The 57,671-nt window shown below is 65.9% G+C and carries 52 protein-coding genes (1 of these 52 running past the window's edge); 27 read left to right on the plus strand and 25 right to left on the minus strand.

From position 1 onward, the window contains the following. Positions 1–72: MmpS family transport accessory protein (locus ABIA30_RS14245; protein WP_370067096.1), on the minus strand; the 72-nt coding region annotated here is incomplete at its 3' end. A gap of 300 nt (positions 73–372) precedes the next feature. Between ABIA30_RS14245 and ABIA30_RS14250 the strand changes: the two genes are divergently transcribed. After that, the gene (locus ABIA30_RS14250; RefSeq protein ID WP_370066370.1) at positions 373–936 is read left to right on the plus strand and encodes a TetR/AcrR family transcriptional regulator; all 564 of its coding nucleotides are present in this window, start codon (positions 373–375) and stop codon (positions 934–936) included. Between the two features lie 4 nt (positions 937–940). Here ABIA30_RS14250 and ABIA30_RS14255 read toward each other — a convergent pair whose 3' ends face one another. From ABIA30_RS14255 to ABIA30_RS14265, 3 genes are all read right to left on the minus strand, one after another. Continuing rightward, positions 941–2,386 (minus strand): alpha/beta hydrolase, encoded by a 1,446-nt coding sequence (locus ABIA30_RS14255; protein ID WP_370066372.1) that lies wholly within the window; start codon positions 2,384–2,386, stop codon positions 941–943. Between the two features lie 83 nt (positions 2,387–2,469). Next, positions 2,470–2,889: a nitroreductase family deazaflavin-dependent oxidoreductase gene (locus tag ABIA30_RS14260; RefSeq protein ID WP_370066374.1), complete on the minus strand. Its 420-nt coding sequence runs from the start codon at positions 2,887–2,889 to the stop codon at positions 2,470–2,472. Between the two features lie 29 nt (positions 2,890–2,918). Further along, the gene (locus ABIA30_RS14265; protein WP_370066376.1) at positions 2,919–3,437 is read right to left on the minus strand and encodes a hypothetical protein; all 519 of its coding nucleotides are present in this window, start codon (positions 3,435–3,437) and stop codon (positions 2,919–2,921) included. Between ABIA30_RS14265 and ABIA30_RS14270 the strand changes: the two genes are divergently transcribed. The 8 genes from ABIA30_RS14270 (at position 3,403) to ABIA30_RS14305 (ending at position 12,255) form a co-directional block, all read left to right on the plus strand. Then, positions 3,403–4,269 (plus strand): hypothetical protein, encoded by an 867-nt coding sequence (locus ABIA30_RS14270; RefSeq protein ID WP_370066378.1) that lies wholly within the window; start codon positions 3,403–3,405, stop codon positions 4,267–4,269. The two genes, ABIA30_RS14265 and ABIA30_RS14270, sit on opposite strands and share 35 nt — an antisense overlap. A gap of 405 nt (positions 4,270–4,674) precedes the next feature. Beyond that, entirely contained in the window at positions 4,675–5,883 is a 1,209-nt protein-coding gene (locus tag ABIA30_RS14275) for a hypothetical protein (RefSeq protein ID WP_370066380.1), read from the plus strand. Further along, entirely contained in the window at positions 5,880–7,220 is a 1,341-nt protein-coding gene (locus tag ABIA30_RS14280) for a Dyp-type peroxidase (RefSeq protein WP_370066382.1), read from the plus strand. Before ABIA30_RS14275 ends, ABIA30_RS14280 begins: the two co-directional genes overlap by 4 nt. 29 nt (positions 7,221–7,249) lie before the next feature. Continuing rightward, the gene (locus tag ABIA30_RS14285) at positions 7,250–8,317 is read left to right on the plus strand and encodes an extracellular solute-binding protein (protein WP_370066384.1); all 1,068 of its coding nucleotides are present in this window, start codon (positions 7,250–7,252) and stop codon (positions 8,315–8,317) included. Beyond that, the gene (locus tag ABIA30_RS14290; protein ID WP_370066386.1) at positions 8,314–9,888 is read left to right on the plus strand and encodes an ABC transporter permease; all 1,575 of its coding nucleotides are present in this window, start codon (positions 8,314–8,316) and stop codon (positions 9,886–9,888) included. Before ABIA30_RS14285 ends, ABIA30_RS14290 begins: the two co-directional genes overlap by 4 nt. Beyond that, on the plus strand, positions 9,885–10,916 hold the full coding sequence (locus tag ABIA30_RS14295; RefSeq protein WP_370066388.1) for an ABC transporter ATP-binding protein: 1,032 nt from the start codon (positions 9,885–9,887) through the stop codon (positions 10,914–10,916). Before ABIA30_RS14290 ends, ABIA30_RS14295 begins: the two co-directional genes overlap by 4 nt. Positions 10,917–10,962: 46 nt before the next feature. Beyond that, a complete protein-coding gene (locus ABIA30_RS14300) occupies positions 10,963–11,397 on the plus strand; it encodes a hypothetical protein (protein ID WP_370066390.1) in 435 nt (144 codons plus the stop codon). Positions 11,398–11,535: 138 nt separating this feature from the next. Beyond that, positions 11,536–12,255: an MgtC/SapB family protein gene (locus tag ABIA30_RS14305; protein WP_370066392.1), complete on the plus strand. Its 720-nt coding sequence runs from the start codon at positions 11,536–11,538 to the stop codon at positions 12,253–12,255. Here the strand turns inward: ABIA30_RS14305 and ABIA30_RS14310 are convergent, their stop codons facing one another. Next, positions 12,256–13,707: an LCP family protein gene (locus ABIA30_RS14310; RefSeq protein ID WP_370066394.1), complete on the minus strand. Its 1,452-nt coding sequence runs from the start codon at positions 13,705–13,707 to the stop codon at positions 12,256–12,258. A gap of 444 nt (positions 13,708–14,151) precedes the next feature. Between ABIA30_RS14310 and ABIA30_RS14315 the strand changes: the two genes are divergently transcribed. Further along, entirely contained in the window at positions 14,152–14,895 is a 744-nt protein-coding gene (locus tag ABIA30_RS14315; protein ID WP_370066396.1) for a hypothetical protein, read from the plus strand. A 159-nt stretch (positions 14,896–15,054) separates the two neighbouring features. Next, positions 15,055–16,485, plus strand: a complete 1,431-nt coding sequence (locus tag ABIA30_RS14320) for an alpha/beta hydrolase (protein ID WP_370066398.1) — start codon at positions 15,055–15,057, stop codon at positions 16,483–16,485. An 85-nt stretch (positions 16,486–16,570) separates the two neighbouring features. Here ABIA30_RS14320 and ABIA30_RS14325 read toward each other — a convergent pair whose 3' ends face one another. Next, the gene (locus tag ABIA30_RS14325) at positions 16,571–17,818 is read right to left on the minus strand and encodes a hypothetical protein (protein WP_370066400.1); all 1,248 of its coding nucleotides are present in this window, start codon (positions 17,816–17,818) and stop codon (positions 16,571–16,573) included. Between the two features lie 408 nt (positions 17,819–18,226). Here ABIA30_RS14325 and ABIA30_RS14330 point away from each other — a divergent pair, with 408 nt between their 5' ends. Beyond that, entirely contained in the window at positions 18,227–18,865 is a 639-nt protein-coding gene (locus ABIA30_RS14330) for a hypothetical protein (RefSeq protein WP_370066402.1), read from the plus strand. 27 nt (positions 18,866–18,892) lie between these two features. On the opposite strand, the gene ABIA30_RS14335 is transcribed toward ABIA30_RS14330, so the two are convergent. The 4 genes from ABIA30_RS14335 to ABIA30_RS14350 all read right to left on the minus strand — a co-directional run bounded on the left by ABIA30_RS14335 (position 18,893) and on the right by ABIA30_RS14350 (position 22,854). Beyond that, positions 18,893–21,226, minus strand: a complete 2,334-nt coding sequence (locus ABIA30_RS14335) for an amino acid permease (RefSeq protein WP_370066404.1) — start codon at positions 21,224–21,226, stop codon at positions 18,893–18,895. Positions 21,227–21,311: 85 nt separating this feature from the next. Further along, entirely contained in the window at positions 21,312–21,785 is a 474-nt protein-coding gene (locus ABIA30_RS14340; RefSeq protein WP_370066406.1) for a DUF5313 family protein, read from the minus strand. Positions 21,786–21,893: 108 nt separating this feature from the next. Next, entirely contained in the window at positions 21,894–22,391 is a 498-nt protein-coding gene (locus tag ABIA30_RS14345) for a MarR family winged helix-turn-helix transcriptional regulator (RefSeq protein WP_370066408.1), read from the minus strand. A 79-nt stretch (positions 22,392–22,470) separates the two neighbouring features. Further along, positions 22,471–22,854 (minus strand): MerR family transcriptional regulator, encoded by a 384-nt coding sequence (locus tag ABIA30_RS14350; protein WP_370067098.1) that lies wholly within the window; start codon positions 22,852–22,854, stop codon positions 22,471–22,473. A gap of 58 nt (positions 22,855–22,912) precedes the next feature. Here ABIA30_RS14350 and ABIA30_RS14355 point away from each other — a divergent pair, with 58 nt between their 5' ends. Beyond that, positions 22,913–23,365 carry a PPOX class F420-dependent oxidoreductase gene (locus tag ABIA30_RS14355; RefSeq protein ID WP_370066410.1) on the plus strand — a complete coding sequence of 151 codons (453 nt, stop codon included), beginning with the start codon at positions 22,913–22,915 and terminating at the stop codon, positions 23,363–23,365. Positions 23,366–23,527: 162 nt separating this feature from the next. Here the strand turns inward: ABIA30_RS14355 and ABIA30_RS14360 are convergent, their stop codons facing one another. After that, on the minus strand, positions 23,528–23,986 hold the full coding sequence (locus ABIA30_RS14360; protein WP_370066411.1) for an STAS domain-containing protein: 459 nt from the start codon (positions 23,984–23,986) through the stop codon (positions 23,528–23,530). Positions 23,987–24,134: 148 nt separating this feature from the next. Then, positions 24,135–25,361, minus strand: a complete 1,227-nt coding sequence (locus ABIA30_RS14365) for a DNA polymerase domain-containing protein (RefSeq protein ID WP_370066413.1) — start codon at positions 25,359–25,361, stop codon at positions 24,135–24,137. A 65-nt stretch (positions 25,362–25,426) separates the two neighbouring features. Between ABIA30_RS14365 and fadD2 the strand changes: the two genes are divergently transcribed. Next, the gene (gene fadD2, locus ABIA30_RS14370) at positions 25,427–27,136 is read left to right on the plus strand and encodes a long-chain-fatty-acid--CoA ligase FadD2 (protein WP_370066415.1); all 1,710 of its coding nucleotides are present in this window, start codon (positions 25,427–25,429) and stop codon (positions 27,134–27,136) included. A gap of 7 nt (positions 27,137–27,143) precedes the next feature. On the opposite strand, the gene ABIA30_RS14375 is transcribed toward fadD2, so the two are convergent. The 10 genes from ABIA30_RS14375 to ABIA30_RS14420 form a co-directional block, all read right to left on the minus strand. After that, a complete protein-coding gene (locus tag ABIA30_RS14375; RefSeq protein ID WP_370066417.1) occupies positions 27,144–28,112 on the minus strand; it encodes an RNA polymerase subunit sigma-70 in 969 nt (322 codons plus the stop codon). Continuing rightward, positions 28,109–28,855, minus strand: coding sequence for an SDR family oxidoreductase (locus ABIA30_RS14380; protein WP_370066419.1), 747 nt, complete (start codon positions 28,853–28,855; stop codon positions 28,109–28,111). Before ABIA30_RS14380 ends, ABIA30_RS14375 begins: the two co-directional genes overlap by 4 nt. 70 nt (positions 28,856–28,925) lie before the next feature. Beyond that, entirely contained in the window at positions 28,926–29,855 is a 930-nt protein-coding gene (locus ABIA30_RS14385; protein WP_370066421.1) for a carbohydrate kinase, read from the minus strand. 65 nt (positions 29,856–29,920) lie between these two features. Beyond that, positions 29,921–30,193, minus strand: coding sequence for a hypothetical protein (locus ABIA30_RS14390; RefSeq protein ID WP_370066423.1), 273 nt, complete (start codon positions 30,191–30,193; stop codon positions 29,921–29,923). A gap of 60 nt (positions 30,194–30,253) precedes the next feature. Beyond that, a complete protein-coding gene (locus tag ABIA30_RS14395; protein WP_370066425.1) occupies positions 30,254–32,425 on the minus strand; it encodes an acyl-CoA dehydrogenase in 2,172 nt (723 codons plus the stop codon). A 76-nt stretch (positions 32,426–32,501) separates the two neighbouring features. Continuing rightward, on the minus strand, positions 32,502–33,476 hold the full coding sequence (locus ABIA30_RS14400) for a 2-hydroxyacid dehydrogenase (RefSeq protein ID WP_370066427.1): 975 nt from the start codon (positions 33,474–33,476) through the stop codon (positions 32,502–32,504). Beyond that, on the minus strand, positions 33,452–34,594 hold the full coding sequence (locus ABIA30_RS14405) for an alpha/beta hydrolase (RefSeq protein ID WP_370066429.1): 1,143 nt from the start codon (positions 34,592–34,594) through the stop codon (positions 33,452–33,454). The genes ABIA30_RS14400 and ABIA30_RS14405 overlap by 25 nt, the downstream gene beginning before the upstream one ends. A 241-nt stretch (positions 34,595–34,835) precedes the next feature. Next, positions 34,836–35,657, minus strand: a complete 822-nt coding sequence (locus ABIA30_RS14410; RefSeq protein ID WP_370066431.1) for an SAM-dependent methyltransferase — start codon at positions 35,655–35,657, stop codon at positions 34,836–34,838. 62 nt (positions 35,658–35,719) lie between these two features. After that, the gene (locus ABIA30_RS14415) at positions 35,720–36,535 is read right to left on the minus strand and encodes a helix-turn-helix domain-containing protein (protein ID WP_370066433.1); all 816 of its coding nucleotides are present in this window, start codon (positions 36,533–36,535) and stop codon (positions 35,720–35,722) included. Further along, positions 36,532–37,146 carry a TetR/AcrR family transcriptional regulator gene (locus ABIA30_RS14420; protein ID WP_370066435.1) on the minus strand — a complete coding sequence of 205 codons (615 nt, stop codon included), beginning with the start codon at positions 37,144–37,146 and terminating at the stop codon, positions 36,532–36,534. Before ABIA30_RS14420 ends, ABIA30_RS14415 begins: the two co-directional genes overlap by 4 nt. A gap of 76 nt (positions 37,147–37,222) precedes the next feature. Here ABIA30_RS14420 and ABIA30_RS14425 point away from each other — a divergent pair, with 76 nt between their 5' ends. From ABIA30_RS14425 to eccE, 13 genes are all read left to right on the plus strand, one after another. After that, on the plus strand, positions 37,223–38,125 hold the full coding sequence (locus tag ABIA30_RS14425; RefSeq protein WP_370066437.1) for an oxygenase MpaB family protein: 903 nt from the start codon (positions 37,223–37,225) through the stop codon (positions 38,123–38,125). 52 nt (positions 38,126–38,177) lie between these two features. Continuing rightward, positions 38,178–39,071 (plus strand): class I SAM-dependent methyltransferase, encoded by an 894-nt coding sequence (locus ABIA30_RS14430; RefSeq protein WP_370066439.1) that lies wholly within the window; start codon positions 38,178–38,180, stop codon positions 39,069–39,071. A 635-nt stretch (positions 39,072–39,706) separates the two neighbouring features. Next, complete coding sequence (gene eccA, locus ABIA30_RS14435; RefSeq protein WP_370066441.1) at positions 39,707–41,539, plus strand: type VII secretion AAA-ATPase EccA; 1,833 nt, start codon at positions 39,707–39,709, stop codon at positions 41,537–41,539. After that, on the plus strand, positions 41,536–43,149 hold the full coding sequence (gene eccB / locus ABIA30_RS14440) for a type VII secretion protein EccB (protein ID WP_370066443.1): 1,614 nt from the start codon (positions 41,536–41,538) through the stop codon (positions 43,147–43,149). Before eccA ends, eccB begins: the two co-directional genes overlap by 4 nt. Continuing rightward, positions 43,146–47,129, plus strand: a complete 3,984-nt coding sequence (gene eccCa, locus ABIA30_RS14445) for a type VII secretion protein EccCa (protein ID WP_370066445.1) — start codon at positions 43,146–43,148, stop codon at positions 47,127–47,129. The genes eccB and eccCa overlap by 4 nt, the downstream gene beginning before the upstream one ends. Continuing rightward, positions 47,129–47,437, plus strand: coding sequence for a PE family protein (locus ABIA30_RS14450; protein WP_370066447.1), 309 nt, complete (start codon positions 47,129–47,131; stop codon positions 47,435–47,437). The genes eccCa and ABIA30_RS14450 overlap by 1 nt, the downstream gene beginning before the upstream one ends. A 1-nt stretch (position 47,438) precedes the next feature. Then, entirely contained in the window at positions 47,439–48,980 is a 1,542-nt protein-coding gene (locus ABIA30_RS14455) for a PPE family protein (RefSeq protein WP_370066449.1), read from the plus strand. A 70-nt stretch (positions 48,981–49,050) separates the two neighbouring features. Then, the gene (locus ABIA30_RS14460) at positions 49,051–49,344 is read left to right on the plus strand and encodes a WXG100 family type VII secretion target (RefSeq protein WP_370066451.1); all 294 of its coding nucleotides are present in this window, start codon (positions 49,051–49,053) and stop codon (positions 49,342–49,344) included. 30 nt (positions 49,345–49,374) lie between these two features. Continuing rightward, entirely contained in the window at positions 49,375–49,662 is a 288-nt protein-coding gene (locus tag ABIA30_RS14465) for a WXG100 family type VII secretion target (protein WP_370066453.1), read from the plus strand. Next, positions 49,653–50,579, plus strand: a complete 927-nt coding sequence (locus ABIA30_RS14470; RefSeq protein WP_370066455.1) for an ESX secretion-associated protein EspG — start codon at positions 49,653–49,655, stop codon at positions 50,577–50,579. Before ABIA30_RS14465 ends, ABIA30_RS14470 begins: the two co-directional genes overlap by 10 nt. Further along, positions 50,557–51,975: a type VII secretion integral membrane protein EccD gene (gene eccD, locus ABIA30_RS14475; RefSeq protein ID WP_370066457.1), complete on the plus strand. Its 1,419-nt coding sequence runs from the start codon at positions 50,557–50,559 to the stop codon at positions 51,973–51,975. The genes ABIA30_RS14470 and eccD overlap by 23 nt, the downstream gene beginning before the upstream one ends. 29 nt (positions 51,976–52,004) lie before the next feature. Next, positions 52,005–53,363 (plus strand): type VII secretion-associated serine protease mycosin, encoded by a 1,359-nt coding sequence (mycP, locus tag ABIA30_RS14480; RefSeq protein ID WP_370067100.1) that lies wholly within the window; start codon positions 52,005–52,007, stop codon positions 53,361–53,363. Next, the gene (gene eccE, locus ABIA30_RS14485; protein ID WP_370066459.1) at positions 53,360–54,289 is read left to right on the plus strand and encodes a type VII secretion protein EccE; all 930 of its coding nucleotides are present in this window, start codon (positions 53,360–53,362) and stop codon (positions 54,287–54,289) included. The genes mycP and eccE overlap by 4 nt, the downstream gene beginning before the upstream one ends. On the opposite strand, the gene ABIA30_RS14490 is transcribed toward eccE, so the two are convergent. The 3 genes in view from ABIA30_RS14490 to ABIA30_RS14500 are tightly spaced (at most 9 nt apart) and all read right to left on the minus strand, a layout consistent with a single transcriptional unit that may run on beyond the window. Continuing rightward, positions 54,282–55,484 (minus strand): alpha/beta hydrolase family protein, encoded by a 1,203-nt coding sequence (locus ABIA30_RS14490; RefSeq protein ID WP_370066461.1) that lies wholly within the window; start codon positions 55,482–55,484, stop codon positions 54,282–54,284. The genes eccE and ABIA30_RS14490 overlap by 8 nt on opposite strands. Before the next feature lie 9 nt (positions 55,485–55,493). Next, positions 55,494–57,272 (minus strand): glycosyltransferase family 39 protein, encoded by a 1,779-nt coding sequence (locus tag ABIA30_RS14495; RefSeq protein WP_370066463.1) that lies wholly within the window; start codon positions 57,270–57,272, stop codon positions 55,494–55,496. Continuing rightward, on the minus strand, positions 57,269–57,671 hold the final stretch of the coding sequence (locus ABIA30_RS14500) for an amidohydrolase family protein (protein WP_370066465.1). Its footprint extends 473 nt past the window's final position; only the last 403 of its 876 coding nucleotides appear in the window; its start codon lies off the right edge, out of view; its stop codon occupies positions 57,269–57,271. The genes ABIA30_RS14495 and ABIA30_RS14500 overlap by 4 nt, the downstream gene beginning before the upstream one ends.

The raw sequence follows: 57,671 nt of genomic DNA on the forward strand, positions 1-57,671 counted from the left end.
GTAGGTGCGGACGCGTTGCACGGTGAATCCGGCGACGCCGACCACGGCGATGATGAGCAGCGGAATCCACATCCGCTTGGCGAACCGGCCGATCACAGTGACATCCCCTCCAACACCTTCGGTGCACTCCGTTCTCGATGCGCATCGCGCTGTCGCCGGCAGATGGTCCGGGACCGCGTGACACAGACGGGTTGACTCGTCGTCCCCGTCACTGCCATCTAATCTGCCGATCGGCTGATTTAGAATATCTACGTCTATAAACTTAGACAAGTTAAGCGAATGGTTTCGGCAGGTCCAACGCCAATCCGAGACCTTCTGTGTGATGGACGTGACTATCGGTCAGCGACTGTGACGCGAGCGGAGGGTGGGCCAGTGGCAAAGTCAGTGGGGCCGCGCGGCGCGGCGCGCGGTCGGGTCATCGAGGCTGCTCTGGTGCTCTTTGCCGAGCACGGGGTCAACGGCACGTCGCTGCAGATGATCGGCGACCACCTGGGGGTCTCCAAGGCGTCGGTGTACTACCAGTTCCACTCCAAGGACGAGATCGTCCTGGCAGTCATCCGCCCGGTATACGCCGAAATCGAACAGCTGATCATCGACGTGGAGGCGCTGCCGGCCGGGGAACCCCGGCGTGATGCCGCGGTCGCCGGGCTGGTCGAGCTGGCCGTCCGGCACCGACGGGTGACGGCGATCTTCTACCGTGACCCAGCCATCGACATCCTGGTCAGCAGCGATCATGAGTGCGATGCCATCAACGAGCGCTTCAAGAAGGTGCTCGCCATGGCTGACGAGGATGTCGATACCCGCGTCGCCATGTCGCTGGCGATCTCCGGAATCTATGGCAGTGCAATGGATCCGGGCCTGCAGGACGTAGCCGATGACGACTTGCGCCGGGCGCTGCTGCAGTCGGCCCGACGGCTGGTGTGCAGCAACGTCTGAGGCGTTACTTCGCCGGCGTGTGGAGTTGGCCGGCCATCCACGGCAGGGCGTCGGAGAACGCACGTTGGGCGAACTGCCAGGTGTGGAAGCTGACCAAAGTGTGGATGGCGCAGTCGATGTTCACCGATTTCGCGACGGCACACAGGTCCTGAGCGGCGCCAGTCTGGTCGGCGTCGTGCCAGTCGTCGTGACCACCGAAGCCTAACGGGGTATCCGAATCCCGCTGCGGAGCATGGAATTTCCCGAACGGATTCTTGTCACCCAGGTCGGGTTTGATGGTGTCGGCGAACCATCCCGAAACACCTTGATAAGGACCATGTTTGCGCATCACGGTGGCCGGGTCGAAGGCCGCCCACCGTTCGGCGTCGCCCGCGTAGAGCCGCTCGATGGTCTGCTCCTTGGTACCGGCGGTGGGACCGTGATCTCCGGCGATGTCCACGAATGTGCTGAACAATTCGGGGTGCATGACGGTCAGATCGATGGCGCAGGTGCCGCCCATCGACCATCCGACGACGCCCCAATTGGCCGGGCTGGCCGACGCTCCGAATTTTGAAACAACATAGGGCCGAACATCTTTGGTGAGGTGATCGGCAGAATTACCACGTGGGCCGTTGACGCACTCGGTGTCGTTGTTGAATCGGCCACCGGAGTCGACGAACACGAAAATCGGGGCCATGCCGGCATGCGCCGACGCAAAGCCGTCGATGGTCGCCATCGCGCTGCCGCTGCGCATCCAGTCCGCCGGGGTGTTGAACTCGCCGGCGACCATCATCACCACGGGTAGGGCCGGCGGCGTCGGGCCGGCGAACCAGGCCGGAGGCAGGTACACGTACTCGCTGCGGTGCTTGAAGCCGACGGTATCGGGGATGGTGACCTCGACCAGCTTGCCGTCGGTCGGTGCGGTGCCGCGGAGCGACGGGAGTTCGGCGGCCTCGACCTGATGGGGTAGCGGCCCGGCGGTCACGGCGCCCCAGGCCGCCTGCACCGTCGGGTAGTAGCCGACCCAGCGGTTCAGCGACATCAACGCGGTCAGCGCCGTCAACGGGATCAACAACACGGACACGACCCGCCGCCACCACCGCGAGCGGCGCCAGCCGAATACGGCCAGCGTGATCGCGGCCGCGGCGAGCGCTGTCCATACCCACAGGTCCAACGGAGCCGGATCGGACGCGAGACCCTCGGAGTTCATATAGGTACGCGCGGCGAGCGCGACCGCCACCCCGAGCGCCGCACTCACCGGTACCCAGACCAGCCACCACCGGCGGCCCAAGCGGGCCAGCACCAGCACCAGCGCGACCACGCTGACCAACTCGACGGTCAACGGCAGCCAGCCACCGAGCAGGGACACGCCATGGACGATCGCCTTGATATCCGGCGGGAGTTCGGTCAGCTGGGGCAGCGCCGGGGACGGACTGGGCGTCGGAACGGGCGTGGGCACGGGCGTGGGCACGGGCGTAGAACTAGGTGGCACAACGAAACATTCTGGCGACCGAAGCTGAGGGCCGGGTGAGCAGAGCCCACCCGGCCTCCAGATCACTCGGCGATGAAAACCGGGATCAGTCGGTCGGTCTTGGTCTGGTACTCGGCGTACGGCGGGTAGGCCTCCACCGCGCGATCCCACCAGACCTGACGCTCGTCGCCGTCGAGTTCGCGAGCGTTCAGTTCCACGACCCTGCTGCCGTCCTGCGCCGTCAGCCGCGGATTCGCCTTGACGTTGTAGTACCAGGACGGATGTTCGGGGGCGCCGCCCTTGGAGGCGACCAGTGCGTAATTGCCGTCGTGCTCGACACGCATCAACGGAACTAGGCGCTTCTTTCCGGACTTGGCGCCGGTGGTGGTGAACAGCACGACAGGGCGGTCGAGAATTTCGACGCCGTCGGTGGTGCCCTGCTCGAGGATTCGTTCGGTCTGCGCGCGTACCCAGTCGGTGGGGCTCAGTTCGTGTTCAGTCACGCTGCTCCCAACGTCGCCGACTCGGTGGGTTATTCCGGAGCCAAGTTGACGAAGCGCGCGGCGCGGCTGGGTGCCGTGGCGTGGCCGGCCCGGGCCTGGCGGTAGCCGAGCAGACCGCCGGCGGCCGTCAGCGTGATGATCCCGGCAAAACCGGGCACCGCAACCGCGGCGACCTCACTCATGCCGGCTGCGCGCAGATACTCGGGGTAGCCGGACCGGAACTCCGGCTGGGTGTCGAAATGGTTTGCGGCACTGAAAATCTGCTCAGGCGGCTTGGGCGGTGCCGCGGGCGTACCGGCCGGCAGTACCGGGGCGTCCGGTGCGATGTCGCGGGGCAGCGGGTCCGGGCCTGCGGCCTTCGGCTTACGGACGGCCGGCGATGTGGTGGTGCGCAGGTAGTGGTCAGTGGGCAGCTGCATCGGCAGGGTTGACGTCTGGCTGAAGTCGAACTGCATGAAGGGCAGTCCGTTTGCCGCCGACGCAAGGCCGCTCACCGCCTGCTGGAGCGGGGTGATGACTGCCTCGGCGATGGCCGGCAAGGCGGACATGCCGGGCAGCGGAATGGCTGCGGCAAACACCGGGATCTCCGTCTTCAGCACGTCGAGTGCGGTCAGCGGGATCTGTGCGACGAGGTTCGGCAGGGAGACCTTCTGCGGCGCGGTCGGCGAGTTGGCCGCGGCCGTCGTACCGGTCTGCGATGAGTCGCTCGGCGGGGTCGTAGCCGCGCTCGGCAACTGGTTGCCCGAGGTGGGCGCGGACCTCGGGGGCTTGGTCTTGGATGACCCGCCGGAGGTGCCTTTGCTGTTCTTCGGGTTGGTGCCCGACTGCGGGTTGCCACCGGTCAGTGCGCCGGTGATCGTCCCGGTGATCTGGTTGATGGTCTGGTTGATCTGGCCGGGCAGCCCGGCGAGCGGGTTCGGCGACCCGGTACCGCTGCTGGATGAGCTGGGACCGCTGGTAGTGCTCGAGCCGCTGTCGGACGACGACGACCCGGACGTCGAACCGCCCGAAGATGACGATCCCGACGAGCTGCTGCCCGACGTGCCACTACCGCTCGACGAGCCGGAGCTGCTGCTTGATGAGCCTGAGCCGCTACTGGACGAGCCCGACGATGAGCTGGAGCCGTGGCCCGACGAATTCGATCCGTGGCCCGACGAACTGGATCCGCCGCCGCTGGATGAACCCGAGCTGCCACTGGACGAGCCCGAGCCACCACTACCGGAGCCCGAGTGGGGCAGGGCGAACGCGATGGCGGCGTTGGTGCCACCAGCCAGCAGAGCGAGGCCGACCAGGCCGGTTGCGGCGGTCAGCCGACGGTGCAATGTCACCCGCTGCTCACCTCCGTCTTGGTTGGGCCTGCAGTATCGTACCCCAATTTGACGGTAATGAGTTTGCTGTTCCGTAAATTATCGATTAGCCGAAATTGCCCGGTGAGCGGCGGTTGTCGGGGCGTGGACGGCCGCTGTTCGGTGTTGCCGGGCGGCTTCCGCGGAGCCCCGAATTTCGCGGTGTTCATCGACCTCATGGACGTTTCCCAGGCCTAATTGCCCGGCTATCTGACCGCAATGCGGGCGGGGCGATTGGGGCGTGCTGGCCAATCGCTGGAAAAAAGCTGTAGATATGCTGTGACCTCGCTATTTGGGGCCTTGTATGACTAGCCTTGCCATACTTCAATACGGTTAGCCTAACTAGGGTCAGCAAAGATTTGTTGGTGCGTTGGGCCAGGCAATTCAGGGGCTGGTAAACGGTATGACCACACAATCCGGTGCGCGTCGGTCCAGGGCAATGCGTTTTGGGGCTCTGGCGGCAACGGTTCTGACCGGGTTCGCGTTATCTGGCTGTGGCAACGATGCCAAGCCGTCGACACCGGCCGGACTGGATACCAACGATGCCAAGGCGCTCAATGACAAGCAGTTCTCCGGGGACAAGGATGCCGCCGCCCGCCAGGCGCTGAACCCTGAGCCCGGCTCGTTCCTGGCCGGCAAGAAGTCGGTGTCCACGGTCTCGCCGACCACCCCGGACAACGGCGACGTCAACCCGTACGCCATCTGGCCGGTGACCGCCACGATCGGCAACCTGCACGCCGGCGATGTGCTGGTGGACAACTTCAACAACAAGTCGAACAACCAGGGCACCGGCACCACCGTCGTCGCCGTGCATCCGGACAAGTCGATGGCGCCGTTCGCCACGATCCCGGCCAATCTGCCCGGCTGTCCTGGCGGCATCGGCCTGACCACCGCGATGGTGGTGTTGAAGGACGGCTGGGTACTGGTCGGCAGCCTGCCCACCACCGACGGGAAGCTCGGCACCTCCGGTCCGGGCTGCCTCATCGAGCTGAATCCGATGGGCCAGGTCGCCGGCACCATTTCCGGCGATTATCTGAACGGGCCGTGGGACGCCACCGTCGACGACCACGGTGACACCGCGACACTTTTCGTGACCAACACCCTGGGCGGCGTCAAGGACGCCGGCGGCAAGCTGGTCAACCAGGGCAACGTGGTCCGTCTGAACCTGAGCCAGAGTCCGACCAAACCACCGGCGGTCACCGGTCACACCGTGGTCGCGGACTCCTTCGGTGAGCAGGAGGACGCCTCGGCCCTGGTGAAGGGGCCGACCGGATTGGTTCTGGACCCGGCCGGCACGTTGTATGTCGGGGACAACCTGGGCAACCGGGTGGCGAAGATTCCGAATGCGTTGACCCGCAACGATTCCGCGCACGCCGGCGACACCCTGAGTGAGGGCGGTCAGCTGGCCAACCCATTGGGTCTGGATCGCGCGCCGAACGGAAACATCTTGGTGGCCAATGCCACCAACGGCAAAATCGTGGAGATCACCCCGGATGGCAAGCAGGTCGGCGAGTACTACGCCAATCAGGATGTGGCGCAGGACCCGCCGGGCAACGGCAATCTGTTCGGCATCGCGGTGAACCAGTCCCACGACGGCATCTACTTCGTCAACGACGACACCAATACGTTGTCGCTTCTGCACGGATGAGCGAGCAGTCCGATCCGGTAGCCGAGGGACGCAAGGGCCTGCTGTCTCGTCGAAATATCTTGCACGGCGGTCTGTTTGTCGGCGGGGCGGTAGTCGGCGGTGCCGTAGGGGCGACCGCCGGCGCTGCGATGGCGCAGTCGCCGTCGGGTCCATCGCCATCCGATGTCGAGCCGTTCTACGGACGTCATCAGAGCGGTGTCATCACCGATACCCAGCAGCACACCGTGATCGCCGCGTTCGACCTCAACACCGACAAGCGCGATCATGTGGTCGAGGTATTGCGGCGCTGGAGTGATCTGGCCGGGCAATTGACCCAGGGACAGTCCGCGACCATCCCGATCTACGAACCCACCGATGTGGTGAACGCCTACGCGAATACCACCGCGAAGTCGACGACCTCAGACTCGCTGGACACCTGGCAGACCGGTCCGAATCGGCTGACCGTGACCATAGGATTCGGCCGGAATCTGTTCATCCACAATGGCATCGATCGTTTCGGCCTTCGCTCGCGGCTGCCCGAGCAGTTGGTCGAGTTGCCGCACTTTCCCGGTGACCAACTCGCGGCCGACCAGAGTGACGGCGACCTGCTGGTGCATGCCTGCGGCGATGACCTCCAGGTGGTGTTCCACGCGGTACGGGCGCTGGCCCGTATCTCACCGGATATCGCGGTACTGCGTTGGACACAGATCGGATACTCACCGAGCAATGCCGCCGGAACACCACGAAACCTGATGGGGTTCAAGGACGGAACGCTGAACTCCAATGCCCATCCGCCCAAGGACCTGGACACCACCCTATGGGCCGGCAACGACGGCCAGGACTGGATGCGTGATGGCAGCTACCTGGTGTATCGGAGGATCAGGATCACCCTGGAGCACTGGGACCGGTTGCCGGTCGCGGCGCAGGAACAGGTGGTCGGACGGCAGAAGGTCTCCGGAGCGCAGTTGGGCGGTACCGACGAGTTCGAAGCGCTGAACCTGGACGCCCGGAACTCCGAAGGTGCCCTGCATATTCCGCAGACCGCGCACGTCCGGCTCGCCGCCCCGGAGACCAACAACGGTGCGGTGATCATCCGGCGGGCGTTCTCCTACAACAACGGGACGACGCCGTTCACCGAACGCTGGCCACCATGGCGGCAGGCGCTGGAGTATGACGCCGGACTGTTGTTCCTCGGCTATCAACGGGATCCGCGAACGGCTTTCGTGCCGATCAACCATCGGCTCTCCATCAACGACGCGCTCACCCAGTTCACTACCCATACCGCCAGCGCGATATTCGCCCTCCCCTCCGGCGCTTCCGGGCCCGGGCATTGGGTCGGCGAGGAACTGTTCGGCTGAACCTCTACCAGCACCCAGATCGGAGCACCGTGAATTCCCTCATCGGCAAGCGTCAATTGGCGCTCAGTGCAAGTATTTTGGCGGTCTTGGTCGGTGTGGCGGCGGGGTGCGGCAGCAAGCCGGCGCAGCCGCAGCCGTCGCAGCAGCCCGCGCCCGCCGGAGAGCTGACGTTGTACTCGGCGCAGCATGCGCAGACCACCAAGGCATTGGTGGACGGCTTCACCAAGCAGACCGGCATCAAGGTCAACGTGGTGTCCGGCGATGAGGCCACGACGGTGGCCAAGATCGAGCAGGAGGGCGACAAGTCGCCCGCCGATCTGGTGTACACCGAGAACTCGCCGTGGCTGGCCCAACTCGACCAGAAGGGACTGCTCGTCAAGGTCGATGACGCTGCCCTGAGTGCGGTGCCCAAGGCCGATAGTGCCGCCACCGGAAACTGGGTCGGGGTATCGGGCCGGGTCTCGGGTATCACCTACAACCCGGACAAGGTCCCGGCAGACCAGTTGCCGCACTCGATCCTGGATCTTGCGGGCCCGCAATGGAAAGACAAGATCGAGATCGCACCGGGTGAGACCGATTTCTGGCCGTTGGTCAGCTCGGTGCTGCGCGCCAAGGGCAAGGATGCGACGTTGGCCTGGCTCAATGGGCTGAAAGCCAATGCGGGTGCCAACGACAATGTGCCGTCGAACGAGAATCTGGCGGCGGACATCAACCAGGGCAACACCGGGCTGGGCATTTTGAACAGCTACTACTTCTACCGGCTGAAGAAGGAAGTGGGTGACGAGGCGGTCAAGTCGCAGTTCGCCTACTTCGCCGACAAGGACCCCGGATACGTCGAGAACATCTCCGGTGCCGCGATACTGAAGTCCAGCAAGAACCAGCCCGCGGCGCAGAAGTTCTTGGCATACCTGACCAGTCAGTCGGGTCAAACCGTGATCGCCACCGGAGACAGCTTCGAATACCCGTTGGTGTCGGGGGTGCCCGCGAACCCGGCGCTCAAGCCACGAGACCAGTTGTCGCCCAATGACTTCAGCGTGGCTGATCTGGGTACCGGTGACGACGCCAAGGCGTTGCTACAGCAGGCGCAGCTGTTGTGAGCTTCGCCGGTCATGCTCGCGCGCCGATGCCGGTCAAGGGAATTCTGACCCTGGCCGGCATCGGTGTGGTGGTGTGTGTGGTTGCGCCGCTGGCCGTGGTCATCGCCAATGCACACGCCGCAGGCTGGCCGGAAGTTCATGACGTCCTGTTCCGCGCGAGATCCTATGGCCTGTTGAAGAACACCATCGTGCTGACCGCGCTGGTCGGGGTCGGCTCGGCCGTTGTCGGCACCGCCGCGGCACTGTGTCTGGAGCGGTCGGGGTTGCCGTGGGCCCGGCTCTGGACCACGGTGTTGATCCTGCCGATGGCCATGCCGGACTTCGTCGTCGGGTTCGCCTGGCATTCGCTCTGGCCGACCATGGATCCGCTGGTCGCGGCCACGGTGATCATGACGATGTCGAGCTATCCGCTGGTCTTGCTTCCTGTTTCGGCGGCTCTGCGCCGTGCCGACGCGAATCTGGAGGATGTCGCGCGGGGATTGGGATTGGGCCCGGTCGCGGTGTTCGCCAGGGTGACGTTCCCGGCCGTCAGGACCGCGATTGCCGGTGGCACGCTCCTGGCCGCGCTGGCCGTCATCTCGGAGTACGGTGCGTTCGAGGTAGTCCGATTCCACACCTTGACCACCGAGATCTTCAGCGAGTTCAGCTTCGATCGTCAGGGGGCCGCCGCGCTGTCGATTCCACTGGTGCTGTTGGGGTTCGTGTTCATCGCGGCCGACGGGGCGTTACCGCGGCGGCGCACCGGATTCGCCGTCGCGGCCGGTGCGACGCGGGCCGGGGCGCTACCGCGACAGCTCGCGGTGGTCGGCTTCACTGCCATCACCGTGATCGGCGTGATGCTGCCGGTGGGTGTGCTGCTGTATTGGATCGAGCAAGCCCGCCGTACCACCCTGCCGGCCGTGGCGAGCCTGTCCGAGGCCACCGAGACGACGTTCGGTTACAGCGCTGCCTGCGGAGTGGTGGTACTGGCATTGGCCACGCCGCTGGCGTATCTGGCGGTTCGGTATCCGTCCCGATTCACCATGGCGCTACACAACATCACGTTCATCACCCGAGCCGTACCGGGCGTCATCGTGGCGGTCAGCTTGGTGTATCTCGCGATCAACTACTTCTACCCGTTGTACGAGACCGGCTGGATGGTCATCGCGGCGTACGCGGTCCAATTCTTTCCGCTCGGCCTGGTGTGTGTGCATTCCACCGTGGCGTCGCTGCCCCGGCAGTTCGGCGAGGTGGCACGGTCCTTGGGGCGGGGCTCGCTCTACGTGTTCACCAGGGTGACCCTGCCGTTGATCGGCCCCGGTCTGCTGGCCGGCTTCTGTTTGGTATTCGTCACTGCGGCAACGGAACTGACCACCACATTGCTGTTGGCCCCACCCGGCGTCAAGACGTTGGCCACCCAATTCTGGGCGTTCCAGTCGGAGAGCTCATACTCGGCTGCTGCGCCCTACGCGCTGGTGATCATCGCGGTGTCGGTGGTACCCGGTGCCATGCTGGGGTTGTGGTTCGATCGGCGCTCCCAGCACGCAACCGTCGCCGCGGAGCCTGCACCGGCCCTGGAGGCGGTGTCATGAATGCGATAGCCGTGCAGGGCGGGCGCAAATTCTACGGCCGCACCTTGGTTTTGGACGGCATCGATCTGACCGTGCCGGCCGGATCGATCACCGCGATACTCGGTGCGTCCGGCAGCGGCAAGACGACCCTGCTGCGCAGTATCGCCGGGTTCGAACAGCTCGACTCGGGCCGGATCATCATCGCGGACAGGGTGGTTGACGACGGTTCGAGCGTGCTGCATGCCCAGCATCGCGGTGTTGGATATGTGCCGCAGGACGGCGGCCTGTTCCCGCACCTGCGGGTGCGGGCGAACATCGCTTTCGGGCTGCGCCGTGGCGATCGTGGTCGGGTTGTCGAACTGGTATCCATGCTGGGCCTGGACGGGCTGGAAAACCGTTTCCCGCATGAGCTTTCGGGCGGGCAGCGGCAACGGGTCGCGCTGGCCCGGGCGCTGGCACCGAGGCCCGCGGTGGTGTTGCTCGACGAACCGTTCGCCTCTCTGGATGCGGCGCTGCGCGTCAACCTGCGCCAGTATGTCGCCCGGGTGCTGCGTGATGTGGGTGCCACGGCGATCGTGGTCACTCATGACCGAGACGAGGCGCTGACCATGGCCGATCAGATCGCGGTACTGCGCAATGGCCGCATTGCCGGAGTCGGCGGTCCGCGGTCTCTGTACGCCGAGCCACCGGATGAACACGTTGCCCGATTCCTCGGTCCGGCCAACCTACTACCAGCGAAAGTTATTGCCGGGCAGTTACATTGCCAGGTTCCGATCACGCACGGCGCACTGAACCTGGACGACGGCGCCTACACGTTGCTGCTGCGTCCCGAACATTTGACCGTCGCGTACCAGCCCGATTCGGAGGGTGCGCAGGCGACGGTCGTCGCGGTGGACTATCGCGGCGGGAGCTCCGGGCTCACGTTGGATGTGGATGGCGCGCCGGCCACCGAACTGGTGGCCGAGGTGTCCGGCGACGATGAGGTGGCGGTCGGACAGCGGGTGTGGGTCAGTGCCATCCAGGGTGATGTCGCCTGGCCACAGGATTGAGCCACGGGTCTTGTTGGTGGCCGGTCGGCGTCCTAGCGTGATCGGTGTGGCGACGACCGGCTCGGATCCCGCGCAGATCCGTACCCGCAATTTTGCACGGGTGCTCGGACCGTTCTTCTGTATCGTGCCCACGACGGTGGCGATTCGCAGCGAATACATGAAGCAGTTGTTCGACGAATTCAAGGCAAACCCCATGTGGCCGTGGTTGTTCGGGGCCATCCTTTTGATGTTCGGCCTGCTGATCATCGCGTTCCATCAATTCTGGCGCACTCCGGCGGCAATCATCATCTCCGTGATCGGCTGGATCATGCTGGCGCGCGGCATCATCCTGCTGACCGTCCCCACCGCCTATGACCAGGCGGGCGATGCGGTGTACTCCTCACACGCTTCGCTGTTCATCTGGGTGGTGTTCGCCGGGCTGGCGTCGTGCGGGCTGTATCTGACGTATGTGGGATGGAAGCCGGTCAAGCATGATGACTAGTTCTGTTCGCACCGGCGTGGTTGCCCTGCGCCGAAACACCGGGTGAACATCAGGTAACCCGACGCTACCGGGTCAGGTCGGTGTCATCGACGGTACGTAACCTCGCGGTGGCGATACCGACGACGAGGAGTGCGCGACATGCTGGATCTGCTGGATACCGCAATACGCATCGGCACGGGTCTCGGCCTGGGCGCGGCGATCGGTATGGAGCGGCAGTGGCGATCCCGCAACGCGGGGTTGCGGACCGCCGCGTTGGTGAGCTTGGGCTCCACGCTGTTCGTATTGATGGGCGGCTACACCTTCGCCGGGGTGCATGACGCTGACCCGACCCGCGTCGCGGCCCAGGTGGCCTCTGGCATCGGTTTCCTGGGTGCCGGCGTGATCATGAAGCAGGGAGCCAACATCTCGGGTTTGAACACCGCCGCGACGTTGTGGGCCACTGCCGCGGTCGGCGCACTGTCCGGCGGCGGGATGATCAAGGAGGCGGCACTCGGGGCTGTGGCCGTCATCGCCGCGAACATCTTCCTGCGGCCGCTGGGCCGCGCGCTGGATCGTAATGAGGTGCCCGGTGGCGAGGAGAAGGTGCCGGCCGAGTACCGGTTCGAGGTGCGGTGCCCGACCAATGCCGAGGCGCATATTCGCGGCCTGGTCTTCGACGCCATTCATCGGCCGGACTTGACCGTGCAATCGATTGCCGCCGTTGATCTTCCGGACGATCAGGGGGTGCGGATCACCGCGACGGTGATCGCCGACGAACGCGACGACCGTCGGATCGAGGCAGCACTTGCCGATGTCCTCAAGGCGCCTGAAGTCACGTCGGTGCGATGGACCGCCGATGACATGGACGACTTCGACTGATCAGTTGACGCAGGGAACGCCGTTGCCGCTCAACGGCTTTCCCTGGTCGGGAATGTCCGGATCCTGCGCCGAGGTGGTGGGCTGGCTGACGGTGGCACCCGTCGACTGAGCGTCGGCCACGGCCGGTGGCGGGTCGTACTCGTTGCCCAGGATGATCCTGATGTGGCCGGGCTGTTCGTGATCGCTGGGTTGCGGTGCCGAGGTGATGGCCAGCTGGTCGGCCACCTGCTTGGCGTCCGACGCCGCGCCGGGGCCGTAGTCGATCTGGGTGGTGGTGGGCTCACCGGGCTGTGAGTTGCGGACGTCGCCGGTGGTGAAGCCGTGCGTGCTGAGCGCCGAGGCCACTGCTGAGGCCAGTCCGGTCATCTGTCCGCCGTTGATCACGTCGACCGTGCTCGCCGGCGCGGCCGGAGTGGTGGAGGTGAGTGGATTCTCGGAGAAGGCGGCGGCCACCTGGGTGCGGATGGAGTCGGGGTCGACGATGTTCACATCTTGGCCGTTGACGGTGTCGTAGCGCAGCACCGGCAGCGTGCGGTATTCGATGTTGGTACCGGAGATGGAACCCAGACGCCGGAACACGTCGTCGGTCCAACCGCTGGACAGCACGATGTCCTTACGGGCCACCGACATCAGGTCCGAGAACTTGCCGATATTGCTGAACACCCCGCCGCTCTGCAGCTTGTGCATCACCGAGGCCAGGAACGCCTGCTGTCGGTGGGTGCGGTCCAGGTCGCCGTTGTCCAGGTTGTGCCGCTGACGGACGAAAGCCAGTGCCTGCGATGGGTTGAGGGTCTGTGGACCGGCCGGGAAGTCGGCGCCGGAGAAGTCGGTGTCCGAGACGGCGTTGTTGAGGCACACGTCGATGCCGCCGAGGGCCGAGGCGAGGTCGTAGAACCCGGCCAGGCTGATCTCGGCGAAGTAGTTGACCTTCACGCCGGTCAGATCACGAACGGCGGCGATGGTCGCCGAGCGTCCGGCCTCACGCCCCTTGGTTTCCAACTCGTGCAGGTCGGTGACGCCCTGGTCGTTGAGTTTCTGCTCGACGTCGGCCTTCTTCAGGCCGTACGCCTCTTTGATCTTGATGTGCCGGTACCCGGGGATGTCGTCGACGGCCACGTAGTCGTCACGTGGGATGGAGAACGCGATCACCCGATTGTCGGACGTGACGTGCACCAGGATCAGGGTGTTGGTGTTGTAACCGCCGCTGTCGGAGTCGCCGGCGTGCAGTTGGTCCAGTAGATCCTGAGGCAGTTCGTCGCCGTTCTGATCACGACGCGAGTCCAAGCCGATCAGCAGGATGTTCATGTCACCGTTGACGTTGCCCGAACCGGGCAGGTCGATGCCCAGTGCGTGCGAGATGGTGAAACCGTTGATCACGCCGTGGATGCCGTACCAGGCCACGCCGGTGAATGCCAGCACGGTGGCCGACACGAGAGCTACTACCAGGCGCATACGCGGTGGCGTCCCCCGCTCGAGCCGGACTGGTTTGCCATCAAAACTCCTGAGCAACAAAGAGGCGGCGAAGACCAGTCGGCCGCGAACCGTTATGACTCCGGCAAAGCCGGGTGTTCGTGTCAGCCTACAAGCCAGAGGGAGCGTCCTGCGGTAGGCGGGATGGCCGTGGCGGGCGGTGAAGCAGTGATTTTGAGCCGAATTTTTAACTTACGTCAACGCTGAAATTTTGTGACTCATGTGACTTGTGCGACTAGCGATACGAGTGATGTAAGAAAGGGCCTCATGATTAAGCATTGATCTCAGAGATGACGGTAATGAAACGCATAGGGTTCGAACGGTTATCGGGCCGTGTTGTAAATGTGACGTTTGTAGCTCAGCGTTACCGAAGTGAAATCAGTGTCAGGAGTGGCACTGGGATCTGGGGAATAAGGAGCGTGCTACATGACGGCAACCATTGACCTGCCGTACCGCCGCAAGGTGGTCGTCGGCAGACCGGCTAAACCGAAGACAGGAAGGACGCAGATCAACTCATTTGATGTCATCGCGGGTTCCGCGACGGTGTTGCGACCGTTCATCGTTGCTCTGGGCGTGATCGGCGCCGCGATGGTGTGGAGTCCCGATGCCAAGGCCGACATCGTCGGCGATGCCCTTGGCACCGTCGGGATCGGAAACAACGGACCGGTGAGCAATGCCATCGCACAGGTCGGGACTTCGATCTGCCCGATGCTGGTGCAGCCCGGCAGTCAGGTGGCCAGCAACCTGACGCAGGCGAGCGGTAACGGCGGGATCGCGCCGCCGGTGGCCGGCCTCGTCACGCAGATGGCCATCCAGTCGCAATGCCCGGCGTTCATGACCGCCCTGGCGAACGGCAACCTCCCGGCACTCATGGGCGGCGGCATTCCGTCCTCGCCGTTGGGTTTACCGGGTATACCGGGCCTGGGTACTCCTGGGCTGCCGGGCTTGGGTGGCACTCCGGCGCTGCCGGGTCTGCCGGGCGTACCGGCCGGTGCGGTGCCGGCGGTACCGGGGGCGACCATGCCAACGCCAGGACTTGGTCTGGGTGCTCCGGCGGTGCCGGGTATCGCGACGGGCGCGACTGCTCCGGCACCGGGGCTCGGGGTGCCTGCACCAGTGCCGCCGGTGCCTGCTTCACCAAATGGGATTGTGCCGATGCAAATCGCCTGACCGCGCCTCTGGGGAAGGAGTCCGCGGTTCGGGTTTTGCCGAACAACAACTGAATACAGAGCAAGAACGGCGAAGCGGTCACCACGACGCTTCGCCGTTCTGGTTCTTTGTGGACGACGGGATCAGCCAAATCCCAGGATAGGCACCCAAACTGGAGATGTGCCGCCACCGGAGCCGATACAGCCCGCACCGCCGACGCCGACCCTCATGCCGCCACTGCCGGATCCTGATTTCGGCCGGTTCGGGCATGGCATTTCACTGCTGGGCGGATGGCTGCCGCTGAGCATCGAGGTGCTGGCCGTCGTCGCACTGGTTGTGGCTGTCGGGTGGCGCAGCCGGCGATGGCGCACCGTGTGGGTTCCGGTCGGACTGGCCGTCGGTGTCGCCGCGGCCCTTGGCGCACGCACATACATGAACTCCGAAGGTCTGGCATCGGATCCCGCCCCGCTGCGGCTCTGGCTCTGGGCTGCGGTGTTCGCGTTCTCGATTGCGGTGTTGTTATTAGGTTTTCGTAGCGCACAGTGGTGGCGTCGGGCGCTCTCGCTGGTGGCGGTGCCGCTGACCGCGCTGGCGGTTCTGGTGGTGCTCAACGAGTGGGTGGGCTATTACCCGACGTGGCAGCGGGCGTGGGGCGACATCACCTCCGGTCCCATGCCCGATCAGACCGACCTGGCCGACCTCACCGCGTTGCGCAATACCCATCAGGCGACAGGAAAGCTTGTGCCGGTGGATATTCCGGCAGACGCCAGCGGCTTCAAGCACCGCCGAGAATACGTCTACCTGCCACCGATCTGGTTCGCCGGCCAGACCCCGCCGAAGCTGCCGGCGCTACTGATGATCACCGGCGAATTCGGCAATCCGACGAATTGGATCCGCACCGGCAATGCGATCGCCACCGTGGATGACTACGCCAAGCAGCATGGCGGCGCGGCACCGATACTGGTGTTCGCCGATTCCAGCGGAAGTTTCAACAACGACACCGAATGCGTGAACGGCCCGCGTGGTGACGCCGCCGACCATCTGACCAAAGATGTTCGGCCGTATATTATTTCGCAGTTCGGGGCATCACCGGATCCGGCTGACTGGGGCATCGTCGGGTGGTCGATGGGCGGCACCTGTGCGATCGATCTGACCGTCATGCACCCGGAACTGTTCAGCGTGTTCGATGACATCGGCGGCGACCGCGGGCCCAACTCGGGAACCAAGGAGCAGACGATCAAACGGCTGTATGGCGGAAATGCCGCGCAATGGGCCGCGTTCGATCCGCGGACCGTCATGGCGGCGCATGGGCCCTATCGCGGGGTGGCAGGCTACTTCGACGATTCCCAGGAGCCGGCCGACGACAAGTCGAAGAACGTGGCCGACCCGCGTCGCAACCACGAGGCGCCGGTGGGCTACGGCGGTCACGACGAGGACGACGAGTTCCGGGAGAAGGGCGCGTTACCCGACCTGTGCGCCGCGGCCGCCGCAGTGGACATCGGATGCGATCTGCGCGTCTACCCGGGGTATCACACCTGGCAGTTCGCGGTTCGGGCGTTCGCGAACGCGCTGCCGTGGCTGGCGCAGCGGGTGCACACGCCTACGGCGTGATCCATTGCGCCGCAGTGTGATCCGACATAGTACTGAGGGCTGTGAACCAGTGCGGTTCACAGCCCTCAGTGTTGTTGTGTGGTGATTACGCGCGGTGCTTGCCGCCGCCGTTGCTGTTCGACGAGGCGCCGGCCGGGGCGCGGTGCTTGCCGCCCTTGCTCTTACCCGAGTCGGACGAACCCGAGTTGCTGTCCGATCCGCTCTTGCTGTCGGATCCGGTCTTGCTGCCCGAGCCCGCCTTGGTGTCGGTACCGGTCTTGGTGTCCGATCCGGTCTTGGTGTCGGTACCGGTCTTGGTGTCCGATCCGGTCTTGGTGTCGGTACCGGTCTTGGTGTCCGAGCCGGTCTTGGTGTCGGTCTTGGGGGTGTCGCTCGACTTGTCCTGTCCCGAAGTGGTGTCGGTCGAGGGGGCGGTCGTCGACTTGTCGTCGGACTTCTGCTTCTTCTTCGAAGAGGTGTCCGAAGTCGTCGACGTGGTGCCGGTCGAGTCGGTGCCGGCGGCCGGCGTTGCCGAGGTGGTCGACTTCTGCACCGCGGTCTTGACCGCAGCCGCGGAGAGCGCCAGCGGTTTGGTGGTGGTTGCAGCAGCCGTGACGGCCGCGGTCGGGGTGGCTGCCAAAGAGCTCAGCGTCTTGATGATGGCGGCCGGCGTCTGGATCAGAGCTGTGATCGCGGCCTTGACGGTCGTGATGACGCCTGTCAGCAATGAGGAGATGGCGGCCGGTGCATTCGAGATGACGCCTTTGAGCGCCGTGACTACGGCGGTCGGCGCCGCCGAGACCGTGGCGACCACGGCGGTGATGGTCGTCTCGACGCCTTTCAGCAATGCAGAGATCGCGGCCGGCGTACTCGTGATGGCGCCTTTAAGCGCCGTGACTACGGCGGTCGGCGCCGCCTGCAGCGCGGCGATCGTGGCGGTGATCGTCGTCTCGACGGCCTTCGCGAAGGTCGAGCCGGTTCCGGCGAACAGCGCTTTGATGGCCAAGTTGGCGTCGGTGATCAAGACGTTGGGTACCGAGATGGCGGCTTTGAACAGTGTGTAGAGCGGAGCCAACCCCGTTGTCAGGGCCAAGTTGAGGTCGGTGATCAGGACGTTGGGAGCGGCGATGACGGCTTTGAACAGTGTGTAGAGCGGAGCCAACCCCGTCGTCAGGGCCGTGTTCAGACCGTTGATCAGGGCGGCGGGAGCGGCGGCGACGTCGTTGAAGAGGGTGTAGATGAGCTGAAACGGCACTGTAAGGATGTCGGTCGGCGACGCGGTGAGGTAGTACTTCTCGGCGTACGTCGACACGGCTGCCGGTGCGTACACGGCCGGCAGGTGGGTCGGTGACATGTAAGGAGTGACGGTGCCGGATGCAGTAGCGATGACCACCGCAGACATTCCGGCTACGAGCGACGACTGAAGAGCAGGCAGAGCTTTTTGCATTGTGTGTTCCCCGAGTTTCTCGAAGCAGGACCGTCATTTGCGGTCTGACCTGATTGCGGTCTGAAAATAGCTGAAACGTAAGAACTGTGTGCGCTGGTAGTAATGTGCTGGGAGCCTGCTGACCAGCAAGAACGTGCACCGTTTGCCCAATATCGAAAAGAAATCCAACTGAATTTATCCAAAAATTCACCTGGTGCGTCGCGGGCGGGAACGGCAGGTCGCAGCTGGGGGTCATCTGCGGATATGTCGAAGATTTGCAGGTTGTGCGGTGTGGGTGCTCGCCGAATCGGGCCGATTGTGGTCCAGTGAGGCGTGATGTCAGCTCCCCTGTCAGATGCTCGCCGGGTCGCGGCGGTTGCTGTCTTGGCGTGGGCGGTGGTCGTTCAGCCGGTCGCAGCTGCGAGCCCGACGACGGCGCCGGCCACCCCGACGGCGCCAGCTAACCCGACCTCGACGGCGCCGGCCACCCCGTCGGCGTCCAATCCCGCGACCGACAGTCAGGGGTTTGTCGACTCGTCAGCCCGATGCAGCGCTCCCGACGTCGCGGTGGCCTACGGCAGCACCGATCAATCAAAGGCGGCGATCTGCAAGACGCCGGCCGGTCAGTATCAGTACCGCGGCGTGCGTTTGCGGGACGGCGCCAAGCTGGTCGCGGCCGCCGCGCAAAACAGCAGCGGTGCGTTCGTCGCGACGAGTGACGGCATCACCTACACCCTGACGCCGAAATCGCTCGACATCACTGACGCCTCAGGCCTGATCCGCTCGGAGCCGGTGGTCTACTACCGCGGATCGAGCACGATCGCGTCGACTGGAACCACGGCGTCGACACCGACAACGGGTCAGACTGCCGGCGCACCGGTTACCCCCGTGACCGGAGCTCCGACGGCGGCTCCGACGACGCCGCTACCGCCTCCGCTGCCGGCCGAGGTGGGTGGCAAGTCCACCGGCCACTAGCCGAATCGGCTTGCCGCCCAGCGGCCGTCAGCGCTGCTCGCCGGTATCGCCGTTCGGCGTCGTGAGGATTTGGTAGCTCGGATCGGCCATGTAGATCGGCCGGTTTCCGCTCTGCTTGGCCTTGCCGGTGATCCGGATCAACTGGCCCGGGCTGATGTCGTGTCCTTGGCCTGAGGTGAAAACCACACGCAGCGTTCCACTTTCGTCACCGACGACGGCCACCAAAGTGGCCTTGCCGCCCTTGACTTCCTCGTCCACCTCGTTGACGCGGCCTTCCACGATCGACCGGTGCCCGACGATCAGGCCGTCGACCGGGACCGATGCCTGCGTCGGTTCGGGATGTTCGTATTCCTCGATCAGCTGCTCGTCGCCCGCGGTGATCCGGCTGCGCATCCGCTCGACACTGCGGGTGATGCGCTCCTCGAACATGTCGGGGAACGCTTCCCGGATCCGGGACTGCACGTCGTAAGGGACGATGGTGGCCGCCGCGTCGGGAATGCGGCTGACGGCCCGCGAGATCTTGTCGGCGGTGCGGTCATGCAGCAGCCGTCCGAGCAGCGGGGCATAGCTGCGGCGGGGTAGCAGCACAGTGACGTTGGTATGGGGGTACTCCGCCAGCGTGGTGGTGACGAGTTCCTGTGCCGCACGGTCGAATCGGCGGTCCGGGCAGTCGACGACCCGCAGCGGGGTCTCCATTTCGTAGTACTCCCACTTCTTCTGCAGCTGCTTGGCGTGCTGCGGGTCGACCATGAAGTGCACCGCCGTCATGGTGTCGGCCCGCAACCCGCGGCCGTAGCGCAGGGCTTCCAAGACGGCCAGGTCCACCCCGTTGACCATCACCAGCACCCGGTGCCGGGAGAACTTCACCGAATCCGGTCTGTTGTTCCGGAAGTGCTCCAAGATGGCTGCCTCGGCGCGGTATTCGCGGTTCAGTCGCATCAACAGGCCGACCAGCAGCGGGAACACGATGACCACCAGCCAGGCGCCCTCGGTGAACTTGGCGACCGCGAAGATGCCGACCACGATGGTGGACAAGATGGCCGCGGAGAGGTTGACTGCAAGACGCCCACGCCAGCCCGGTTCCCGGTGCGTCAGTTGGTGTTTGGACATGCCGTAACCGGCCATCGCGAACCCGGTGAACACGCCGATGGCGTAGAACGGCACCAGGGCGTTGACCGAACCACCGGTGAAGACCAGCAGCGCCACCGACAGCACGGTCAGCACGATGATGCCGTTGGAGAACACCAGGCGATGGCCGCGCTTGGTCAGCTGGCGCGGCAGGAATCGGTCCTCGGCAACGAAACTGGCCAGCGTCGGGAAGCCGTTGAAGCTGGTGTTCGCGCCCGTGTACAGGATCAGCGCAGTGGATATCTGCACCAGGTTGTACAGAACATGACCCGTCCACCCGTCACCGAATACTGCGCGGGCGATCTCCGAGAGCACCGACGGATAGCCGGCATCGTATGGCGCGGCGTGGGTTTCGTATGCCAGGTAGGACACCCCGGCCACCAGGAAGCCCAGGATGCTGGCCATCACGGTGAGGACGAGTCGGGCGTTGGGGCCTTGCGGTTTACGGAACACACTGACGGTGTTGGAGATGGCCTCGACACCTGTCAGCGAGGAACCACCGTTGGCGAAGGCGCGCAGAATGGCCAGCACGCTGGCGCCCATGATCAGGCCGTTGGCGTGTTCGATCGGTACCAGGCCGGACATCTTTGTGACGTCGTAAACCGGTAGATCACCGAAGATTTCGCGGATGATGCCGACCACGATCATGATCGTCAGCATGATGATGAAGAAGTAGGTGGGTATCGCGAATGGCCGGCCGGCTTCCCGCAGACCACGCAGGTTGGCGTAGGCGATCAGCAGCACCACGCCGACGGTGATCTCCAGGCTGTACGGACCGAGCGTCGGTATCGCGGAGGCGACGGCGACCGTCCCGGCCGCGGCCTGCACCGCGACGGTGACCACGTAGTCGATCAGGAGTGCCGCGGCGGCGATCTGGGCGATCCTGGGCCCGAAGTTCTCCCGAGCCACGACGTAGGAACCGCCGGCCCGGGTGTAGGCCATCACCACCTGGCGGTACGAGGCGGCGACCAGGATCAGGATCAGCAGGATGACGCCGGTGATCGGCAACAGCAGGGTGAAAGCCGCCAGACCTGCGTAGGGCAGCAGGCCGATCAGGATTTCCTCGGTGCCATACGCGCTGGACGAGATGGCGTCGGGAGACAGCACGCCGAGAGCAACCGGGTTCGACAGCTTCTCGTTGTGCAGTTGCTCGTTGACCAACGGCTTGCCGAGAAACAGGCGTTTGAGTGCGTAGCCGACAGATTCGGGTACCGGGGGTGGCGGCGTCGTCACCGCGTGAGTCTAGGCCGAGCGAAGGTATCCGGCGCGACACCCACAGCACACTACAAGCCAACGAACAGGATCGGTGGTGCCGAGCTCAGGCGCTGGGTGCGCTGCGGTAGGTCGCCAGGTACTTGTCGCGTCGCTCGGCGTTGGCGTGCGCGTCGGCCAGCGTTTGCTGCAGCGTGCCGAATGGATAGCCGTGCTTGGTCAGCCGGTGCTCGGCTGACTGGTCCACATAGGACAGGCCGTAGATGAGTGCAATGGCCAGGCCGCCGAGGAGGGCGGTCCAGGTGATCCAGGTCGGTCCGAAGACGGCCACGCCCAAGATGGCGAACGGAACCATGGTCGCGCTGGTGCGGACCACCTGGCGCAGCCACCGGGTCCGGCAGGTCAGGTCGTGCAACACCCATTCGCGGTACCGCTGCGGCAGGGTGCCGCCGTAGATGTACCAGAGCCATTGCGCAGGGTTGGGGCGAGCGGAGCGACGGGGTGTGGGGTTGGGGCGAGCGGAGCGACGGGGTGTGGGGTTGGGGCGAGCGGAGCGACGGGGCGCGGGTTTGGCGTTCATGGCGGACTCCTTGGTCGGTTATGTGGTTGGGGCGAGCGGAGCGACGGGTTATGTGGTTGGGGCGAGCGGAGCGACGGGTTATGTGGTTGGGGCGAGCGGAGCGACGGGTTATGCGGTCGGGCTGGTGGGCAGGACGCCGGCGGCCAGTGCCGCTGCGTTGACCCGGTTCAGTACGTCGCGGAGTAGTTCGAGTTCGGGCATCTGCACTCCGAGTCGGGCCACGACGGCCGGTGGGATGTCCAGGGCCTGCCTGCGAAGGGCGACTCCAGAATCGGTGAGCGTCACCGCCATCGCCCGTTCGTCACTGGCGCTGCGGGCGCGGGTGAGAAAGCCCATGGCCTCCAGGCGCTTGAGCATGGGGGACAGGGTGGCGGAATCCAGTTGCAGTGCGGTGGCGATCTCCTTGACCGACATCGGGCAGCCTGCGCAGTCTGACTTTGCGTGGTCCCACAAGGCCAGCATCACCAGGTATTGCGGGTGGGTCAGGCCCAGTGGCTCGAGCAGTGGGCGGTAGACCGCGAGCACTGCGCGATTGGTGACCGCCAAGGCGAAGCAGACCTGCTGTTCCAGGGCAAGGGGGTCGGGGTCGAGCTGCGCGGTGGTCATGGCTTGACAGTACACTAATAATTAGTGCACTAACTATTAGTGTCAAAAATATGTCGCAGATCTCAATCAGCTGGTGCGGTTAGGGCTTGGCCGGGTGAATTCCGCAGGTGCAGGTGTCGATTGACGGGCAGCCGCACTGCATGCCCCATTCGACGATCTCTCGCGCGCGCCGCAGTTCGGCGATCCGCGCGTCGATGGCAGACAGCTTGGTTTCGGCCAGGGCGCGGCTGGCGGGACGCCCGGGCACGTCGTCCGCGAACAAGAGCTGTATCTCGTCCAGAGTGAAACCCGCCGACTTGCACACCCGGATCACTTCCAGGCGGCCGACGACCGAGTCGTCGTACCTGCGCTGGCCACCGACGCGGGCGGGTACGGGTATCAGGCCGATCTGCTCGTAGTAGCGCAGCGTCGTTGCGGCGACGTCAGCGCGGCGCGCCACGTCGCCAATCGTCAGGGTGGCGATGACAGTCCCTTTTCGTCAGGCTTGACTTGGAGCCAACTCTAGGCCGTTGACTTGGCGCATGCAGACCAACCACGTCGACCTCGATGAACTACGCAGCGTCCGGTACGCCCAGTTGCGCACCTACCGGCGTGACGGTACGCCGGTCGATACCCCGATCTGGTTCGACGTCCACGCAGGTGCCGTGGTGTTCCGGACCAAACGTGGACCCAAGACCAAGCGGCTTGCGGCGCGGCCGGAGGTCGAACTGATCGCATGTGACTACCGCGGTCAAATCCGAAGCGGCGCAAAGGCATTCACGGGGCGCGCGGTGATCCTGGCCGGGGATGACGCGGTGGCCGCCAACCGGGCGCTACACCGCCGGTATGGATGGCAGTGGAATATCGTGCCGCTGATCAAGATTCCCGGGGTCAACAACGTGCACCGGAGTCTGCCGTTGCGGGAGAAGTTGCGGCGAGCGCGGGATCGGAATGTCTGGCCGGACAGCGCGATAGTGCGTGTCGACTTCGGTTAGCCGCGCGTCAGCAAAAAACACGACGCCGGCACCAAGTTCGGTGCCGGCGTCGCGCGGAAGGTTTGGATGGTTGTCAGAAGGCTGGCGTGACCAGATGTGCCTTGCGACGGTGGAGCAGGGCACTCAGCCAGCGGATATCGATCAACATATTCAGTTCCTTACTTATGCGGACTTCTTGGTGAGGAACGGCAGCAACCGCCGGCGCTCGTACATGCTGTCCGAGAAGTGGTGCAGCGCCTCGGCGACGGAGGTTGCGGTCGGGAAGGCGGCCTCGTCGCCGCAGGCCAGCAGTACATGGGTAACCGGCTGGGCTGCGACCAAGGACCACTCGATACCTGCTGCGAAGCAACTGTCGTTGACCTTGTCGAGCAGTTCGATGCTGGACAAGGCGAACGAGACGATCCCGCTCAGATCCAGGATGAACGGCTTCTCCGGGAGGATGCAGCGTCGTGCCTGCGCCGCAACCAGGTCCACGTTGAATTCGTCGATGACTCCGGAGACGGTGAGTACCGTCGCCAGTTGGCGGCACTGGGCGCGCACCTCGGCGTCGCCGCAAGCGACCACCGGATTGCCATAGCGGAAAGCGGCTTTCGATGCTGACTCGCTGGTAATCACTGCCATGAGGTGCCTCCCTTCGGTGTTGCCGAACGCGTGACCACTGTGTCGTTTCTTCGGCTTGAGCTTGAAGGTATGCGGCCAAGTTAAGGTACCGGGGAGTAAGTCCTAAATCATCGCTAAGAAGTCAAATCGCGGGCACGAGCAAACTTGGTCAATGTCGCCACTGATGGCCCGAATAATCCACCCATGGCGAGTAGTCGGCGATCAACGGTTCCTGTGACGGACGCAGGTTTTCGGGCACATGCTGCAGGTTGATCCGGATCCGGTACCAGATGGAACTCGGTCCACGCATTCCGTCGACCAACACGTCAATGGGTTCCAGCGCTGCGGCGGCATCCGGATGGCGAACCCGCCACACCTCGAGCGCGGCCATCGCTTCGTCGCGGGTCTTGGTACGGGCAATCTCAAGCAACGGCATCTGTGACGCCCGGCGCCCGTCGCGTGTCGCGCCTTTCGGAGCCTTCTCCGCCGGTCCGAGTTCGGCTGCCAGTTCCAGCAACGCCTCCAGTCCGCCCGCGGCGTGGTCCATGCCCTGCCACGGATCACCGATGCGGGCGTACCGATCGGGCACGGTCAACACGGTGAATTCCTCGGGCCGACACCCCGGCACCTCGTCCCAGTGCAGCGGCGTCGACACCCGGGCATCGGGCCGGGAGCGCACGGAATAGGCCGAGGCCACCGTGCGGTCCTTGGCGTTCTGGTTGAAGTCGACGAACACGCCCTGGCGTTCCTCTTTCCACCAGCGACTGGTCGCCAGCTCCGGAGCTCGCCGTTCCACCTCGCGGGCCACCGTCTGCGCGGCAAGCCGGACCTGCTTGTAGTCCCAACTCGGGGTGATGCGCGCATAGATATGAAAGCCGCGCGAGCCAGAGGTTTTCGGCCACGCGGTCAGACCGTGATCGGCCAGCACCTCGCGTGCCACCTGCGCGACATCGAGGATCTGCGACCACTCGACGCCCGGCATCGGATCGAGGTCGACGCGCAGTTCGTCAGGATGGTCCAGGTCACCCGAGCGCACCGGATGCGGGTTCAGGTCGATGCAGCCCAGGTTCACCGCCCACACCAAGCCGGCGGGTTCGGCGATGACGGCTTCCTTCGCCGAGGTGCCCGACGCGTATTTCAGCTCGGCGACGGCGATCCAGTCGGGGCGCTTCTCAGGTGCCCGCTTCTGAAAGATCGCCTCCTGCGCGATGCCTTTCACGAACCGCTTCAGGATCATCGGGCGGTCGGCGACGCCACGCAACGCTCCGTCGGCCACCGACAGGTAGTAGTTGACGAGGTCGGCCTTGGTCAGTCCGACGTCCGGGAAGATGAGTTTGCCGGGGTTGCTGACCGTGACCTCACGCCCACCGACGTCCAGGGACAGCGCGTCACCCATGAAGTGATGGTAATTGCACGCGACGTTCTGGTGGCGGTGCGACGGGCGTCACATATTGTTGGGGCATGCCCAAGCTCAGTGACCTTCCATCGCAGGTAGCGGCCACCGTCCAGGAGTCGCTGGAGAAGTCCGTTGGAAAGTACATCGACCGCGGCGCTGCCGAACTGCATTACGCCAGGAAGATGTTCGAGGCCGGCGCTCTCAAGATCGAATCGCCGCAGAATATTGCGGCAATGCTTGCCGATATCGTCCGGTGGGGTGAGATCGGCATGATCCCGGCGCTCAACGCGCGCCGGACCCCACACCGCACTGCCGTCATCGACGATGAAGGCGACATGACCTTCCAGGAATTTGATGACGCGGTCAGTGCCACCGCAAACGCACTACGCGGCATGGGGATCAGCGGCGGCGACGGGGTGGCCATCCTGGCCCGCAACCACCGCTGGTTCCTGATCGCGGTGTACGGCGCGGCGCGGGTCGGGGCGCGAATCATCTTGCTCAACACCGAGTTCTCCGGGCCGCAGATCAAAGAGGTCGGCGAACGCGAGGGCGCCAGGCTGGTCATCTACGACGACGAGTACACCGACGCCGTCGCGATGGCCGAACCGCCGCAAGGCAAGTTACGCGCGCTGGGGCACAACCCGGACAAGTCCGAACCGTCGGGCAGTACCGATGAGACCCTGGCCGATGTCATCAACCGGACCAGTAGCGCGCCGCCCCCGAAGGTCACCAAGTCCGCGTCCATCATCATCCTCACCAGCGGTACGACGGGAACTCCCAAGGGCGCCAACCGAAGTGCTCCGCCGTCGCTGGCGCCGATCGGCGGCGTGCTGTCGTCGGTGCCGTTCAAGTCCGGTGAGGTGACCAGCTTGCCGGCGCCGATGTTCCACGCGCTGGGATACCTGCACTCCACCATCGCGATGATGCTGGGCACCACGTTGGTGTTGCGTCGCCGGTTCAAGCCGGCCACCGTGCTGTCCGATATCGAGCGATATCGGGTCACCGCGATGGTCGTGGTGCCGGTCATGCTCTCGCGCGTCCTCGACGAGTTGGACAAGACCTCCCCGAAGCCGAATCTGTCGAGCCTGCGCATCGTGTTCGTCTCGGGTTCACAGCTCGGCGCCGAACTGGCGACCCGGGCGCTGCGGGACCTGGGCCCGGTGATCTACAACCTGTACGGCTCTACCGAGATCTCGTTCGCCACGATCGCACGGCCCCAGGATCTTTCGATCGATCCGGCGACGGTCGGCCCGGTGGTCAAGGGTGTGCGGGTGAAGATCTTCGACGACAACGGCAAGGAGCTGCCACAGGGCAGCGTCGGCCGGATCTTCGTGGGCACCACCTTCCCGTTCGAGGGTTACACCGGTGGCGGTGGCAAGCAGATCATCGACGGCATGCTCTCGTCCGGAGATGTCGGCTATTTCGATGAGAACGGGCTGCTGTTCGTCAGCGGCCGCGACGACGAGATGATCGTCTCCGGCGGCGAGAACGTGTTCCCGGCCGAAGTCGAGGATCTGATCAGCGGGCACCCCGAGGTCATCGAGGCCACCGCGCTCGGCGTCGAGGACAAGGACTTCGGTGCGCGGCTGCGGGCCTTCGTGGTGAAGACCGAGGGCGCCTCCGTCTCCGAGGACGACATCAAGACCTACGTGCGAGATCACCTGGCGCGCTACAAGGTTCCCCGCGAGGTGATCTTCCTGGACGAGTTGCCGCGCAACCCCACGGGCAAGATCCTCAAGCGCGAATTGCGCGAAATGGACTTCGGCACCGAGTAGCGGTGACTCACCGCTGGACGGTGAGCGGGCCGAACAGCGGCACCAGCGAAGGATCGTTGAACGCGGTGATGCGGGAGATCCGTCCCTCGCGCAGCGTCAGTACCTGAACCCCGTAGCCGTGCAGGGCACCGTCGTCGGCGCGGGCGTAGAAGACCAGCGCGGGCTGCCCGTTGGCCCGGGTCGGTGTTGCGTGCCAGTGCCCGGCACGCCGCAGCACCCGGTTGCCCAGGAAACCGACGACCGCCGCGGATCCACTGAACCACGTTGGTGTCGGCGGCATTTCGAACTCCACGTCAGCTCGCACCAAGTCGACCAGGGCCTGCGGATCGGCGCGGGTGAAGGCGTCGACATACCGTCGCAAGAGCTCCCGCGTGTGCTCGTCCTCGGGTTCGTCGACCGCGTCCGGGATCACGCCCGCGGCATCCAGGGTGCGGCGGGCCCGGCGCAACAGGGCATCGACCGCGTCCACCGTGGTGTCGAGCATCGCGGCGACCTCGGCGGCCGGAAAGACCAGGATGTCCCGGAGCGTGAGCACGGCCCGTTGACGCGCGGGCAGATGCTGTAGGGCGGCGATCAACGCCAGTCTCAACCCGGCCTGGCCGGTCACGATGGTTGCCGGATCCTGTTGATTGACAAGCGAATCCGGAATGGGCTGTAGCCAGTCGCGCTCAGGAGTCCGGTCGCCGAGTGGCACCCGGTGATCCTCGGCTGGTGGCCCCAGTCCGGACGGCAGCGGCCGGCGTCCGCGGTTTTCCACCGCGCTCAGGCAGGTCCGGGTGGCGATGGTGTACATCCAGCGGCGCACCGTCGAGCGGCCTTCAAACCGACCGAACCCGCGCCAGGCCCGCAGATAGGTCTCCTGCACCTGGTCCTCGGCATCGTGGATCGAGCCGAGTATCCGGTAGCAGTGGGCCAGCAGCTCTGGACGGTATTGCGCTGTCAGGTCCACGAATTCGGCATTACTGAGTGCGCTCATCCGAGCGGCTCCGCTCCATCTCCGGTGAGCACGTAAGCGGCGGCGGCCTCGGGATCAGTCGCCAGATCGACCACCGTCTTGGCGACGATGTCCGGTGTCAGCACCGGCTGCAGGCGGGCGATGAACGTCTCCGGGTCGACGCCCTGCTGCGCGGCGTAGGCGGCGACGCCCGCCGCGCCGACTCCGGTGGGACTGAGCATCGGGAAGAGCGTGAGGAATCGGATGTCCAGGCCGATCCGTCCGGATTCCTCGGCCGCGTACGCCGAGATGAACTTGATCATGGCGTTGGCGCCGGCGTAACCGCCGCTCAAGGGCGATCCGCGAAGGGCTGCACCACTGGACATCGCAATGACCGTGCTTCCTGATCCGAGCGGTGCGCGCAGCGCCGCCTTGGTCCAGCCGAACACATGGCGGGTGTCGGTGTTCCAGTTTTCACTGAAGGTTTCCCAGGTCTGATCGGCCAGCGGCGCGGTGTGCGGGGTAGCACCGGCGTTGAGCACCAGAAGTTGCGGACGGTACTGCGCGATCAATCGGCTGCCGAGTGCCTCCTCGGTCGCGTCGCCGGTCACCGGAATGAAGCCCGCACCTACGTCGGCCTGCACTGATTCGAGGTCTGCCCCGGTTCGAGCTACGCCGACGACCCGCCAGCCCGCACCGACCAGTGCGGTGGCGATGGCCCGGCCGAAGCCGCGGCCGGCTCCGCTGACGAGAGCGGTCTTGTCGGTATCAGGTGTGGCGATCATCGGGTGCTCCTTGCTGGTGGCGGTGCTGTCCTGATCTAGACCGCCAACGGCTCGGAAATCCGTCGCGGGGTCACGGCAGCGGGGCGGTCACTTCGGCCATGGTGGGCGCGTAGGCGCCGGACCGGCTGACGGTCAGCGCGCTGGTCGCCGCCGCACGATGCAGCGCAGACCGCACATCGGGCCAGTCCGCCGATGAAAGTCGTTGGCGAGCTTGGGAAGGACCCAGCAGCCCGGCGTCGAGCAGGCCCGACAGCAGCCCGGCCATGAACGAGTCGCCGGCGCCGACGGTGTCTGCGACCGTGACCGGCAGGGCATCCACATACAGTGGATCGCCGTTACCGGAGAGCAGTGCGTACGCGCCGGCCGGGCCGCGCGTGATCACCACCAGCGCCGGCCCCGCCGTGATCCAGCGCTGCGTGACGTCCTCGATGGGCTCACCGGGGTACAGCCACTCCAGATCCTGGTCGCTGGCCTTCACCACGTCCGCGAGCGATACCAATTCCTCGACTCGCTCGGCCACCGCTGCCGGCGAGTGCATCAGGGCCGGACGGATATTCGGGTCGTAGGACACCGTGCCTTGCGTCCGCATCCGGGCGGCGGCGTCGACTACGGCGGCACCGCCTGGTTCGAGGGTGGCAGCGATGCTGCCGGTGTGCAGATGGCCGAACCGGGCCAGGTCCGGAAGGTGCGGCACCGCCCAGGTCAGCTCGAAGTCATAGGCGGCGCGACCCGCATGATCGATTCGGGCGTACGCCACTGAAGTGCGCTCGGCGGAGTCAGTGCCGTCGACGATCTCGACTCCCGCGGAAACGGCCCACTGCCGTAGCCGGTCGCCGTGAGAGTCCTTGCCCCAGTGCGAATAGATGCTGCTCTCGCAGCCCAAGGCAGCCATGCCCACGGCGACGTTCAACAGGCTGCCACCGACATGCTCAGAGGTGTGCTCGTCCCGGATGATGACATCGATCAGCGCTTCACCGAGGTTGAGCGCTCGAGGTGTCATGGCTTCACCGTAGGGCGGATCGGCGCCTGATGCTCCGGGTTGTGCGCGCCGTTGGGCTCAGCCGGCTACGGGCCGTTGACGTAGGTTGCCAGACAGCCGGGCTTGTGGCGGCACGCGATGATCGCCGAGGCATCCGGTGCCGACCCTCGAATCTTGGGTGGGCGCGGACCGAGGGCACAGTTGCCGACGTACGGGTTCCATGGCGCGACCCCGTTGGTGCAGCCGCCGTCCGCGTGCGCCGTCTGAATACTTGCGGGCGTCGGTGCCAATACCAAGCCCATCGCCACTGCGCCCGTCAAGAGTTGGCGCAGTGGATGCCGTCCGCGTAGTCCGCTCATTGCCACCGCCACTTCCGACCGTAACACCGGCCGGCGACGGAATCATCCCAGCGAGGGGCGCTACGGATCGCGGGGCAGGCCCAGCAGGCGTTCGGCGATGATGTTGAGCTGTACCTCAGAGGTACCGCCATAGATCGTGGTGGCTCGGCCGGCCAGCAGGTACTCGGCCCACTTGCCCGAAAGTTCTTGTGGCGCAGTGATCGCCGCTTCCGAACCGAATGAGGCCACGCCGAACTCGGCGTAACCCTGGCCGGTCTTCATCGACAGTAGTTTGGAGATCGCCGCAGCGGGCATCGGGTCGCCGCCGGCCAAGGTCAGCAATGTCGAGCGCAGGTTGAGCAGCTTGGCGGCGTGGCCCTCGGCGATCAGCCGGCCGGCCTCGTGCCGTTGGAGTTCGTCGAAGCTGCCTTCGGCCAGGAACGATACGAACTGGTCCAGGCTGGCCAGGAACGGAGGCTCGCTGCTGCCGATCGACACCCGCTCGTTGGTCAAGGTGTTGCGGCTGACCTCCCAGCCGCGGTTCACCTCGCCGAGCACCATGTCGTCGGGCACGAACACGTCGTCGATGAAGACGGTGTTGAACATGGCATTGCCGGTGAGCTCGCGCAGTGGCTTGACCTCGACGCCCGGGCTCTTCATGTCGAGCAGGAAATAGGTGATGCCTTGGTGTTTCGGGACATTCGCATCGGTCCGGGCCAGTAGTGCTCCCCAAGCGGAGTACTGGGCGCCGGTGGTCCAGATCTTCTGACCGGTGATGCGCCAGCCACCGTCGACCTTGACGGCCTTGGTGGTCAGGCTGGCCAGGTCGCTGCCGGCACCCGGCTCGGAGAACAGCTGGCACCAGATCATCTCGCCGCGGAACGTCGGCGGCAGGAAATCCTGCTGCTGCTTGTCGCTGCCGAACGCCACGATGGAGGGAATGATCCAGGCCGCGATGCCCATCTGCGGGCGGCGGACCTTTCCGGTGCTGAACTCTTGGGCAATGATGATCTGCTCGATCGGCGCCGCGGCCCGGCCCCAGGGAGTCGGCAGATGTGGCTGCACCCAGCCGGCCTCGGCGATCGCCGTGTTGCGTTCGGCTCCACTCGGAATCGCTTTCAGCGCAGCGACTTCCTCCCGGATCTCAGCGCGGAGTTTCTCGGTATCGGGGTCCAGATCGATGTCGATCGACCGCATGCCCGCGGTGGTGGCCACGTCGAGTACCTGTAACGGGTAATCGGCGGCGCGGCCAAAGCCCGCGACCAGCGCGATGGCCCGTCGGTAGTAGATGTTGGTGTCGTGTTCCCAGGTGAAGCCGATGCCGCCGTGCACCTGGATGCAGTCCTGCGTGCAGTGCTGGGCGGCGGCTGGTGCGAGGGTGGCGGCGACGGCCGCGGCGAACTCGTAGGACGCATCGCCATCATCGAGTGCCCGCGCTGCGTCCCATACTGCGCCGGTGGCCCGCTCGGTCTCGGCGATCATGTTGGCGCACTTGTGCTTCACGGCTTGGAACTGGCCGATCGGCCGGCCGAACTGTTCGCGGATCTTGGCATAGTCGGCGGCCGTGTCGGTAGCCCAGCGCGCTACGCCCACGCACTCGGCCGACAGCAGTGTGGTGATCAAGGCCCGGGCGCGGGTATTGCTCAGGCCGGTCAGTATCCGGTCTGGGGGCAGCGCAACGGCATTGGCGCGGACATGGGCGAGGGGGCGTAGCGGGTCCACGCTGGGCACCGGTTCGATGTCCAGTTGATCGGCGTCGAGTGCCACCCAGCGGGCGCCGCCGTCGAGCGGCAGTACCAGCAGGGACGCCTGGGCCGCGGCGGCGACCGCGCGTGCCTCACCCGTGATGACGATGTCGTCGCCCTGACCGTTGGTGCTCAACCCGGACTCCAGCGCGTATGCAGCGATGGTCGCACCCGATGCCAGGTCCGGCAGCAGTGGCGAAGACGCATCGTGGTTCGCGATCAGCGCGCTGGCGATGGCTGATGGAGTGAACGGGCCCGGTACTGCGCCGTAGCCGAACTCGGCCAGGGCTATCGCCAGCTCCAGAATGCCGAAGCCTTGGCCACCAACCGTTTCCGAAAGATGCAGCCCCTGCAGTCCCTGGTCGGCGGCCGTCGACCAGTACGGCGGTGGATTCGGGATCGGGGTCTCAAGAGCTTCGTGCAGAACCTCCGACGGCGCCACCCGCGCCACCAGGGACCGGACCGAGTCGGCCAGATCGTTGTGCTCGGACGTGATCGCGATGGGCACCGTTGCCTCCTGATTTTGCGCCGAAATCACGCGTGGTGATGACGTCGATTCGGAGCGTACCGAAGCGTCATCGGGGTCATTCCGCGAGGTTTACTTCGTTGACTACGTTACCCAACGCGCGCCCGTCCGCAAGGCGTTGGCAGTTGTCCACGGCGACCGTCAGATAGCGCCTCATGGTGTCGACGGTGTACCAGGTGACGTGCGGGCTGACCACGACGTTGTCCAGTGTCAGCAGCGGATTGTCCGGCGCGACCGGCTCGGTGGCGAACACGTCGAGGCCGGCTGCGGACAGCTGCCCGTTACGCAACGCGGCGACCAGCGCCGCCTCGTCTACGACGGCTCCGCGTGACGTGTTCACCAGGACGGCACCGGTTTTCAGCTGTGCCAGCGTGTCAGCGTCGAGCAGATGGTGCGTGGCGGCGGTGAGGGGAAGGTGCAGCGACACGATGTCGCTGTCGGCCAGCAGTTCGGGCAGCCGACGCCAGTGCGCGCTGCCGTCGTCGCGGGTGCTGGTGTGTAGCACCCGCGCCCCCATGGCCAGGACCATCTGCTCCACCAACTGGGCGATGTTGCCGTATCCGATCAATCCGACGGTGCAGCCGCCGATGTCGCGCACCGTCTCGCCCAGGGTGGGATCGGTCGGCCAGCCGGTGCCGGCTCGAGTGGCGCGGTCCAGTGCCGGCAGTCGACGCAGCGCTGCCAACATCAGCATCACCGTGCCCTCGGCCACCGATGGCGCGTTGGCGCCGGGCATGTTCGCCACCGCGATACCCAGCCCGGTGGCGGCCGGTACGTCGATGGTGTTGACCCCGGCGCCGAGCTTGTGGACCAACCGAAGCCGGGTGCCGCGTTCCAGATCGGACGCGCTGATCGGACGGAGCACGTGCCAGAGCACGTCGGCGTCGGGTAGTTCGCGGTAGAACGTGTCGTCGTCGTCCTCTGCGCAGAACCGGGCATCGACCAAATCAGTGTGCGCGGAGAGGAATTCGACCACTGTGGGCCCCGCCTCGAAATGCGCCAGCACCCTCAGCGCCATCGTTTGTTGACCCATTTGGTGATGATGTCGGCCTGCTCGCCGCGGGCGCCGGGCGTGGTGAAGTAGTGGTCGGAGTCCATGGCGCACAAGGTCTTGTCGCTGGTGGCCAAGGCGTCGTAGATCCGTTGCGCGTCAGACGGGTACACCCCCGTGTCCTGTTCGGCGTTGATGATCAGGGCCGGACTGTCGATGTACGCCAGCTGTGGTTCGGCGCGCGTCTGGGCATGGCGCAGGCTCCACATGGACAGCCAGTTGCGCAGCGTGCATGCGGCGGCGATGCCGTGCGCCGAGCGATTGGCCCTGGCAGGCACACCTATGTAGCACAGATTGGGTGGCCGCTTGGTGGGCTCCAGGGTGGGGTCGATCATTCGCAGATCCGCCCAGGTGCGCAGCACAGTGAAAGGACGGTCCGAATATCCCGCCGCGCGAACGTATTTGAGTTCGCTTTCCACCCAGTCGGTGATCGCGTGGTTGCGGGCCACCTGGGCCGTGCGGTAGCGGGCGACGAAATCCGCACTGAATGGCGGTCCATTGGCCGGGTTGAACGGATCGAGCTCCGGATCGGTGGCAACGGCGTCGGCTTCGTGGCTGACCGACGCGTCCATCCACGCGGTCAGGACATCGGGGCGTCCGGGATGGGCGGCGCTGGACACGTAGCCGTCGGCCGGTGGCAGGTCGCCCAGCCCGGCAGCCGGACGCATCCCCTGCAGCGGGGTGACGTGCGGATCGAGTGCCTGTGCCTGATACGCGGCCATCAACGAACCACCGCCGGAATTGCCCAGTAATACAACGGTTTCCACGTGTGCGACATCGCGCAGCCAGCGCACGCCGACGCCGATGTCGACCAGGGCGTGGTCCAGCAGGAAGCTCGTCTCGTGGCCACGGAACCGGGTGTTCCAGCCGAGAAAACCGATGCCGCGGGTGGCCAGGTAATCGGCCATGTAGTGCTCGGAGAAGTCGACCTGATAGTGCGCGGCGATGATCGCGATCTTGGGCTTGCGGCCCACGCCGCGGTAGTAGATGCCCTGGCAGGGATGGCCACCGGAGCCGGCTCGCCGCGCGGTTGGAGAATCGACCCCGATGAACTCCCGGACCACGCCCGCGGTGCCGGAATTGGCGTGCTGCCTGCTCATTTCGGCGCGGTCCCCGCACCCAGGTGGCAGACAGTCGAAACCGGCACAGCGGAAACGCTTTTGCGTCCGACGGTCATCAGTGCCCCTCAGGTTCGTGGACGTCTGGCCAGCCGTCTTTGATCACGCCAAAACCTGATGTTAGGTTCCGATTCGGCCGTTGGCCAGACCGGACCGGCGGTTCTGGAACAGCCGCAATGACGTCGGCGCCAGCGGCCACGCCCCGCGGGGTGCTTGCGTTCGGCTACTTGATGGCCTCCACGAAGTAGCCGCGCGGCACATCCGGCACGTTCATCGGGACCGCTGGGGTGAACCATCTGTTCCACGCGTTGCCGGGAACAGCCACGTCGGTGACCGTGGCCGACCAACCGTGTTGTTCGGCCAGCTCTTCGGGTCGGTCGGTGCCGAACAACCAAGGCGCACCGATTTGCGCCATGGACCGGCGCACTGCGGCCAACAACCGTGCCTGCAGCAAGGTCTTCCCGACGATGTCGTACAGCAATATGGAGTTGGGCGCGGACAGCGAGTCGATCCTCTGGAAGAGGGTGCCGACCGCATCCTCGTCCAGGTATTGCAGCAGCCCCTCGATCAGCCAGATCGATGGTGTCTCGGCAGCAAAACCGTTGGCTTGCAGAGTCGAACGCCAATCGTCGGTGAGGTCCACTCCTATGGTCACCCGTTCACAGGTGGGATGCTCGTCGCGCAGGGCCTCGGCCTTGGCGGCGAGCACCGGGGCCTGGTCCAATTCGTAGACAGTGGTCCCGGTCGGCCACGGCAGCCGGTACGCGCGAGCGTCCATGCCGGCGGCGAGAATGACCACCTGCTGGATCGAGGGCACCGCTCGCAGCAGGGCCTCGTCCCAGAACCTGGTACGCACGACGATCTGCAGAGTGCTCTGCTCTCCGGCCGTAGCGATCGCGTCGCTGAGCAACTGGTGGCCGGCCTGGCTCGCCAGTCGAGTTGCGTACGGATCGTCGAAGAGCCGGTCGGGTCGGCCGGATTCCCTGGCTCGGATTGCCGCGACCAGAAGTCCGGTGTTCGCCACCGGCTGCCCAGGTTTGCCCATGCTGCCATCATGGTGGCACGGGTGTCGGTGGTGCTTGGATATTTTTGCCGTTGCCGGCTGCTTCACCCGGTGAGTCCGACGTGGCCGGGCAACCAGTCCCGGTTCTTCAGGTACTGAGTCGGGGTCATGGATGTGAACGACCGGAATTCGCGGATGAAGTGTGCCTGATCGAAGTAACCGAGCTCGGCGGCGATCCCGGTGCCGTCGGCGGTTCCAGCGTCGAGCAGGCGCAGCGCCGCCTGTAGCCGCCGAACCCGCAGATAGGCCTTGGGGGTCATACCGACCTCGTCGCGGAAGGCGCTGATCAGCCGTTTCGGCGATAGTCCGGTCAACGTGAGGGCGTCGGACACCCGGATTGCCGGCACGCGCTCGGCGGTGGCCAGCACCGGTGCAAGTACCCCTGAGCTGGGTTTCAGTTGAGTGAGCAGATAGTCGTGGAGTATGGCGATGCGCTGGTCTGGGGACGGCGTGGCGGTCAACTGTTCGCGCAGTACGCGACTGCTGCGGCCCCAGACCTCGGTCAGATCCACGCAGGCATTCATCAAGTCGCCCAACGGAATTCCGAGCAGGGGAGAGGCGCCCGCGGGCCGAAAGTGAATTGTCATCACGGCTTGGCCGGGGTCGATTCTGGTGACGTAAGAGGTATCGCCGGGGCCGGCGACGAACGCCGTGGCCACGTCCACCGGGGTGCTGCCGTCGGCGGCGAAGAAGTCGACGTGGTCCCGGCCACCGATATCGATGACGACGGTTGCGGCCCCGCGCGGTAGTGCCCTGCTGCAGTGAGGCGGTCCACCAGTGCGTGCCCAATAGCCGATGTAGTCGACGTAGTCGCTCAGTGGCGGCCGGGGCCGATGCAGCTGTGGGGCCGACGGTATCACTGGCGTCGGACGCTCAGCCCGGTGAGCGTGGCCAGCAGGAATGCCAGGTGATCGACCAATTCGTCAGGAGTGCAGGTGATTTCGTGAGCCAGCCAAGCACTGATGGTCTGGGCTACCCCGCCCACGGTGAAATGGGTGCCGGCGAGGCGGCGGTGGCCTTCCGGTAGCTGCAGTGCCTCTCCTACGTGCTGGCCCAGCAGCGCGGCGAAGAAGGCGGTCGATTCGATGCGTTTGCGCGCCACGACCTCGTTGGACAACTGGGCGCCGAACAACAGTTGACCGATGCGTGGATCCCCGGCGATGGTGTGGACGATGTTGGCCATACCGGCCCGGCCCTGTTCGGGCAATGGTGCTGCGGTGACTGCAGCCTGAGTCGTGGCGGCGATATCGGCGATCACGCGATCGAAGACCGCCGCGGCGAAATCGTCCTTGTCGGTGAAGCTTTCGTAGAAGTAGCGTACCGATACCCCGGATTGCGCGCAGATGGCGCGGACCGTGGGATCACCCGGTGGGGTGCTCAACAGATCCAGGCCGGCTTCGATGAACCGGGCCCGGCGCGTGGCGAGGCGCTCCGACGCATCGATTCCGCGGTACGGCCGCACCTGTGCCACGGCTCTATCTTGACACCCGTACCGAGCCGGTGCAATATCAGGAAACATTCGTTCTCACTTTTGCGAGGAGTGACCAATGGTGGTCAGCGAGCACGTCGGAGTTGTCGATCGCCCTATCAGCGCCTCGATTCCGGCTACTCCACGACGGTCTTTCGTGGGGCGGCGCGCAGGTATCGACGATGGACTGATGGGGGTGGCCCTACTGGCCGGCCCGGCGAATGTGGTGATGCAGCTGGCCCTGCGGCCGGTCGCGTACGGCGTCATGGAGAGTCGGGTGGAAAGCGGTCGAGTCGACCGGCATCCGATCAAGCGGGCCCGCACCACTTTCACCTACCTGGCCGTGGCCACCAAGGGCACCGACGAGCAGAAGCTGGCCTACCGCCGCGCGGTGAACAAGGCGCACGCACAGGTGTTCTCGACCGAGGACAGCCCGGTCGAGTATCACGGCATGGACAAGAACCTGCAGATGTGGGTGGCCGCCTGTCTCTACAAGGGCGCGGTCGACGTCTACCGGTTGTTCGTCGGGGAGATGGACGACGAGACCGCTGATCGGCACTACCGCGAGGGCGTCACGCTGGGTACCACGCTGCAGGTCTCGGCCGACATGTGGCCGGCCGACCGGGAGGCGTTCGACCGGTATTGGCAGCAGATGCTGGACCAGATCCGCATCGACGACAAGACGCGTGAATACCTGTATCCGATCGCCGCGGCCCGGCTGCGGGGGCTCACCTTGCCCGGGTTCCTGCAGCGACCGATGGAGTCGTTCGCACTGTTCATCACCACCGGATTCCTGCCCCGGCGCTTTCGCGAGGAGATGCGGTTGCAGTGGGACATCAAGCACCAGCGTCGATTTGACCAGCTGTTCGGGGTGTTGCGGGCGATGAACAATCTGCTGCCCTCGCCGGTCCGGCAGTTTCCTTTCAATGTGTTGCTCAAGGATCTGGACTGGCGGATCCGCACCGGGCGGCCGCTGATCTGACGGTTTGCGCGCCGGCAGCGTGCCCACTGTCCCGCGGCGTACCCTCGCGGGCGTGCGGACTGACAATGACAGCTGGGACATCACCACAAGCGTTGGAGCGACGGCCGTGATGGTCGCGACGGCACGTGCGCTGGAGGCGGCCAAGCCCGACCCGCTCGCGCTGGATCCCTATGGCGAGGTGTTCGCCCGGGCAGTCGGCGGTGCATGGGCCGACGTGCTGGACGGCACGGCGCCCGAGCATCCGTTGGCCACCGCGGAATTCGGCGAACCGTTCATCAATTTTCAGGGTGCTCGGACCAAGTACTTCGACGAATACTTCGCGGCGGCGGCCGGTGCGGGAGTGCGTCAGATCGTGGTGTTGGCAGCGGGTCTGGACTCCCGGGCCTACCGCCTGGACTGGCCGTCTGGTACCACCATCTACGAGTTGGACCAGCCGCAGGTATTGGAATTCAAGCGAGAGGTGTTGGCGGACAACGGGGCCCGCCGTAAGGCCGACCGCCGTGAAATCGCCGTCGACCTGCGGGAGGACTGGCAACGAGCACTCGTCGACGCGGGGTTTGATCCCGCCCGACCGTCGGCCTGGATCGCGGAGGGGTTGCTGATCTATCTGCCGGCCGCCGCGCAGGAGCAGCTGTTTCTGGGAATCGATGCGCTGGCTGCACCCGGAAGTTGGGTCGCCGTCGAGGAGGGTGCCCCGATACCCGCCGACGTGTTTGCCGCCAAGCGAGCCGGAGTCGGGGACAACGGCATGGCCACCGGGTTCTTCAATCTTATCTACAACGAGCAGATCGCTCCGGCCGACGAATGGTTCGGTGCCCGCGGCTGGCGGGCAACTCCCACGCGGCTGGCCGACTATTTGCGGCTGGTTGGGCGTCCGGTGCCGACCAATCCGGATGCCGCCAGCATGATCGCATCGAACAGCCTGGTCACTGCCGTCAAGGAGTGACTGCCGTCACCTGAATTTCACCCGACGTGCGTCTCGACAGTTAAGTTATGCAATGCTAACTTGCACTAGTTAGCTTAGGCATACTTAAGGAGATGGCGGGGGTCCAGACGCTCCCGTGAACACGGGCATGGGTAGTGGCGCATGGGTGGCTTTTACGGTGGTCCGCCACGACGCGGTTGCCGCGCGCGCTGTTTGCGGCAGCCCGACTGCTCTGTGCGGGACCACCTGGCGTAAGTCTCGCCGGGGCACCCACGACACGAGATCGTCGAGTCCGCGCAGCCTCAACCTGCGCTCTTCGGAGGCCGCAGGCCGAGTTGTGGGCGCGCGGGAACCGAACGGCCGTAGGCGCCGACTAACTCTGCGTGCCGCTGTCTCCGAAGTCCACGATGTGACCGGGCCGATCCGGCCCGCGACGCCCGAGTCGGAACGGCCGAGGATCGCAGCTAGCGCTGGGACCACCTCGACGCGGGCTGCGCATGAACCGCGAAAAGTATTGGGCCAGCTGGGATGACCGCGCCGAGCGGGGTGCCCGACGTCGTGATGACGTCGATGTTGCCGAGCAGTTGGCGTGATGGCGGGGGCCGGACAGATCAATCAGGGACGAGCACTGAGTCGTCCACATCGGAAGGGAACTGATGAGTCTCAGCAATGCGAGCGCCGTCGATCCCCTAGCGGTCGGCGTTCGGGTGGATCGTGATGTGCTCACCCGGTTTTCCGCAAGCTGTCTGGCGCTGGGATTGACCGTCCACGACCGTCGTCGGCCCGCTGACCTTGCGGCTGCCCGCGACGGATTCGCCGCGCTGACCCGGATCGCCGGCGAACACTGCGACGCCTGGATCGGGTTGGCCGCTGCCACGAGCGCTGCGCCCGATGTGGTCGAGGCGGTCTGGCACACCGTCGACGCCCTGGGGGCGTTGCAACGCGCAGTCGATCTGGCCCCAGGGGATCTGGGCTTCAGCTACGACAGCGGGCTGTATCTGAACTTCCGCGCGTCGGACCGGGATGGCTTCGCATTGGCTTATGCCGCAACACTTTCCATGTCCGAGTCCTATGCGCAGGCGGATCGTCTGGTCAGCGAGCTGATCGAGCGTCGACCCAACTGGTTGCCGGCGCGATGGGTGCGGGTGGCGATGTACCACCGCGCCCGGCGCTGGTCGGATGTCGTGCGGCAGCTGACTCCGGTGGTCAATGACCCCGCGCTGGACCCGGCCTATGCACACGCCGCCCGGGTTGCGCTGGGCACTGCGCTGGCCCATCTCGGGATGTTCGCTCCGGCGCTGTCCCACCTCGAAGAGCCGGGTGGACCGGTCGAGGTCGCCACGGTGGACGGCACCTTCGTCAAGGCGCTGTCGCTGCGGGCCCAGGGCGAGGACCTGGAGGCCGCCGACGTGCTCGCCGAGTTGTACGCCGCGCATCCCGACAACAGTCAGGTCGAACACGCGCTGTCCGATGCCAGTTACGGCATCGAACCCACCACGGCGGCCCGGATCGAGGCCCGGCACGACCTGTGGGACCCGGAAAGCGAGCCCACCGAATCGGACTTCATCGACCCGGAAGCCAAGGCGCGCAAGGCACATCTGCTGGTGGAAGCGGAGGCCGAGCTGGCCGAGTTCATCGGCCTGGACGAGGTCAAGTATCAGGTTGCGCGGCTGAAAAGCTCGGTGGCGATGTCCATTCGCCGTCAGGAACGCGGATTGACCGTCGCCCAGCGGACCAATCACCTGGTCTTCGCAGGCCCTCCCGGTACCGGCAAGACCACCATCGCGCGCGTGGTCGCCAAGATCTACTGCGGCCTGGGGCTGCTGAAGAAAGAGACCGTGCGCGAGGTGCACCGCGCCGACCTGATCGGTCAACACATCGGTGAGACCGAAGCCAAGACCAACGCCCTGATCGACAGTGCGCTCGACGGCGTGCTGTTCCTGGACGAGGCCTACGCGCTGGTCTCCACCGGCGCCAAGAACGACTTCGGTCTGGTGGCGATCGACACCTTGCTGGCCCGGATGGAGAACGACCGCGACCGCCTGGTGGTGATCATCGCCGGGTACCGCAAAGACCTGGACATGTTCCTGGACACCAATGAGGGCCTGCGGTCACGATTCACCCGCAGCATCGACTTTCCGTCCTACTCGGCCACCGAGCTCACCGAGATCGCCATGCGCATGGCCGAGAAGCGCGACAGCATCTTCGAACCCGCAGCGCAGGCCGAGATGGAGCGACTGTTCGGACAGCTCGCGGCGGCCACCACCCCGGACGCCGCGGGCGTGGCCCGGCGCAGCCTTGACATCGCGGGTAACGGCCGTTTCGTGCGAAACCTGGTCGAACGTTCCGAGGAGGAACGCGAATATCGGCTTGATCACTCGGATTCCGACGAGTTCACCGATGACGAGTTGATGACGATCACCGCACTCGATGTCAGCAACTCCGCTGCACCGTTGCTGCGTGGACTTGGACTGGTGGTGACGCAGTGAGTGCGCAACGGCGGGTGTTCAGTTCGCGCACCCCGGAGAACGACAACCCGGACAAGGTCGCATATCGGGGCGGATTCGTGACCCGGCACCAGGTGTCCGGCTGGCGATTCCTGATGCGGCGCATCGCATCCGGGGTGGCGCTGCATGACACCCGGATGTTGGTCGATCCGCTGCGGACCCAGAGCCGCTCGGTACTGGTCGGCGCACTGCTCCTGGCCACCGGATTGGCCGGATGTTTCGTGTTCTCGATGATCCGTCCTGCCGGTGTGGCCGGTAACAACGCGATCCTGGCCGACCGCGACACCGCGGCGTTGTACGTCCGCCTGGGCGATCAACTGCATCCGGTGTTGAACCTGACGTCGGCCAGGCTGATCGCCGGGCGACCGGATAACCCGACCACCGTGAAGAGTGCCGAACTCGACAAGTTCCCGCGCGGCAATCTGCTGGGTATCCCGGGGGCACCGGAACGTATGGTGCCCAACACCTCTCAGGACGCGGATTGGACCGTGTGTGATGCCGTCTCGGGCCCGGACCAGGGCACGACCGTGATCGCCGGGCCGCTGGCCCAAGGCGGTTCCCGGGTGACCGCGCTGGGATCCCGCGACGCCGTGCTGGTACGTAACCGTGCCGCCAATCCGTCTGACGGCGTCGCTGCCGGCACCTGGCTGCTCTGGAACGGTCGGCGCAGCGCTGTTGATCTCGGCAACCGTGCGGTCACCTCGGCACTTGGCCTGGGTGCCAGCGGAACTGCGCTGCCACAGCCGCGGTTCATCGACCCGGGCCTGTTCAACGCCGTTCCCGAGTCGGCTCCGCTGGTGGCTCCGCTGATCCCGAATGCCGGACAGCCCACGTCTTATCCCTTGCCGGTGACCGCGCCGGTCGGCGCCGTGGTCGCCGCGTTCGAGACCAACAACACCGACAACGCGGTGCGCTACTACGCTGTGCTCGACGATGGCCTGCAACCGATTTCGCAGGTGCTCGCCACTGTTCTGCGCAATACCGACTCCTACGGTCTCGATCAACCGCCTCGGCTGAGTGCTGATCAGGTGGCCCGGGTGCCGGCCGCCACAGGCATCGACACCGCCGCGTATCCGAACGACCCGGTGGTCACCGTCGACCCCGTGAAATCGCCGTTGACGTGCGCCCGTTGGGCCAAACCAGCTGGTGCAACCGCCAGTTCGCTGACGTTGCTGACAGGTGCGGCGTTGCCGCTGCCCGACGGCGAGCGGCCGGTCGGACTGGTCGGCGCCGGACTCGGCGCCACCGCCAACCGAGTGGCGCTGGCACCGGGGACCGGCTACTTCGTGCAGGCCACCGGTCAGCCCGGCGCGCCCGGCGCCGGCGAGACCCCGGCCACGCTGTCCACCTACTGGATCAGTGACACCGGGGTGCGGTACGGCGTCGCCACCGAGGGTGACGCCCTGACCGGTGACAAGAAAACCCTTGCGGCGCTGGCAATTACCTCGGCGCCGCTGCCGATCCCGTGGTCGATGCTCAGCCAGTTCGCACCAGGCCCGACGCTGTCGCGCAGCGATGCGTTGGTAGCCCACGACACCCTGACGACCGCCGAAGCCCAGGCGCCCGCTGCTGTTTTGAGGGAGAACCCGTGAGCAGGTTGATTTTTGAGGCCCGACGCCGGCTGCCCGGGCCGGCCGCCCGCAAGGGTGCAATCACCATCGAGTCGCCGCCGGAGCTGCCACGTCTGGTGCCGCCGTCGTTGCTGCGGCGAGTGCTGCCGTTCCTGATCGTCATCCTCATCGTGGGCATGATCGTGGCTCTGGTGGCCACCGGCATGCGGATCATCTCGGCGCAGACCCTGTTCTTCCCGTTCGTTCTGCTGCTGGCGGCCACGGCGCTCTACCGCGGTACCGACAACAAGACCCGCACCGAGGAGGTTGACGCCGAGCGCGCCGACTACCTGCGGTACCTCTCGGTGGTCCGGGACAACGTGCGTGCCCAGGCCGCCCAGCAGCTCGAAGGCCTGGAATGGTCGCATCCGGCTCCGGACGCGCTGGCCGCGGTGGCGGGCACGCGCCGCCAGTGGGAACGTGATCCGCACGATGCCGACTTCTTGGTGGTGCGGGCGGGGCTGCACGACGCCCGGCTGAACACCGTGCTGCAGGTCAAGGACACCGCAGACGAGATCGATCTGGAACCGGTGTCGCACAGCGCATTACGTAGCCTGCTCGATGTCCAGCGCACAGTTCGCGCGGCTCCGGCTGGAATCGACCTGACCAAGGTCTCGACGATCACTGTGCATGGCGACGCCGAAGAGGTGCGCGGGGCGCTGCGCGCCTGGATCGCCCAGGCCGTCACCTGGCATGACCCTGCGGTACTGGGCGTGGCGCTGGCCGCCTCTGCCGCTGATGCGTTGGAGTCCGACGACTGGTCGTGGCTGAAATGGCTGCCACACAACGACATTCCCGGAGAGGTCGACGGCGTCGGGCCGGCACGGTACCTGGCGCCCAACACAAGTGTGCTGAGCGGGCTGCTCGCTGCCGAACTCGAGGACCGGGAAGCGTTCGGTAGCGCCGACAGCGCTTTCGCCCGGCATCTGCTGATCGTCGTCGATGACCCCACCGCCGACCTGGAGGCGCTGGTGCCGCGCGGCGGACTGGCCGGTGTGACCGTGATCCATCGGGTCAGCGAGGCGCCGCACCACGATCAGTACGCCGACCCGGAGCGCCCAGTTCTGCAGATCGCCGACGGTCACATCGAGCGGTGGACCGGCAGCGGTTGGCAGGCGTATGTCACCGCCGCGGATTCCTTCGCGCCCACCGCCGCCGCGCATCTGGCACGTGGACTGGCGCGCTGGGACTCCAACCCGAACCGGGCTCGCAGCAGCGGCACCGGGCTCGCGACATTCGGCACACTGCTGGGCATTCCGGACGCCGCGGAGTTGGACGTCGCGAGCCTCTGGGCGCCGCGCGGCCGCGCCGAGGAGCTGCGCGTGCCGATCGGCGTCACCGCCACCGGTGAGCCGTTGTTGTTCGACCTCAAGGACGAAGCCGAGGGCGGCATGGGCCCGCACGGCCTGATGATAGGTATGACCGGCTCGGGTAAGTCGCAGACCCTGATGTCGATTCTGCTGTCGCTGCTGACCACCCATTCGGCGGACCGGCTGATCGTGATCTACGCCGACTTCAAGGGCGAGGCCGGTGCCGATATCTTCCGGGACTTCCCGCAGGTCGTCGCAGTCATTTCCAACATGGCCGAAAAGCGTTCGCTGGCTGATCGATTCGCTGACACACTGCGTGGTGAGGTGGCCCGCCGGGAACAGTTGCTGATGGAGGCCGGCCGCCGGGTGCAGGGCAGTGCGTTCAACTCCGTGCTCGAATACGAGGCCGCGATCGCGGCCGGGCATGACCTGCCCCCGATCCCGACGCTGCTGGTGGTCGCCGACGAATTCTCGCTGATGCTGTCGGACCATCCCGAATACGCCGAGCTGTTCGATTACGTTGCCCGCAAGGGACGTTCGTTCCGGATCCACATCCTGTTCGCGTCGCAGACGTTGGACGTGGGCCGGATCAAGGACATCGACAAGAACACGTCGTACCGCATCGGCCTGAAGGTGGCCAGCCCGGCGATCAGCCGCCAGGTGATCGGTGTCGAAGACGCATATCACATCGAAGCCGGTCCCGACCACAAGGGCGAGGGCTTCCTGGTGCCTACCCCGGGCGCGGTGCCGGTCAAGTTCCGCAGCACCTATGTCGACGGCATCTACGACCCGCCGCGTGCCCAGAAATCTGTTGTAGTACATGCGATCCCGCAACCACAGCTGTTCACTGCCGGTCATGTGACGCCGGCGCCGGACACGGTGGTGATCGCCGAGGACGCCGGCCGGGAAGTGCGCGCGCCCCGCAAGTTGGTGGCGACCATCGGTGAACAACTCGCGCACTATGGACCGCAGGCACCGCGGTTGTGGCTGCCGCCGCTCGACGAATCGATCGCCCTGCCGCAACTCGTGGCCCGCACCGCGCTGCCGGCCGGTCAGGGTCGTTGGCCGCTCGGCGAGATCGACCGGCCGTTCCAGATGCGCCGCGACCCGCTGATCTTCGATGCCACCTCGGCGGCGGCGAACCTGCTGATCCATGGTGGGCCGAAGTCGGGCAAATCGACTGCGCTGCAGACGTTCATCCTGTCCGCCGCGGCCACTCACTCCCCGCGTGAGGTGACGTTCTACTGCCTGGACTACGGCGGCGGCGGGCTGCGGACACTCAAGCCGCTGGCGCATGTCGGCAGCGTCGCCTCCCCGCTGGAGCCGGAACGCATCCGGCGTACGTTCGGTGAACTGGAACAGTTGCTGCGCGACCGGCAGGCCCAGGCCGCCGACAGCGGTGAACGCGGCGGCGACGAGTACGGCGAAGTGTTCCTGGTGATCGACAATCTGTACGCGTTCAGCCGCGACAACACCGACACGTTCAACACCCGTAACCCGTTGCTGGCCAAGGTAACCGAACTGGTTAACACGGGCATGGCGTACGGCATCCACGTGGTGATCACCACGCCCAACTGGCTCGAGGTGCCGCTCGCCATGCGTGACGGTCTGGGCCTTCGATTGGAACTCAAGCTCGCCGATTCCCGCGACAGCAATGTGCGGGTGACCGGCGCCCTGACCCGGCCGGCTGACGGCGTTCCGGCTGATCAACCCGGCCGTGGCCTGACCATGGCGGCCGAGCACTTCCTGTTCGCCGAACCGAATCTGGCCGCGATCCCCGAGATCAACGCCCATTACCGCGGCCTGGCCGCTCCGCCGGTGCGGTTGCTGCCGACCGAACTCAGGCCAGATTCGCTGGCGCAGTTGTTCTTCGCACCGGAGACCGTGGTGATCGGTCAGCGCGAGGAAGACCTCGCTGCGGTGTCGGTCGACTTCGCGGCCAACCCGCTGTTGATGGTTCTCGGCGATGCCAAATCCGGTAAGACCACCCTGCTGCGGCACCTGATCCGCACCATCCGCGACAACTCCACCGCCGACTCGGTGGCCTTCACCGTGATCGACCGGCGACTGCACCTTGTCGACGAACCGCTGTTTGCCGACAACGAGTACACCCCCAACATCGACCGGGTGACACCGGCGATGATGGGCCTGTCAGCACTGTTGGAAAAGCGCAGGCCGCCAACAGATCTGACGACACGGGAGTTGAGCAGCTGGTCGTACCGGAACGGCTCGGGCAACCACCTCCACTACCTGATCATCGATGACGTCGACCAGATTCCGGACGCGCCGGCCCTCAGCGGACCGTTTGTCGGTCAGCGGCCGTGGTCCCCGCTGCTCGGCTTGCTCTCCCAGGCAGCCGAGCTGGGGTTGAGGGTGATCGTCACCGCGCGGGCCAGCGGTTCGGCGCATGCGGTCATGACGGCGCCCTTGCTCCGCCGGCTCAACGAACTGCAGGCGACGACCGTGATGCTGTCCGGTAATCCGCAGGACAGCGGCAAGATCCGGGGCCACCGGTTCAGCCGCTTGCCCGCCGGTCGGGCAGTGGTACTGGGATCAGGTGACGAGGCCACGTACGTCCAGCTGATCAATCCGTTTGTGCCAGAGCCTGCTTCCAGTCGATCTGCTAACGAATACGGAAGGGAATCCCACTGATGACACTGCGCGTAGTTCCCGAAGGGCTCACGGCGGCGGGTGCTGCCGTCGAAGCTCTGACCGCCCGTCTGGCCGCTGCCCACGCCGCGGCCGCGCCACTGGTCACCGCGGTGATACCGCCGGCTGCCGACCCGGTATCGCTGCAGACCGCAGCTGAGCTCAGTGCTCACGGCGGCGAGCACCAGGCCGCCGCCGCTCAGGGAGTGGAAGAATTGGGCCGATCCGGCGTCGGCGTCGCCGAGTCCGGAACCAGTTATGCCGCAGGGGATGCCATGGCCGCCGGCTCGTACCTGAGCATGTTGAGCTGACATGACTGCCCCCATCTGGATGGCGATGCCACCCGAGGTCCACTCGACGCTGCTCTCCAGCGGTCCTGGCCCCGGGTCACTGCTTGCCGCCGCGGGGGCCTGGCAGGCGCTGAGCTCCGAATATGCCACCGCTGCAGCGGAACTCACTGCTCTGCTGGGGCAGGTCCAGGCCGGATCGTGGGAAGGGCCGAGCGCCGAGCAATACGTCGTCGCCCACACCCCCTATCTGGCGTGGCTGGCCCAGGCCAGTGCCAACAGTGCCGCCTCGGCGGTACAGCACGCGGCCGCCGCGGCCGCCTACAGCACTGCGTTGGCCGTCATGCCGTCTCTTCCGGAACTCGCACTCAATCACGTGGTGAACGGTGCGCTGGTTGCCACGAATTTCTTTGGTATCAACACCATTCCGATTGCGCTCAACGAGGCCGACTATGTCCGGATGTGGATCCAGGCGGCGACGGTGATGGGCACGTATCAGGCGGTATCGACCGCCACGGTGGCTGCGGCACCGACCACGACCCCGGCGCCGATGCTGCTGGCCCCTGGGGTCGGCGAGACCGGTGCGGTGAGCGCTGCTGCGACTCAGGTAGGTGCGCAGGCGTCGGCGGTCAACGCTTCGTCGGGACTGGACAGTTCGAACGCAATCGCCAATTACCTTGCCGAATACATCAGATCGCTTCCCGGTGGGGACCTGATCTTGAAGTTCCTGCAGGACCCGATCGGGCAGCTTCGGCAGATGCTGTTCGACTTCATGACCAATCCTTCTCAGGCGCTGGTGACTTGGGGACCGCTGTTGTTCGCGGTGGGCTACCAGGCGTTCTTCCAGCCGGTCGGTTGGGGCAGTTGGGGCCTGTTGCTGACCGCACCGTTGTGGGGACCGGCGTTGATGGCCGTGGGACTGTCTGCGCTCGGCTTGCTCCAGTTCGTGCAACCGGACGCGGTGCCCGACGCTTCTCAACCCGCACCTTTCGCCCCACCGGTTCCGCTACGGGCTGAGTACCATCCGATGCCGGTCGTCAGTGTCGCGCCGACTGTGCCGTCTGCACCCGCGGCCCCCGCCGGTTCGGTGGCCGCAGGCAGTGCCCCCGCGGCGGGCGCGCCGGCACCGGCGCCGGCACCGCTGGCCATGTACGCGGTGAGCGGCGATTACCCCGGTGGTGGTTTCACGCCGACGCTGTGGGAAGGCGCCGGCGCCAAGGCTCCGGCCGCCGGCATTGCGACCGCAGTCGCGGCATCGGCGGCGGCATCGGCGGCGGAGCGCCGGCGAGCCCGGCGGCGCCGCGGGGCCACGGCCAAGGAGCGTGGCTTCCGCGACGAATACATGGACCTGGAAACCGATTTGGATCCAGGCCCCGAGCCTGACCGCGCTCCCGAGGTGGCTGCGTCGGCCCGCGGCGCAGGCGCCATGGGATTCACCGGCACGCTGAGTCAACCTGGGGCCCGGGCGACCGGACTGGCCCAGTTGGCAGGTGACGAGTTCGGCAGTGGCCCTAGCGAGCCCATGCTCCCGGGCAGCTGGTCCGGTGAAAGGGGAGACGAACACTGATCAGCGATGCGATGAAAAGCACTGAAGACCAACGGCAATCCGAACAACACCACATCCGAGGGGAACAACCATGAGCATGCTTGACGCACACATCCCACAGCTGGTCGCCTCCGAGGCAGCGTTCTCGGCCAAGGCCGCGCTGATGCGCAGCACCATCGCCCAGGCCGAGCAGGCGGCCCAGTCCGCGCAGGGCTACTACCAGGGCGAGGCAGCAGCAGCGTTCCAGGCTGCGCACGTCCGCTTCATGGAGGTCGCGGCGAAGGTCAACGCACTGCTCGACATCGCTCAGGTCAACCTGGGTGATGCCGCGGGCACGTACGTCGCGCAAGACGCCGCCGCAGCCAGCAGCTACACCGCGTTCTAGCCGTCACGAACCGAATCGAGGAGATCAACGATGTCACAGATCATGTACAACTACCCGGCGATGCTGGCCCACGCCGGTGAAATGTCCTCCTACGCAGGTGCATTGCATGCCGTCGGCGCGGACATCGCCAGTGAGCAGGCAGCGCTGGCCGGCGCCTGGCAGGGCGACACCGGGAGCAGCTACCAGGCCTGGCAGGCGCAGTGGAACACCGCGATGGAGGAGTTGGTCCGCGCTTATCGTGCGATGGCCACCACCCACGAGGCGAACACGATGTCGATGAGTGCGCGGGATCAAGCAGAGGGGGCCAAGTGGGGTTGAGCCCCACCGATGGCCGCAGCGGGCTGGGCCCCACCAGTGGGCTCAGCCCGAACGCGGTTGAACTGACCACGGAGCAGGCCTGGTTCCTGGCAGATAGGCTCGGCGCCGGGAACTTTCCGTGGGTGCTGGCCATCACCCAGCCTTACAGCGATCCGGCCGACAAGCGAGACTTCGACGCCGAGCAGACCGCCGGCCTCACCCAGCTGGGTGTACTGGCGGCCGACGGTGCAGTGAATCCTGCTGTTGCCCAATGGATCCGCACGGTGTGCCGACCGCGTCGCTGGCTCGAGCTGCGCTGGGTGGCCGACGGCGGTGCACTGTTGCGTGGGCTACTGGCTCGCGGCAGCGACGGCTCCACGGTCATCGCATTGCGTAGCGAACACCTGATGACCTGCACGGAGCTGTCCCTCGGCTATCCCGAGGCGCTGGTGTCGGTGGTGACGGCCGGGTTGTCGGGGCGTGCCCCGGCGCAATTCGCAGAGTTCGCTCTGCCCGCGCATATCGGTGCCCGTGCCGACGAGCGCCTGCGCAGCGGTGAGGCGCTGGACGATGTCATGGACTACTTGGGGATTGCGCGATCGGCGCACCAGGTGATCCGGGCCGCGTTCGCCCCGCAACGCAGGTATGTCGAAATCGTCGCCGGTGACCACCGCGACGGACACCGGGTGTGCACCGATGTCGGCGTGAGCGTGGTTGACACCACTGCTGGGCGGATTTTGGTTCGGCCGGCCAAAGCGTCTGACGGGACGTGGATTTCCACTTTCGGTCCGGGAACGGATCTGGCTATATCGGCGGCGTTGCAGCGGCTCACCGCGGCACTGCCCGACGGCTCATGGTTCCCGGATTCGAACCTGACCAGAGATTTCGACACATTCAATATGGAACGGAAAAACGATGTCCCAGAACATATCCGGTAGCACCGTGATGCCGATTGTGCGGGTTGCGGTGCTGGCAGCCGGCGATGCCGACAACGGTGGCCGTCTCACGGACCTGGCGCTGCCGGCCGGTTTGCCGTTGCGCGAGATCGTGCCGGCGTTGCGCCGGATCGTCGCGCCGGACAATGAGGGCTCGGCCGCCTCCACCCAGCTGCTGTCACTGGCTCCGGTCGGCGGCGCGCCATACAGCCTGGACGCCACATTGGACACCGTCGGTGTGGTGGACGGTGACCTGCTGGCACTGCAGCCGTTGCCGGCTGGTCCGCCGGCGCCGCGCATCGTCGAGGACATCGCCGACGCCGCGGTGATTTTCTCGGCGTCACGGGAAAAGCCTTGGGGCATCGCACATATTCGTCGGTACGCGGCATGGTCAGTGGTGGCGTTGGTGCTGCTGGCGACCGTGCTGTCCGCCCTGGTTCGGGTGCACACCGGTCAGTCGGCGGGATTGTTGACGGTGTGCGCAGTGGCTGTGCTGACCGTCGTCGGAGCACTGCTGCGCCGTCCGACCGAGCCCGGTCTGTCGACCGCGTTGAGCCTTACCGCGCTGGCGCCGGTCGGAGTCGCGCTCGCATTGGCAGTTCCGGGTGATTCATGGGCGACCCGACTGCTCCTCGGAGCGGCCGGGGTGACCGCCTGGTCGATCATCAGCGTCGTCCTCGCCGAGCGGGCCATCGCCGCCTTCACCACGGCAACCGTCGTGGGCGCCGGCGGTCTGCTGGTCGGTGCGGTCGCCGCGCTGTGGCAGGTGAGTGCCACCGTCATCGGTAGCGTGTTGCTGGTTTTCGCTCTCGTGGTCACTGTGCAGGCGGCCCAGCTCTCGACGTTGTGGGCGCGTTTCCCGGTGCCCAACATTCCTGCGCCGGGTGATCCGACACCGTCGGCGCTGCCGATCCGGGTGCTGGCCGACCTGCCGCGTCGGGTGCGGGTCAGTGAGGCGCATCAGACGGGATTCGTCGCTGGTGCCGTGTTGGTCACCATTGCTGCGTCGTTGATTCTGGTTTCCGGACAACATGTTTCGCCGTGGGCCTGGTACCTGATTGCCGCTGCGGGGCTGGGGTCGGCGCTGCGGGCTCGGGTCTGGGATGCGGCACTGTGCAAGGCCTGGCTGCTGGGTGAGCCGTTCCTCGTGACCGGCGCGCTCGTCGTATTGTTCGCCGGCACCGGCCGCTACCACGGCGCCTGGTGGGCGCTGATTGCGCTGGCAGTATTGGTGACGGTCGGTGCTGTGGTCGCGCTCTATCCGCAGCTGGCCTCGCCGCAGACCTACTCGCTGCCGATGCGTCGACTGGTCGGCTTCCTGGCGACCGCACTGGACGCGTCGCTGATCCCGGTGATGGCTTACCTGGTGGGGCTGTTCGCTTGGGTCATCAATCGGTGACCGTGGTGAATCAACCGCTGCGGTCCGCAATGGCGGTCCTGACAACCGCTTTGGCGACAGCTGTCACAGTCTGCCCGGGTGCGGCCGCCGTCGCCCCACCCCAGGTTGACTCATCCGCCGCTCCGCCTTCCGGGTCGGCGGGGCCGGTCGCGCCGATGGGCCAGCGCGGCCCGTGCGTGACGGCCGGGGCCATGCCGGGCACTGATCCCGCCGTGGTGAGTCCTAGTCAGTCGCTGCTCAACTTGCCGGGGGCGTGGGCCTACAGCCGCGGTGAGGGCCAGAGCGTCGCGGTGATCGACACCGGCGTGCAGCCCAGCCCGCGACTGCCCGCGAAGCCGGGTGGTGATTTCGTGGAATCCGGTGACGGACTTACCGATTGCGACGGCCACGGCACCTTGGTGGCCGGTCTCATCGCCGGGCGGCCGGGTCAAGACGGGTTCACCGGCGTGGCGCCGGCCGCCCAGATCATCGGTATCCGGCAGACTTCCGAACGATATTCACCCCGCGGAAGCGGCGATGATCCGATGGCAGCGCGCGCCGCCATCGAGGTCGCCAGCCTGGCGCGCGCTGTGGTGCGGGCCGCGGACCTCGGCGCTCAGGTCATCGCCATCACTGCGGTGGCGTGTGTGCCGGCCGACAAACCTGTCGATCAGACCGAACTCGGAGCAGCGCTGAAATATGCTGCGGTGGAAAAGAACGCGGTGATCGTCGCAGCTGCCGGGAATGACCGAGCCGGTCTCGCCGGCGGTCCGGTATGCCAGGCCAACCCGGTGGACAACCCTGGGCTTCCGTCGGACCCACGCAATTGGGCGGGCGTTCGGTCCGTGTCGATTCCGTCGTGGTGGCAGCCGTACGTGTTGTCAGTCGGCTCACTGGACCAGACCGGACAACCGTCGGACTTCACCATGCCGGGCCCGTGGGTCGGTATCGCCGCTCCCGGCGAGAACATCGTGTCGGTGGGCAACAGCCCCAGCGGAGCGCTGGCGAACGCCCTACCCAATGACCGCGGCGATCTCTTTGCATTGCGCAGCAGCAGCTATGCGGCTGCCTACGTGTCCGGTGTTGCGGCCTTGGTACGTAGTCGTTTTCCTGAATTGACTGCGACGCAGGTGATCCACCGGTTGACCGCGACGGCGCACGGAGCGGCCCGCTTGCCATCCAATCTGGTCGGATTCGGCATCGTCGATCCAGTCGCCGCACTCACCTGGGAGCTGCCCGCTGAGGTCACCGCGCCGCCGCGCCCGACGGCGGTGACGCCGCCGCCGGCAGCCGCACCGAAAGACAACACAGGCCGCACAGTCGCATTCGCCGGTGCCGGCGGGTTGGTGCTGGTCGTGCTGATCATCACTGCGTTGATTGCGCACCGACGTAAGGACGAAATCCGATGACTGCCCGAATCACCTTGGCCCTGCTGTTCATCGTGCCGGCGGCCATGACCTACCCGTGGCATTCAACCCAGCATCGGTGGGTGCTGGGCCTGGCGGTCGCAGTGGTCCTGATCGTCTTCGCTTGGTGGCGCGGGCATTTCTTGACCACCATGATCGGCAGCCGATTCGCGATGTGGCGCCGCCGCAATGCCGAGCCGGCTGCCGTTCCTGCTGATGACCGGGTCAGCGTGGCCGTGCGGGTCGATCCGACCGACGACGCCGTGGAGCTGCCACTACCGATCGTCGCCGGGTATCTGGATCGTTATGGCATCCGGTGCGATTCGGTACGCGTCGTCACCCGTACACAGGGGCAGAGCCGAACCACCTGGGTTGGTCTGACCATTGATGCCACGGCGAACCTGGCTGCGCTGCAGGCCCGTTCGGCCGCACTGCCGCTGCGCGAGACTGCGCAGATTGTGGCTCGTCGGCTCGGTGACCAGCTCCGCGAATCGGGATTCCAGGTTGCGGTAGTGGATCAGCCGGACGCGCCACTGCAGGCGGGCGCGCGCGAGACTTGGCGCGCGATCCAGGACGGGGACGGCTACCTCACCGCCTACGGCCTGCCGACCGCTTCCGGGCTGTCCGACGGTCTGGCGGCGCAGCCGTCGGCGTCGGAGATCTGGACAGTATTGGAATTCTCCAGCGACACCAGGCATTCCGTTGTCGCCGCGGCCTGCGCGGTGCGGACCGAGGCGGCGCCGGACGTGGCGGCAGCGGGCCTGGTGTCACTGCGGGGACGGCAACGCCCGGTGCTGGCGGCGATGGACCCGCTGTCGGTGCAGCGACTCGGGACTCCGGTCACCGAGCTGTCAGCTGAACTGCTGGCCCGGTTGTCGTGGCCTCTTGCCGCGGCCCCGCAGCAGGAGCGCGCCGCCGGCGTCAGCTGAACATGAACTCGCCGAGGAATCTCGTCATCCGGCGCAGGTAGTCGGGCTGGCTGACATGCAGGACGTGATTGCCGGGGAACCAATGGAATTCGCACCGATCCCAGTGTTCCCACAGCAGTTCGGCCTGCTGCGGCGGAGCCAACCGATCACCCAGGCCGGCGATGATCAGCCGCCGGTCCTTGGGTATCAGCGGCGGGTAGTTCAGCGGTGAGTGGTACCGGTAGGCCGCGGCCGCGATGTCCTTGTCGGTGCGGGTCAGCAGATCACCCAGCCGAACCAGCAGGTTGGCCGGGAACCATTGGTCCATCGTCGTCTCGGGAGTCACCACCGGAACGTTCGGGATAACCGCCTGGATACGGTCGTCCACCTCGGCGATCAGCGCGGAAGTGTAGCCGCCCAACGACATTCCGGTCAGGGCGATCCGGTCTACGCCGGTGAACTCCAGATAGTCCAGCACCGAACGGAAATCATGGACGGCCTGGGCCATGGATTCGGCGAAGCCGCCGAATCCGTCCATGAAAAATCCGTAACCACTGTAGGGAGAATTCTTCTCGGCCCGGCGGCCGTGAAAAGGCAAGGTGTACAACAAGATGTCGTACCCGGCGCGGTAGAACCAGGGCAGTGCGAAGAACAAGCCGTTGAACAGGTACGCCGACCCCATGAATCCATGGATCAGGCACAAGGTCGGGTGCGGGCCGTCGTCGTGTCGCCAGTGCTGGGCGTGTACCACGTTGTTTCGGGTGTATCCGCGCCGGCGTTCCCGTTCTGCGGGATTGATCGCCTCGAAACTGCTGCGGAACGCGATGTTGTCCACCCGGCCGTGGGCCACCAATTCGGCCACCGGACCGGCTGCCCGAGATGCCACGCGGGGGAGCTCGAGCGGCCTCGGGAAGCTCAGCTGTGCGTCTTTGGCGGCGGCCAATTCGGCGTAGAACCGCATGGCATCGTGCTCACCGCGGACGCCGGCCGGGCGCAGCATGGCCCCCGTTATTCGCGGCACCATCGCCGCGCCCACCACAGAGGCCATTACGGTACGCAGGCCGAGATCGGCCACCGCCGACGAATCCACGATCAGTCGCTGCTGCCAGGTCAGGTCGGCCCGCCGGGGCAGCCCGCGCGTCGTGGCATCGGCCCCGGCCACGTCGGGAACCACGAAGGGTGGATCAATGGCATCGCTCTGCGGCGAACTGGGCACGGCGCGATGCTAACGCGCTGCGGCGTGCCCCGTCAGCCGATACACCAGGGAGTCTCCGATGGTCACCGGTTGGTAGTGCGCGGCCACCCAGTCGGCGATCTCGCGGGTGTGTGCGGCAGTGTGACTCGGTGACCGCAAGACCTTGCCGTGGGTTTGGCTGCCGCCCTTACCAGCCTCGACGTAATAGCTGATCCGGCCGCTGTAGACGTAGTCGATGAACTGCTCCAGCGTCGGCGCGGGATCCCCGCTCCAGCCGCCGACGGCCAGCACCGCCGTGCCCGACGAGAGCTCCAGGGCCGCTGCGGCCTGGGCGCCGTTGGCTGCAGCCGACCATTGGGTGTGGGTATCGGCCAGCAGATGTGCCAGTTGTGGCTCAGTGCCGGTGGTGCCGAGCCAGCCGGCGTCGAGGACTCGGGCCGGCACCACCGCCGACGGACTGGCGCCGTGGTGTGGAGTGGCCACAGTGGCGACGGTGAAAGCGGCAGACCCGGACAGCGCCAGCGCCGCGGTGAGCAGCATCGGGATGCGGAGTGCCGAAACCGCGAGCGCCGCGGTCAGGGCGACTGCCAGCCACGGCAGCCAAGACGGACCGAAATGATTGCGGTTCACCATCGTTGCCGACCAGCAGCCGGCCAGCGTCGGCAGGGCAACCAGGGCCAGCCGTCCGTCGAGGCGGCTGCGGTCCCGCCAGGACCAGAGGCCTGCCAATCCGCACAATGCCGCAATCGCCGGAGCCAGCGCCACGGTGTAGTACGGATGGACCGTGCCGGTCATGTAGCTCAGCACCGCCACGGTCACCACCAACCAACTGCCCCAGATCAGCAGGGCCGCTTGCTCATTGCGGCTCAACCGGGCGCGGGCGGTGAGGTAGGCGCCGTAGGCGAGGGCGAGCAGGGCGGCCGGCAGTAGCCAGGAGATTTCATTGCCCATCTCGTAGCTGAACAGTCGCCCAGGCCCGCTGCTGGAGGTGGGCGACCGAAACGTCGCACTGACGGCCGAGGGCTGGCCCACGATCCTGCCGATGCCGTTGTAACCGAACGCCAGATCCAGCACCGAATTGGTGCGCGAGCTCCCGATGTACGGCCGGGAATCCGGCGGAATCAGCGATACGATCAGCACCCACCATCCGGCGCCGGCCACCACCGCCGCGGCACCGGATGCCAGGTGCAGGATCCGCCGCTGCCAATTGACCTGTGCGAGCAGCAGATAGGCCAGCGCGAAACCGGGCAGCACGAGAAAGGCCTGCAGCATCTTGGTCAGAAATGCCAGGCCCACCACCGCGCCGGTGACCGTCAGCCAGCGCCAGGAAGTGCCCGCCACCGCCCGCGTCATGCAGTACGCGGCCACCGTCAACAGCAATACCAGCAACGCATCGGGATTGTTGAACCGGAACATCAGCGCGGCGGCCGGGGTGACGGCCAGCACCGCGCCGGCGAGAAGCCCTGCGGCACAACCGATCTGAGGGTCAGTGATGGCCCGTCGCACCGTCGCATAGAGCACCGCCACAGCGGCGACGCCCATCAGCGCCTGCGGCACCAACACCGACCAACTGCTCAGCCCGAACAGCCGCACCGACAGTCCGGTCACCCACAACGAGGCCGGTGGCTTGTCGACGGTGATGAAGTTCTGCGGATCGAGCGACCCGAAGAACCAGGCCGACCAACTCTGTGCCCCGGCCTGAGCGGCCGCCGCGTAATAGGTGTTGCCGTATCCGCTGGCCGACAGATCCCAGAGGTACAGCGCCGCCGTGACGATAAGCAAAATCCCAACGGCGACGCGCTGTTTCATGACATCAACCCGAATAGCTCCGCCGCATTGCCGTACAGCACGCGTCGTAACCAGTCGTCGTCCACTCCGTCGATTTTGGCGAGAACTTCGATGGCGTCGGCGTATGGATACGGGATGTTGGGGAAGTCGCTGCCGAACAGGATCCGGTCGGCCACGGAGAGCAGCCGCCGCCGTTCGGTCGGCGGGAACGGCATGTTCTCTTCGACGAAGGCAGTGAATGCCATCGTGGTGTCCAACCGCACGCCGTCGTATTGCTCGCAGATATCCAGGAAGTCCGAATATTCAGGCATCCCCATGTGCGCGATGATCAGCCGCAGCTTGGGGTGACGGCGTAGCACCGTGCGAACTGGTTCGGGGCCGGTGTGCCGACCGGGAGCCGGGCCGGAACCGCAGTGGATG

Origin of the sequence: Mycobacterium sp. MAA66 (assembly GCF_041261665.1) — a bacterium.
GTDB lineage: Bacteria > Actinomycetota > Actinomycetes > Mycobacteriales > Mycobacteriaceae > Mycobacterium.

Excerpts from the sequence above, each read along its gene's own strand:
- ABIA30_RS14270 (WP_370066378.1), top strand. The coding sequence starts at position 3,403 with ATGACTGCCTCGGCGATGGCCGGCAAGGCGGACATGCCGGGCAGCGGA.
- ABIA30_RS14265 (WP_370066376.1), bottom strand. The coding sequence starts at position 3,437 with ATGTCCGCCTTGCCGGCCATCGCCGAGGCAGTCATCACCCCGCTCCAG.
- ABIA30_RS14275 (WP_370066380.1), top strand. The coding sequence starts at position 4,675 with ATGCGTTTTGGGGCTCTGGCGGCAACGGTTCTGACCGGGTTCGCGTTA.
- ABIA30_RS14280 (WP_370066382.1), top strand. The coding sequence starts at position 5,880 with ATGAGCGAGCAGTCCGATCCGGTAGCCGAGGGACGCAAGGGCCTGCTG.
- ABIA30_RS14295 (WP_370066388.1), top strand. The coding sequence starts at position 9,885 with ATGAATGCGATAGCCGTGCAGGGCGGGCGCAAATTCTACGGCCGCACC.
- ABIA30_RS14305 (WP_370066392.1), top strand. The coding sequence starts at position 11,536 with ATGCTGGATCTGCTGGATACCGCAATACGCATCGGCACGGGTCTCGGC.
- ABIA30_RS14310 (WP_370066394.1), bottom strand. The coding sequence starts at position 13,707 with ATGCGCCTGGTAGTAGCTCTCGTGTCGGCCACCGTGCTGGCATTCACC.
- ABIA30_RS14315 (WP_370066396.1), top strand. The coding sequence starts at position 14,152 with ATGACGGCAACCATTGACCTGCCGTACCGCCGCAAGGTGGTCGTCGGC.
- ABIA30_RS14325 (WP_370066400.1), bottom strand. The coding sequence starts at position 17,818 with ATGTCACCGACCCACCTGCCGGCCGTGTACGCACCGGCAGCCGTGTCG.
- ABIA30_RS14330 (WP_370066402.1), top strand. The coding sequence starts at position 18,227 with ATGTCAGCTCCCCTGTCAGATGCTCGCCGGGTCGCGGCGGTTGCTGTC.
- ABIA30_RS14340 (WP_370066406.1), bottom strand. The coding sequence starts at position 21,785 with ATGAACGCCAAACCCGCGCCCCGTCGCTCCGCTCGCCCCAACCCCACA.
- ABIA30_RS14345 (WP_370066408.1), bottom strand. The coding sequence starts at position 22,391 with ATGACCACCGCGCAGCTCGACCCCGACCCCCTTGCCCTGGAACAGCAG.
- ABIA30_RS14355 (WP_370066410.1), top strand. The coding sequence starts at position 22,913 with ATGCAGACCAACCACGTCGACCTCGATGAACTACGCAGCGTCCGGTAC.
- ABIA30_RS14360 (WP_370066411.1), bottom strand. The coding sequence starts at position 23,986 with ATGGCAGTGATTACCAGCGAGTCAGCATCGAAAGCCGCTTTCCGCTAT.
- ABIA30_RS14365 (WP_370066413.1), bottom strand. The coding sequence starts at position 25,361 with ATGGGTGACGCGCTGTCCCTGGACGTCGGTGGGCGTGAGGTCACGGTC.
- fadD2 (WP_370066415.1), top strand. The coding sequence starts at position 25,427 with ATGCCCAAGCTCAGTGACCTTCCATCGCAGGTAGCGGCCACCGTCCAG.
- ABIA30_RS14375 (WP_370066417.1), bottom strand. The coding sequence starts at position 28,112 with ATGAGCGCACTCAGTAATGCCGAATTCGTGGACCTGACAGCGCAATAC.
- ABIA30_RS14380 (WP_370066419.1), bottom strand. The coding sequence starts at position 28,855 with ATGATCGCCACACCTGATACCGACAAGACCGCTCTCGTCAGCGGAGCC.
- ABIA30_RS14385 (WP_370066421.1), bottom strand. The coding sequence starts at position 29,855 with ATGACACCTCGAGCGCTCAACCTCGGTGAAGCGCTGATCGATGTCATC.
- ABIA30_RS14390 (WP_370066423.1), bottom strand. The coding sequence starts at position 30,193 with ATGAGCGGACTACGCGGACGGCATCCACTGCGCCAACTCTTGACGGGC.
- ABIA30_RS14400 (WP_370066427.1), bottom strand. The coding sequence starts at position 33,476 with ATGGGTCAACAAACGATGGCGCTGAGGGTGCTGGCGCATTTCGAGGCG.
- ABIA30_RS14405 (WP_370066429.1), bottom strand. The coding sequence starts at position 34,594 with ATGAGCAGGCAGCACGCCAATTCCGGCACCGCGGGCGTGGTCCGGGAG.
- ABIA30_RS14410 (WP_370066431.1), bottom strand. The coding sequence starts at position 35,657 with ATGGGCAAACCTGGGCAGCCGGTGGCGAACACCGGACTTCTGGTCGCG.
- ABIA30_RS14425 (WP_370066437.1), top strand. The coding sequence starts at position 37,223 with ATGGTGGTCAGCGAGCACGTCGGAGTTGTCGATCGCCCTATCAGCGCC.
- eccA (WP_370066441.1), top strand. The coding sequence starts at position 39,707 with ATGAGTCTCAGCAATGCGAGCGCCGTCGATCCCCTAGCGGTCGGCGTT.
- ABIA30_RS14450 (WP_370066447.1), top strand. The coding sequence starts at position 47,129 with ATGACACTGCGCGTAGTTCCCGAAGGGCTCACGGCGGCGGGTGCTGCC.
- ABIA30_RS14455 (WP_370066449.1), top strand. The coding sequence starts at position 47,439 with ATGACTGCCCCCATCTGGATGGCGATGCCACCCGAGGTCCACTCGACG.
- ABIA30_RS14460 (WP_370066451.1), top strand. The coding sequence starts at position 49,051 with ATGAGCATGCTTGACGCACACATCCCACAGCTGGTCGCCTCCGAGGCA.
- ABIA30_RS14465 (WP_370066453.1), top strand. The coding sequence starts at position 49,375 with ATGTCACAGATCATGTACAACTACCCGGCGATGCTGGCCCACGCCGGT.
- eccD (WP_370066457.1), top strand. The coding sequence starts at position 50,557 with ATGTCCCAGAACATATCCGGTAGCACCGTGATGCCGATTGTGCGGGTT.
- mycP (WP_370067100.1), top strand. The coding sequence starts at position 52,005 with ATGGCGGTCCTGACAACCGCTTTGGCGACAGCTGTCACAGTCTGCCCG.
- eccE (WP_370066459.1), top strand. The coding sequence starts at position 53,360 with ATGACTGCCCGAATCACCTTGGCCCTGCTGTTCATCGTGCCGGCGGCC.
- ABIA30_RS14495 (WP_370066463.1), bottom strand. The coding sequence starts at position 57,272 with ATGAAACAGCGCGTCGCCGTTGGGATTTTGCTTATCGTCACGGCGGCG.